This is a genomic window from Kitasatospora hibisci, assembly GCF_043950205.1.
Lineage (GTDB): Bacteria > Actinomycetota > Actinomycetes > Streptomycetales > Streptomycetaceae > Kitasatospora > Kitasatospora hibisci.
On sequence record NZ_CP171642.1, the window covers coordinates 845,060 to 902,730 of the forward strand.

General features: G+C 73.2%; 48 protein-coding genes and 3 pseudogenes (1 of these 51 cut by a window edge). 22 read left to right on the plus strand and 29 right to left on the minus strand.

Features of this window, described 5'->3' with window-relative positions:
• The 5 genes and pseudogenes from ACF9IK_RS03900 to ACF9IK_RS03920 form a co-directional block, all read right to left on the minus strand.
• Positions 1-675, minus strand: partial view of a DUF3103 family protein gene (locus ACF9IK_RS03900; protein ID WP_395292833.1) — the 5' portion only. The gene continues 444 nt to the left of window position 1, outside the view; the window shows 675 of its 1,119 coding nt (coding positions 1-675); its start codon is at positions 673-675; its stop codon lies beyond the left edge, outside the window.
• Positions 676-1,085: 410 nt separating this feature from the next.
• Positions 1,086-1,229 (minus strand): annotated as a pseudogene (locus tag ACF9IK_RS03905) (hypothetical protein); the annotation flags it as partial.
• Between the two features lie 34 nt (positions 1,230-1,263).
• Complete coding sequence (locus ACF9IK_RS03910; protein WP_395292834.1) at positions 1,264-3,186, minus strand: ABC1 kinase family protein; 1,923 nt, start codon at positions 3,184-3,186, stop codon at positions 1,264-1,266.
• Between the two features lie 307 nt (positions 3,187-3,493).
• On the minus strand, positions 3,494-3,940 hold the full coding sequence (locus ACF9IK_RS03915) for a hypothetical protein (RefSeq protein ID WP_395292835.1): 447 nt from the start codon (positions 3,938-3,940) through the stop codon (positions 3,494-3,496).
• Between the two features lie 86 nt (positions 3,941-4,026).
• Entirely contained in the window at positions 4,027-5,985 is a 1,959-nt protein-coding gene (locus ACF9IK_RS03920) for a hypothetical protein (protein ID WP_395292836.1), read from the minus strand.
• Between the two features lie 230 nt (positions 5,986-6,215).
• Between ACF9IK_RS03920 and ACF9IK_RS03925 the strand changes: the two genes are divergently transcribed.
• The 5 genes from ACF9IK_RS03925 to ACF9IK_RS03945 all read left to right on the plus strand — a co-directional run bounded on the left by ACF9IK_RS03925 (position 6,216) and on the right by ACF9IK_RS03945 (position 11,208).
• Entirely contained in the window at positions 6,216-6,659 is a 444-nt protein-coding gene (locus ACF9IK_RS03925; protein ID WP_395292837.1) for an RrF2 family transcriptional regulator, read from the plus strand.
• 147 nt (positions 6,660-6,806) lie between these two features.
• A complete protein-coding gene (locus ACF9IK_RS03930) occupies positions 6,807-8,021 on the plus strand; it encodes a globin domain-containing protein (protein ID WP_395292838.1) in 1,215 nt (404 codons plus the stop codon).
• A 188-nt stretch (positions 8,022-8,209) separates the two neighbouring features.
• Entirely contained in the window at positions 8,210-8,971 is a 762-nt protein-coding gene (locus tag ACF9IK_RS03935; protein WP_395292839.1) for a (Fe-S)-binding protein, read from the plus strand.
• Positions 8,972-8,991: 20 nt separating this feature from the next.
• Complete coding sequence (locus ACF9IK_RS03940) at positions 8,992-10,386, plus strand: lactate utilization protein B (RefSeq protein ID WP_395298464.1); 1,395 nt, start codon at positions 8,992-8,994, stop codon at positions 10,384-10,386.
• A gap of 84 nt (positions 10,387-10,470) precedes the next feature.
• Positions 10,471-11,208 (plus strand): LutC/YkgG family protein, encoded by a 738-nt coding sequence (locus ACF9IK_RS03945; RefSeq protein WP_395292840.1) that lies wholly within the window; start codon positions 10,471-10,473, stop codon positions 11,206-11,208.
• A 51-nt stretch (positions 11,209-11,259) separates the two neighbouring features.
• Here the strand turns inward: ACF9IK_RS03945 and ddaH are convergent, their stop codons facing one another.
• Positions 11,260-12,087: a dimethylargininase gene (gene ddaH, locus ACF9IK_RS03950; RefSeq protein WP_395292841.1), complete on the minus strand. Its 828-nt coding sequence runs from the start codon at positions 12,085-12,087 to the stop codon at positions 11,260-11,262.
• Between the two features lie 356 nt (positions 12,088-12,443).
• Between ddaH and ACF9IK_RS03955 the strand changes: the two genes are divergently transcribed.
• Positions 12,444-13,226 (plus strand): SGNH/GDSL hydrolase family protein, encoded by a 783-nt coding sequence (locus ACF9IK_RS03955; RefSeq protein ID WP_395292842.1) that lies wholly within the window; start codon positions 12,444-12,446, stop codon positions 13,224-13,226.
• A gap of 36 nt (positions 13,227-13,262) precedes the next feature.
• On the opposite strand, the gene ACF9IK_RS03960 is transcribed toward ACF9IK_RS03955, so the two are convergent.
• Together ACF9IK_RS03960 and ACF9IK_RS03965 are read right to left on the minus strand one after the other, a co-directional pair.
• Positions 13,263-13,640, minus strand: a complete 378-nt coding sequence (locus ACF9IK_RS03960) for a DUF2809 domain-containing protein (RefSeq protein WP_395292843.1) — start codon at positions 13,638-13,640, stop codon at positions 13,263-13,265.
• Between the two features lie 168 nt (positions 13,641-13,808).
• Positions 13,809-15,023 carry an RNA-guided endonuclease InsQ/TnpB family protein gene (locus ACF9IK_RS03965; protein WP_395298428.1) on the minus strand — a complete coding sequence of 405 codons (1,215 nt, stop codon included), beginning with the start codon at positions 15,021-15,023 and terminating at the stop codon, positions 13,809-13,811.
• A gap of 25 nt (positions 15,024-15,048) precedes the next feature.
• On the opposite strand from ACF9IK_RS03965, the gene tnpA reads away from it, so the two are divergent.
• Both tnpA and ACF9IK_RS03975 read left to right on the plus strand, forming a co-directional pair.
• Positions 15,049-15,465, plus strand: a complete 417-nt coding sequence (tnpA, locus tag ACF9IK_RS03970; protein ID WP_395292292.1) for an IS200/IS605 family transposase — start codon at positions 15,049-15,051, stop codon at positions 15,463-15,465.
• Between the two features lie 758 nt (positions 15,466-16,223).
• The gene (locus ACF9IK_RS03975) at positions 16,224-17,684 is read left to right on the plus strand and encodes a DUF2252 domain-containing protein (protein WP_395292844.1); all 1,461 of its coding nucleotides are present in this window, start codon (positions 16,224-16,226) and stop codon (positions 17,682-17,684) included.
• A gap of 16 nt (positions 17,685-17,700) precedes the next feature.
• On the opposite strand, the gene ACF9IK_RS03980 is transcribed toward ACF9IK_RS03975, so the two are convergent.
• The 3 genes from ACF9IK_RS03980 to ACF9IK_RS03990 form a co-directional block, all read right to left on the minus strand.
• Positions 17,701-18,504 carry an alpha/beta fold hydrolase gene (locus ACF9IK_RS03980; RefSeq protein ID WP_395292845.1) on the minus strand — a complete coding sequence of 268 codons (804 nt, stop codon included), beginning with the start codon at positions 18,502-18,504 and terminating at the stop codon, positions 17,701-17,703.
• A 142-nt stretch (positions 18,505-18,646) separates the two neighbouring features.
• The gene (locus ACF9IK_RS03985; RefSeq protein ID WP_395292846.1) at positions 18,647-20,167 is read right to left on the minus strand and encodes an MFS transporter; all 1,521 of its coding nucleotides are present in this window, start codon (positions 20,165-20,167) and stop codon (positions 18,647-18,649) included.
• Complete coding sequence (locus ACF9IK_RS03990) at positions 20,164-20,727, minus strand: helix-turn-helix domain-containing protein (RefSeq protein ID WP_395292847.1); 564 nt, start codon at positions 20,725-20,727, stop codon at positions 20,164-20,166. The genes ACF9IK_RS03985 and ACF9IK_RS03990 overlap by 4 nt, the downstream gene beginning before the upstream one ends.
• A gap of 195 nt (positions 20,728-20,922) precedes the next feature.
• Between ACF9IK_RS03990 and ACF9IK_RS03995 the strand changes: the two genes are divergently transcribed.
• Complete coding sequence (locus tag ACF9IK_RS03995; protein ID WP_395292848.1) at positions 20,923-22,251, plus strand: DUF5685 family protein; 1,329 nt, start codon at positions 20,923-20,925, stop codon at positions 22,249-22,251.
• 824 nt (positions 22,252-23,075) lie between these two features.
• Here the strand turns inward: ACF9IK_RS03995 and ACF9IK_RS04000 are convergent.
• Positions 23,076-23,786, minus strand: a complete 711-nt coding sequence (locus ACF9IK_RS04000; RefSeq protein ID WP_395292849.1) for a hypothetical protein — start codon at positions 23,784-23,786, stop codon at positions 23,076-23,078.
• Positions 23,787-24,313: 527 nt separating this feature from the next.
• Between ACF9IK_RS04000 and ACF9IK_RS04005 the strand changes: the two genes are divergently transcribed.
• Positions 24,314-25,957, plus strand: a complete 1,644-nt coding sequence (locus ACF9IK_RS04005) for a M4 family metallopeptidase (protein ID WP_395292850.1) — start codon at positions 24,314-24,316, stop codon at positions 25,955-25,957.
• Positions 25,958-26,125: 168 nt separating this feature from the next.
• Here ACF9IK_RS04005 and ACF9IK_RS04010 read toward each other — a convergent pair whose 3' ends face one another.
• The 4 genes from ACF9IK_RS04010 to ACF9IK_RS04025 form a co-directional block, all read right to left on the minus strand.
• The gene (locus ACF9IK_RS04010; RefSeq protein ID WP_395292851.1) at positions 26,126-26,350 is read right to left on the minus strand and encodes a hypothetical protein; all 225 of its coding nucleotides are present in this window, start codon (positions 26,348-26,350) and stop codon (positions 26,126-26,128) included.
• 119 nt (positions 26,351-26,469) lie between these two features.
• Complete coding sequence (locus ACF9IK_RS04015; protein WP_395292852.1) at positions 26,470-26,871, minus strand: pyridoxamine 5'-phosphate oxidase family protein; 402 nt, start codon at positions 26,869-26,871, stop codon at positions 26,470-26,472.
• 97 nt (positions 26,872-26,968) lie between these two features.
• Positions 26,969-27,631: an MBL fold metallo-hydrolase gene (locus ACF9IK_RS04020; RefSeq protein WP_395292853.1), complete on the minus strand. Its 663-nt coding sequence runs from the start codon at positions 27,629-27,631 to the stop codon at positions 26,969-26,971.
• On the minus strand, positions 27,628-28,713 hold the full coding sequence (locus ACF9IK_RS04025) for an S-(hydroxymethyl)mycothiol dehydrogenase (RefSeq protein WP_395292854.1): 1,086 nt from the start codon (positions 28,711-28,713) through the stop codon (positions 27,628-27,630). The genes ACF9IK_RS04020 and ACF9IK_RS04025 overlap by 4 nt, the downstream gene beginning before the upstream one ends.
• Before the next feature lie 562 nt (positions 28,714-29,275).
• Between ACF9IK_RS04025 and ACF9IK_RS04030 the strand changes: the two genes are divergently transcribed.
• Positions 29,276-30,499, plus strand: a complete 1,224-nt coding sequence (locus tag ACF9IK_RS04030; protein WP_395292855.1) for a cytochrome P450 — start codon at positions 29,276-29,278, stop codon at positions 30,497-30,499.
• A gap of 95 nt (positions 30,500-30,594) precedes the next feature.
• A complete protein-coding gene (locus tag ACF9IK_RS04035; RefSeq protein ID WP_395292856.1) occupies positions 30,595-30,861 on the plus strand; it encodes a ferredoxin in 267 nt (88 codons plus the stop codon).
• A 97-nt stretch (positions 30,862-30,958) separates the two neighbouring features.
• On the opposite strand, the gene ACF9IK_RS04040 is transcribed toward ACF9IK_RS04035, so the two are convergent.
• Positions 30,959-32,221 carry a phosphotransferase gene (locus tag ACF9IK_RS04040; RefSeq protein ID WP_395292857.1) on the minus strand — a complete coding sequence of 421 codons (1,263 nt, stop codon included), beginning with the start codon at positions 32,219-32,221 and terminating at the stop codon, positions 30,959-30,961.
• A 418-nt stretch (positions 32,222-32,639) separates the two neighbouring features.
• On the opposite strand from ACF9IK_RS04040, the gene ACF9IK_RS04045 reads away from it, so the two are divergent.
• Positions 32,640-33,554: a ribosome-inactivating family protein gene (locus tag ACF9IK_RS04045; protein ID WP_395292858.1), complete on the plus strand. Its 915-nt coding sequence runs from the start codon at positions 32,640-32,642 to the stop codon at positions 33,552-33,554.
• 70 nt (positions 33,555-33,624) lie between these two features.
• On the opposite strand, the gene ACF9IK_RS04050 is transcribed toward ACF9IK_RS04045, so the two are convergent.
• Positions 33,625-34,509: a PhzF family phenazine biosynthesis protein gene (locus ACF9IK_RS04050; protein WP_395292859.1), complete on the minus strand. Its 885-nt coding sequence runs from the start codon at positions 34,507-34,509 to the stop codon at positions 33,625-33,627.
• Positions 34,510-34,577: 68 nt separating this feature from the next.
• Complete coding sequence (locus ACF9IK_RS04055) at positions 34,578-35,675, minus strand: DUF5937 family protein (protein WP_395292860.1); 1,098 nt, start codon at positions 35,673-35,675, stop codon at positions 34,578-34,580.
• Positions 35,676-35,776: 101 nt separating this feature from the next.
• On the opposite strand from ACF9IK_RS04055, the gene ACF9IK_RS04060 reads away from it, so the two are divergent.
• The 3 genes from ACF9IK_RS04060 (at position 35,777) to ACF9IK_RS04070 (ending at position 39,543) form a co-directional block, all read left to right on the plus strand.
• Positions 35,777-37,141: an MFS transporter gene (locus tag ACF9IK_RS04060; RefSeq protein WP_395292861.1), complete on the plus strand. Its 1,365-nt coding sequence runs from the start codon at positions 35,777-35,779 to the stop codon at positions 37,139-37,141.
• Positions 37,142-37,319: 178 nt separating this feature from the next.
• Positions 37,320-38,123, plus strand: coding sequence for an MBL fold metallo-hydrolase (locus tag ACF9IK_RS04065; protein ID WP_395292862.1), 804 nt, complete (start codon positions 37,320-37,322; stop codon positions 38,121-38,123).
• Between the two features lie 163 nt (positions 38,124-38,286).
• Positions 38,287-39,543: an NAD(P)/FAD-dependent oxidoreductase gene (locus tag ACF9IK_RS04070; RefSeq protein ID WP_395292863.1), complete on the plus strand. Its 1,257-nt coding sequence runs from the start codon at positions 38,287-38,289 to the stop codon at positions 39,541-39,543.
• 163 nt (positions 39,544-39,706) lie between these two features.
• On the opposite strand, the gene ACF9IK_RS04075 is transcribed toward ACF9IK_RS04070, so the two are convergent.
• Positions 39,707-41,155, minus strand: a complete 1,449-nt coding sequence (locus ACF9IK_RS04075) for an IS1380 family transposase (protein ID WP_395292307.1) — start codon at positions 41,153-41,155, stop codon at positions 39,707-39,709.
• 504 nt (positions 41,156-41,659) lie between these two features.
• On the opposite strand from ACF9IK_RS04075, the gene ACF9IK_RS04080 reads away from it, so the two are divergent.
• Positions 41,660-42,793 carry an IS630 family transposase gene (locus ACF9IK_RS04080; RefSeq protein WP_395292864.1) on the plus strand — a complete coding sequence of 378 codons (1,134 nt, stop codon included), beginning with the start codon at positions 41,660-41,662 and terminating at the stop codon, positions 42,791-42,793.
• Here ACF9IK_RS04080 and ACF9IK_RS04085 read toward each other — a convergent pair.
• From ACF9IK_RS04085 to ACF9IK_RS04095, 3 genes are all read right to left on the minus strand, one after another.
• A complete protein-coding gene (locus ACF9IK_RS04085) occupies positions 42,718-42,969 on the minus strand; it encodes a DUF6932 family protein (protein WP_395292865.1) in 252 nt (83 codons plus the stop codon). The two genes, ACF9IK_RS04080 and ACF9IK_RS04085, sit on opposite strands and share 76 nt — an antisense overlap.
• Before the next feature lie 278 nt (positions 42,970-43,247).
• Positions 43,248-43,616 carry a restriction endonuclease gene (locus tag ACF9IK_RS04090; RefSeq protein ID WP_395292866.1) on the minus strand — a complete coding sequence of 123 codons (369 nt, stop codon included), beginning with the start codon at positions 43,614-43,616 and terminating at the stop codon, positions 43,248-43,250.
• A 3-nt stretch (positions 43,617-43,619) separates the two neighbouring features.
• Positions 43,620-43,970, minus strand: coding sequence for a hypothetical protein (locus ACF9IK_RS04095; RefSeq protein WP_395292867.1), 351 nt, complete (start codon positions 43,968-43,970; stop codon positions 43,620-43,622).
• 546 nt (positions 43,971-44,516) lie between these two features.
• On the opposite strand from ACF9IK_RS04095, the gene ACF9IK_RS04100 reads away from it, so the two are divergent.
• The 5 genes and pseudogenes from ACF9IK_RS04100 to ACF9IK_RS04120 form a co-directional block, all read left to right on the plus strand.
• Positions 44,517-44,972 carry a hypothetical protein gene (locus ACF9IK_RS04100; protein ID WP_395292868.1) on the plus strand — a complete coding sequence of 152 codons (456 nt, stop codon included), beginning with the start codon at positions 44,517-44,519 and terminating at the stop codon, positions 44,970-44,972.
• 64 nt (positions 44,973-45,036) lie between these two features.
• On the plus strand, positions 45,037-45,876 hold the full coding sequence (locus tag ACF9IK_RS04105; RefSeq protein WP_395292869.1) for a transposase family protein: 840 nt from the start codon (positions 45,037-45,039) through the stop codon (positions 45,874-45,876).
• Positions 45,877-45,994: 118 nt separating this feature from the next.
• Positions 45,995-46,762: pseudogene (locus tag ACF9IK_RS04110) on the plus strand (IS256 family transposase); the annotation flags it as partial.
• Between the two features lie 55 nt (positions 46,763-46,817).
• The gene (locus tag ACF9IK_RS04115; protein ID WP_395292870.1) at positions 46,818-48,917 is read left to right on the plus strand and encodes an ISAzo13 family transposase; all 2,100 of its coding nucleotides are present in this window, start codon (positions 46,818-46,820) and stop codon (positions 48,915-48,917) included.
• A gap of 7 nt (positions 48,918-48,924) precedes the next feature.
• A pseudogene (locus ACF9IK_RS04120) lies at positions 48,925-49,386 on the plus strand (transposase); the annotation flags it as partial.
• Positions 49,387-49,488: 102 nt separating this feature from the next.
• Here ACF9IK_RS04120 and ACF9IK_RS04125 read toward each other — a convergent pair.
• From ACF9IK_RS04125 to ACF9IK_RS04150, 6 genes are all read right to left on the minus strand, one after another.
• Complete coding sequence (locus ACF9IK_RS04125) at positions 49,489-49,938, minus strand: hypothetical protein (RefSeq protein WP_395292871.1); 450 nt, start codon at positions 49,936-49,938, stop codon at positions 49,489-49,491.
• 687 nt (positions 49,939-50,625) lie between these two features.
• Positions 50,626-51,117 carry a hypothetical protein gene (locus ACF9IK_RS04130; protein ID WP_395292872.1) on the minus strand — a complete coding sequence of 164 codons (492 nt, stop codon included), beginning with the start codon at positions 51,115-51,117 and terminating at the stop codon, positions 50,626-50,628.
• Positions 51,118-51,601: 484 nt separating this feature from the next.
• The gene (locus ACF9IK_RS04135) at positions 51,602-52,294 is read right to left on the minus strand and encodes an O-methyltransferase (protein WP_395292873.1); all 693 of its coding nucleotides are present in this window, start codon (positions 52,292-52,294) and stop codon (positions 51,602-51,604) included.
• A gap of 163 nt (positions 52,295-52,457) precedes the next feature.
• Positions 52,458-54,083, minus strand: a complete 1,626-nt coding sequence (locus ACF9IK_RS04140) for an alpha/beta hydrolase (RefSeq protein ID WP_395292874.1) — start codon at positions 54,081-54,083, stop codon at positions 52,458-52,460.
• Positions 54,084-54,320: 237 nt separating this feature from the next.
• Positions 54,321-55,637, minus strand: a complete 1,317-nt coding sequence (locus tag ACF9IK_RS04145; protein ID WP_395292875.1) for an MFS transporter — start codon at positions 55,635-55,637, stop codon at positions 54,321-54,323.
• Between the two features lie 329 nt (positions 55,638-55,966).
• Positions 55,967-57,415 (minus strand): IS1380 family transposase, encoded by a 1,449-nt coding sequence (locus tag ACF9IK_RS04150; protein ID WP_395292754.1) that lies wholly within the window; start codon positions 57,413-57,415, stop codon positions 55,967-55,969.
• Positions 57,416-57,671: the final 256 nt, after the last annotated feature.

Genomic DNA, 57,671 nt, shown 5'->3' on the forward strand with positions numbered 1-57,671 from the left:
GTCGTCGTAGACCTCGATGCTGTCGATCTTGGTGGCCCACCAGCCGCCCGCGGCCTGCGCACCGGCGAGGCCGTGCGCGGCGAACTCCTTGCGCAGGACGTCGACCCCGGCCGCCAGCGCCTTCGAGGCGTCGATGTCGACGAGGTAGACCGGCCGGTCCGGGACCGTGGTGGCGTCGAGGGTGTGGACGCGGCCGTCGGTGTCGTAGGCGCGGACGGTGCGCGCGTGATCGTCGGCGACCGCGGTGGCCACCAGCGGCGTGGCGCCCGCGTCGAGGGCCGCCCGCATCGACGCGTCGGCCAACTGGACACGCAGCAGCGGGCCGAGGCCGGCGTCGAGGCCCTTGGCCCCGGCGATCCGGCGATCGGCGTCGGCCGCGGTCCCGGCCAGGGAGTGGGCGGCGGGCGTGTCGGTGGCGGCGGCGAGCGGGGCGAGCTCTGTCCCGGCCACGTCGGCCGCGGCGCGCACCCGGGAGCTCCAGGTGGCGTCGGTGAGGGATCTGGCCAGGCTGCGGGCGACCTGGTCCTCGATCGCGGCGACCCGGCCCGCGGACTGCGCCGCCCGGGCGGGGGCGGGCGCCGGCACGGCCGCGGCCTGGCTCGCCGTCAGCGCGGCCAGCGACAGGGCCGCGATCGCGACGGTGGTACGCCGTAACCGGGAGAGGGAGAGCGCCATGTGGTTGTCCTCCTGACTCGGAAGGTGAGGGAACCGGCCCCGCCTTGGGCGAAGCCATGTCAAGTAAAGTCAGGAGCCGACCGTCCATCAAGAGCGGTGCGGAAAACGCTTTCCGGCGGTGCGGGGTGGGCCTCGTGGGGCGCGCCGTCGGAGGGTTCACCGGAGCCGGCCGGCCCGCGGGGGGGCCTCGGTTCGTCGATCGCCCCGTCGCCCCCCGCCGGAACGGGCGGACCCTGCCCCAGCGACCCCGCTCTGCCCGAGAAGGCCAGGCTGAACAAGAGGGCCGTCACGGCGAAGCAGCTGACGGACTACCGTCTCGTCGATTCGGAGTACTTCGACGTCCGGCGGGACGCGAACGGCAGGGTGGCAGCGATGACGGAGATCCGCGGCCGTCCGAACCGGGCGGTCGGCTAGCCGGTGCGGCGGAAGTCGGCCGGGGTGCCGCCGCAGCGGGCGCGGAAGCGGCGGGTGAGGCGGCGCGGCTCGTCGGTGAAGCCGGTGGCCGCCGCGATCTCGGCGAGCGGCAGCGCCGTCCGGCGGACCAGACGGCCCGCGGCGTCGAGCCGACCCCTGACGGCCCCGCCGGCCTCAGCTCAGCGGGCGGCTCAGCACGTAGACGGTGCGCACCACCACCGCCGCCGAGAGCACCAGCAGGTGGTACCCGATCAGCGCGTACAGCCCGAGGTCGTCCGTCACCATCGGACCGCCCTTGAGGCCGAGCAGCTGCACCCCGGTGACGCCGAAGAAGATCCCGAGGAAGGTCAGCAGCACCCGGCTGAGCAGTTCGCCGGCCACCCGGCGGTCGCGCGGGTCGGCGAGCAGCCGGACGTTCACCCCGAGCCGGCCCTCCTCCAGGGCGCTGCCGATCCGGTCCAGCCGTCGCGGCAGGCGGCGCAGCACCGGCAGCAGGCCGAGGAGTTCGTCCTGCGCGAGTTGCCGGGCACTGCTCGGTCCGAGCTGGCCGGCGAGGCGGTCGGCGGCGAAGGAGCGGGAGGCCGCCAACATGTCGAACCCCGCGCTGAGGCGCAGCAGGGTGCCCTCCAGGGTGCCGAGGGCCCGGAAGACGGCGGCGATCTCCGGCGGCACTGCCAGCCGGAAGTCGGTGACCAGCCGGAACAGGTCGGTGAACATCTGGACGTCGGGGGTCGAGCCGTGGCCGAGGTGGCGGGCGCTGAACTGGCCGAGGGCGCGCTGCAGGCGCTGCTCGTCGACGTCCTCCGGACGGTCGGTGACGTCCAGCAGGGCGTCGCGCAGTGCGGCCGGGTCGGCGCGGTCCACGGCGAGGAAGAGGCCGCCCATGGCGTCCCGCAGGCCGGGGTCGATCCGGCCGACGGAGCCGAAGTCCAGCAGGGCGGGCCGGCCGTCCGGCTGGAGCAGGATGTTGCCGGGGTGCGGGTCGGCGTGGAAGACGCCGTCGCGCACGATCTGGTTGAGCAACGCGGTGAACAGGGTGTCCGCCAGCTCCCGGCCGTGCTTCTCGTCGCGGGGCTCCGCCTGGCCGAGCGGGGTGCCGTCGATCCTGGTCATCACCAGGACGCGTTCGGTGCTCAGCGCCTCGTGCACGACGGGTATGGCGACGCTGTCGTCGCGCCGGGCGGCGGCGGCCCGGCGGACGGCCGTCATGTTCCGCGCCTCGACGCGGAAGTCCAGCTCCTCGCGCAGCGCGACGGCGAAGCCCTTGGCGAGGTCCACCAGCCCGAGGCTGCGTCCCCAGTCGGTGCGGGTCTGCAGGGTCACGGCCAGCCGGCCGACGATGTCAAGGTCGCGCTCGACCAGCTCGCGCACACCTGGCCGCTGGACCTTGACGATCACGCGGGTGCCGTCCGGCAGGACGGCGGCGTGCGCCTGGGCGATGGACGCGGCGGCGAGCGGCCGGTGGTCGAACTCGGCGAACACCTCCTCCGGGGCGGCACCGAGCGCGGCGACCAGCTCCCGCTCTACCTCCGGCCAGGGCGCGGCGGGCACCCGGTCCTGGAGGCTGCTGAGCTCCTCGACGTAGGGGGCGGGCAGCAGGTCCCGGCGGGTGGACATCACCTGGCCGAGCTTCACGAAGGTCGTCCCGCCCGCCTGCAGTGCCTGGCGCAGTTCCTGGGCCAGGAGCTCGTGCCGCGTCCCGTCTCCCCGGCCGCGACCCCTCAGGTACGGGCCGAGGCCGTGGCGGCCGGCGATGCGGACGATCCGCGAGTAGCGACGCATCCGGGCGAGCCGGTCGCGCAGCGAGCGCGGCCAGGAGAACGGGCGGACGCTGCCCGCGGGCGCCGCGAGGTCGAGGACGACCAGGGTCACCATGGCGACCAGCAGCGCGATGCCGAGCAGCACGGGGCTCAGCACCAGCCGCTGGTCGTCCCGCTGCAGGTGGGCTCCGAGCAGGGCGCCGGCGGTGGAGATGCCGACCAGCCCGGCGAGGACGGCCCTGGGCAGGCTCGCCTCGATCCCGAGCAACCGCCGGCCGAGCAGCGCGGGCGGCACCACCAGCACGAATCCGCCGACCAGCATGCCGATGATCCACACGTGCGCGTTCCCCCGTCACCCGTCCACCCGCCGGTACGGCCGGTGTCCGCCGTACCGGCACTCCTGCGAGCGGGTCGGCGTACTCCCCTTACGATCCCCTTGCACCCCGGCCGCGTGGTCGGGAACAGCCCATCATGCCATTGTCCTCCGGTCCGTGATCGCTCCGGGGCGGATCACCGGGCGAGCGGTTGACGCTCCGTCACGAGGCCTACCGTGGGGCGGCAGAGCGCTGGACGACGGGTGCTGGACGACGGGGGTGGGCGACGGCCGGGCGCGCAGGCCGGCGGACGTCGCGCACCGGCCCCGATCAGCCGAGCAGGGCGGCGAAGGCGCTCTCCAGCCCGGCCACCGCGGCCGTCAGCAGGGTGACCGTCCGCAGCGCGTCGACGACGGTGCCGACCCGGCGGCGGAGGACGCCCTCGCGGGGCCGTTCCCGGGCCGTCTCCGCGAGGATCTCGGCCAGGGCCGCGTCGGCGTCCTCGGCGTCCTCCGGAGCCACGGTGTCCGGCCGCTCGGCGCGGACCAGGGCGAGTGCGGCCCGCAGCTGCTCGGCCGCCGCCCTCAGGCCGTCGGGGCCGGCGGGCCCGGCGGCGGGCCCGCCGCCGATGATGATCCGCACGGTGGCACCCTGGCCGCCGGCGACCGGCCCGTGCACGGTGCTGCCGCCGGTGACCTGGACACCGCCGCTGTTCCAGTTGCCGCCCGCCGTCGGGCCCACCGGGTTCCCGCTGTCGCCCGCGTGCTGCTGCTCCATGTGCTTCCCTCCTGTCGGCGGCCCGACGGTGCCCGTCCGGCCGTACCCCGCCCTGACGTTTCCTGCCCTGGGCCCCCGCCCTGGGGCTACTTCGCCTTGCCCATGTCCACCGACGAACCGCTGCCTCCGGCGACCGAGCCGTGCACCGAACTGTTGTTGACCTGGACGCCGCCGTTGTTGATGTTGGTGATGTTCTGTGACTGCTGCTCGAAGGCGCCGCTGTCGTAGCCACGTGCCCGCAGTTCCTCCCCCACCGCGCTGAACACCCGCTGGGTGACGGTGTTCAGGAACCGCTGCACGTCGTGCGCCTGGAAGATGTTCTGGTACTCCGTCCCCGCGCCCAGCTCGCGGACGCTCAACCGGGGCGCGAAGTCCACGGCGCGGCCCGCGCGGGTGAGCTCTTCGTAGCGGCGGTGGTACCGGGCGGCACGCGCACGCGAGGCCCGCGACCGGTCCGACTCCCCGACCGCGACGGCGATGTCACCGCCGAGCCGGCGGGCGGCCCAGCCGAGGGCGTTTCGGGCGTCCGCGAGCGCCGAGTCGTGGCCGAGGTGGTCGACGACGTGGTAGCCCCGGCCGACCGGCGGCAGCACGTACGGCAGCCACTCCAGGTAGAGCAGTCCGCCGCGGGTGGTGGTGCGCACCAGGACGGTGACCACCACCTCCTCCTGCCAGGAGCCGACCCGGATCGCCAGGTAGTGGCGCAGCCGCTCGTGGCCGGAGCGGCCCAGCAGGTCGGCCCAGGCGGGTTCGAGCAGCAGCCGGTCGCCCGACCGGGCCGTCATCGCGCCGCGCCAGTTCCGGGGCGCGTCGTTGCGCAGGCTGGGGCGGAAGACCCGGTCGGTGACGGAGAGTCCGCGCAGCGGGTCGTCCGGGTAGGCGGTGTCCTCGGCCAGCTGCCGCACCCGCGCGGCCATCGACCGGTAGAGGACGGATGCGTCGAGCGGTTCGGCGGCCCGTCCCTGGGCCGCCCGCTCGGCCGAGGGCCGCAGCTCGAAGGTCATCCGCCAGGCGCGGCCCGCGATCCCCAGCCCGACCAGCGGCGCCCGTCGGCCGTAGAGCAGCTCCGGGCCGCTCTGCTGCTCGTGGAGCCGCCGGTAGATCCAGGCCTCGCGCCGGCCGTGTGGCTGCGGCGGCGGACCGCCGGGCTTGCCGCCGGCCGGTTCGGGCCCGGCCAGCCGTCGGCGCACGGCGAAGCGCAGGCCGGCCGCGATCAGCCAGAGGGCGGCCAGTTCTGCGGCGGCCGGCAGCAGGACGGCGCCCGCCGTGCCGGATCCGCCCAGCAGGCCGGTGTACCAGCCGTCGCCGCGGTGCCCGTCGTCCAGGGTCAGGCCGCCCCAGCCGAGGTCGTACCAGTCGGCGCCGTTCCGGCTCAGGTAGGACAGGGAGACGAACACGACGACGACCACGACCAGAGCCTTGGTCCCGGTCATCAGGCTCCGGGCCGGACCGCCGGACCGCGGGGCCGTCACCATCAGCAGACGTTCGACCGTCAGGCCGATCCGGTGGTCCATCCGGTCCTCGCGGAACCCTGACACCAGGACGAGGGCGAGGACCACGAGCAGCACGATGCCCGCCGGTACCGCACCGAGGAGCACGAATCCGGCAGCCAGGACGGTGAGGAACGCCACGCCCGTCCAGGCCTCCCAGCGCCGGGCGGTCAGCGCCTCGTGCAGGACGCGGACCAGGTCGGTCCCCGGGGAGGGGGCCGGGATCCGGTAGCACTGCTCGACCAGTTCCTCGATCAGCGCGGCGCGGAAGCCCCGGTCCAGCCAGGCGGCCGCGCAGAGGTAGCGGGTCGCCTCGGCGGGGGCCGGACCGGCCTGGCCGCGCAGGTTCTCGGGTGTCGCGAGGAACGGTTGCGCGCCGGCGTCGGCCTGCAGGCCGCCGGGGGCCGGCGGCCGGGCGGCGCCCGGGGGCGGCGCGGGCGGCGCGGCGGGGTACGACGCGCCGATGGGCGGCGGGCCCGTCGGGAGGCCGGGCGGGAAGCCGGGCGAGGGCGGTACGGGAGGGACGGACGGTGGCTGTGGTGGCGTGTGATCCATGACATCCCCGAGACTGCAGCCATGAGCGGAACCTGCCAATGAGCGCGGCCAGTAAAGCAGTTGATCATCAGTCAGGTAAGGCGGTTTTCACATCCCGCCGATAACGGTTCGAGCACGCCCCGCCGAATGCCCGACCGGGCCCGCCGGTCGACCCGCCGCCCGGCCGGGCACCCGACCGGGCGCGTGCAGGAAATTGGATTCCAGGAGTCGCATTAGCTAGTCTTCGAGGCGTGAGGCTGACCAAGAGCACCGACATCGCCCTCCGCATCGCCATGCGGCTGGCGGTCCTCGACGAGGACGCGGCTCCGACCACCCGCCAGGTGGCCGAGTCGGTCGGCGTGCCCTACACCCACGCAGCCAAGGTGGTCAGCCGGCTGCAGCACCTCGGCGTGGTCGAGGCGCGGCGCGGCCGCGGCGGTGGGCTGTCACTCACCTTCGCCGGCCGGACCGGCTCGCTCGGACCGCTCCTCCGGGAACTGGAGGGCGTCGGCGACGTGGTCGGCTGCGAGGACGACCCACCGTGCCCGCTGCGGGCGGCCTGCCGCCTGCGCGGGGCACTGCGCACGGCCCAGGAGGCGTTCTTCGCGACGCTCGACCCGCTCTCGATCGGCGACCTCGTGTCCTCCCCCACGGGACCCGTACTGCTGAGCCTCACCAGCAGACCGACCGACTGACCCGGCCGCCCCACCGGCCACCCCGGCCCGAACCACCGGGACGCACCACCGCAGCACCGCATGACGGCACGCGCACACCCCACAGACGCGACCGTGCAACCGCACGGACGAAAATGCGAATCTCAGATACCAGTTTGGAGCTCGCCGATGCTGTCCGCCAAGTCCGCCGAGATCGTCGAAGCCACCCTGCCCGCCGTCGGCGGGGCGATCGGGGACATCACCCCGTTCTTCTACGGCAAGATGTTCGCGGCCCACCCGGAGCTGCTGCGCGACCTGTTCAACCGGGGCAACCAGGCCAACGGCACCCAGCGCCAGGCGCTCGCCGGCTCGATAGCCGCCTTCGCCTCCGCCCTCGTAGCCCACCCCGACCAGCGGCCCGACGCCATGCTCGCCCGGATCGCGCACAAGCACGTCTCCGTCGGCATCGGCAACGAGCAGTACAAGATCGTCCACGAGCACCTGTTCGCCGCCATCGTCGAGGTGCTCGGCGAGGCCGTGACGCCCGACGTCGCCGCCGCCTGGGACGAGGTGTACTGGCTGATGGCCAACGCGCTGATCGCCGTCGAGGACCGGCTGCGCACCGAGGCAGCCGCCGCCCAGGGCGGCGACCCGGACGACCTCTGGCGCCCGTACACCGTCATCGCCCGCATCCAGGAGACCGACGACGTGGTCAGCTTCCTGGTCCGCCCGGCCGACGGCGGCCCGGTGCCGCCCGCCCGCCCCGGCCAGTACGTCTCGGTGCGGGCCACGATGGCGGACGGCGCCCGGCAGATACGCCAGTACAGCCTCTCCGGGAACCCCGACGGCGCGCTCCGGTTCACCGTCAAGCGGGCGGGCGCCGGCGCTTCCGGAGAGCCGGCCGGCGAGGTCTCGAACCACCTGCACGCGCGCCTGAAGCACGGCGACGTGATCGAGGTCTCCCCGCCCCTCGGCGACGTCTCCCTCGCCGACGGCGACGGACCGGTGCTGCTGGCCTCGGCCGGCATCGGCAACACCCCGATGACCGCCATGCTGGCCCACCTGGCCGCCTCCGGCTCCACCCGGACCGTCGTCTCCGTCCACGGCGACCGCGACCAGCTCTCGCACGCCTTCCGCGCCGAGCTCGGCCGGCTCACCGCCGAGCTGGCGAACGCCTCCGCCCACGTCTTCTACGAGCAGCCGCTCGGCGCGTGGCCGCAGGAGCGCACCGGCCTGGTCGACCTCGCGACGGTACCGGTCCCGGCGGGCACCACCGCCTACCTCTGCGGCCCGGTGCCGTTCCTGCGCTCGGTCCGGGCGCAGCTGCTCGCCGCGGGCGTGCCGGCGGCGGACATCCACTACGAGGTGTTCGGCCCCGACCTCTGGCTCGGCCAGGACGCCTGACCGGTCCGTGGTCCGGCCGGGGCTCCCGGCCGGGGACCCCGGCCCGACCACGGCGTCCCCGGGTGCCGCGTCCCCGCGGCGCGGCACCCTCCCGCCGGAGCGGCCGGCTCGGTAGCATCACCGCCGGAACGATCACCCACGATCACCGCGGCCCGCCGAGCGGCCCGCCACGGACGCAGGGAGGACCGGTGCGCGTCGCGCTCTTCGCCACCTGTGTCAACGACGCGCTCCACCCGTCCACCGCGATCGCCACCGTCCGGCTGCTGGAACGGCTTGGCGTCGAGGTCGACTTCCCCACCGCCCAGAGCTGTTGCGGGCAGCCACAGTTCAACACCGGCTACCGGCGCGCCTGCGAGCCGCTGCTGCGCCGCACCGCCCGCGCCTTCGCCGGCTACGACCACGTGGTGACCCCCTCCGGCTCGTGCGCGGCCATGGTCCGCGACAGCTACCCCCGGATCGGCGCCCGGGCCGCCGCCGAGGGACGGGGCACCGCCCTCGCCGACCTCGCCCGCGAACTGGCTCCGCGGGTGTACGAGTTGACCGAGTTCCTGACCGACGTGCTGGACGTCGAGGACGTCGGCGCCTACTTCCCGCACCCCGTGACGTACCACCCGTCCTGCCACGGACTGCGTGTCCTCGGCCTCGGCGAACGGCCGCTGCGCCTGCTGCGGGCCGTCAAGGGGCTGGAGTTGGTGGAACTGCCCGGCGCCGAGGAGTGCTGCGGCTTCGGCGGCACCTTCGCCGTGAAGAACCCGGCCGTCTCGGCCGCGATGGCCGAGGACAAGATCCGCAACGCACTCGCCACCGGCGCCCGGGTGCTCTGCGGCGCCGACAACTCCTGCCTGCTGCACCTCGACGGGACGCTGCGCCGCCGCGGCGACGCACTCCGCCCGCTGCACCTCGCCGAGATCCTCGCCAGCACCGAGTCCGATCCCTGGAGGCCCAGTTGAGCGCCGGCACCTTCCTCGGAATGCCCGCGTTCCCCGAGGCCGCCGCCCGCGCCACCCGGGACGCGACGTTGCGCGCCAACCTGCGGCACGCCACCCACACCATCCGCGACAAGCGAGCCCGCACCGTCGCCGAACTGGCCGACTGGGAGCAGCTGCGCGCCGCCGGCAAGGCGATCAAGGACCACACGCTGCGCCGTCTCGACCACTACCTCCTCCAGGTGGAGCAGGCCGTCACGGCGGCGGGCGGCACCGTGCACTGGGCCGCGGACGCCGAGGAGGCCAACCGGATCGTCACCGGCCTGGTCCGTGCGACCGGCGAGCGCGAGGTGGTCAAGGTCAAGTCCATGGCCACCCAGGAGATCGGCCTCAACGAGGCGCTGGCCGCCGAGGGGATCACCGCGTACGAGACCGATCTCGCGGAACTGATCGTCCAGTTGGGCGACGACCGGCCCTCGCACATCCTGGTGCCGGCGATCCACCGCAACCGCGGGGAGATCCGGCGGATCTTCGCCGAACGGATGGCCGCCTGGGGCCGCCCGGCACCCGAGGGGCTGACCGATGCGCCAGCCGAACTCGCCGAGGCCGCCCGGCTGCACCTGCGCGAGAAGTTCCTCCGGGCCGAAGTCGCGGTCTCCGGGGCCAACTTCATCGTCGCCGAGACCGGCACCCTGGTGGTGGTCGAGTCGGAGGGCAACGGCCGGATGTGCCTGACGCTGCCACGCACGCTGATCTCGGTGGTCGGGATCGAGAAGGTGGTGCCGACCTGGCGGGACTTGGAGGTCTTCCTCCAACTGCTGCCCCGCTCCTCCACCGCCGAGCGGATGAACCCGTACACCTCGCTGTGGACCGGCACCACGGCCGGCGACGGCCCGTCCGCGTTCCACCTGGTGCTGCTCGACAACGGGCGCACCGCCGCCCTCGCCGACGAGGTCGGGCGCCAGGCGCTGCGCTGCATCCGCTGCTCGGCCTGCCTCAACGTCTGCCCGGTCTACGAGCGGGCCGGCGGCCACGCGTACGGCTCGGTCTACCCGGGGCCGATCGGCGCCATCCTGACCCCCCAACTGCGCGGCACCGCGGGCACGGTGGAGGCGTCGCTGCCGTTCGCCTCCTCGCTCTGCGGGGCCTGCTACGAGGTCTGCCCGGTGGCGATCGACATCCCCGAGGTCCTGGTCCACCTGCGCGAGCAGGTCGCCCGCCGGCCCGGGCACCGGCTGGAACGGGCGGCCGTCGCGGCCGCCGGGTACGTGCTTGACCGTCCCGCTCTGCTCGCCGCGGCCGAGCGCGCGCTCGCCCGGAGCAGGCGGCTGCATCCGCGCCGCCTGCCGGGGCCCGGCCGCGCCTGGACCGACACCCGTGACCTGCCGCAGGTGCCCGCGGAACCGTTCCGTGACTGGTGGCGGCGCAACCGGGCGTGAGGGCTCCGGGCACGCGGGAGTCGGGCATGGGGAGTCGGGCACGAGGGCACCGGACATGAGGGAATCGGGCATGGGGAGTCGGGCATGACGCAGTCGGGCATGACGCAGCCGGGCATGAGCGCCGCGCACGCCGGCGGTTCGCGGGAACTGGTCCTCGGACGGATCCGCGCCGCCCTCTACGGACCGGCCGCCCCGGCCGCCCCGGCCGCCCGGACCGGCGACGGCCGTGCCACCGCGCCGGCCGAGCCGCCGGTCCCCCGCGGCTACCTGCGCAGCCACGTCCCCGCCGACGATCCCGCCGCGCTGCTGGACCTGCTCCACCGCAATCTCGCCGACTACCGGGCCCTGGTCCACCGCTGCACCCCCGAGCGCCTGCCCGGGACGGTCGCCGGGCTGCTCGCCGCCCGCGGCGCCCGCACGGTGGCCGTCCCGGCCGACCTGCCGCCCGGCTGGCTCGCCGCCGCCCGGACCACCGAGCCGGTGCCGGACGACGGGACGCTGACCGCCGCCCGGCTGGACACCGTCGACAGCGTGCTGACCGGCTGCGCCCTGGCGGTGGCGGAGACCGGCACGCTCGTCCTGGACGCCGGCCCGGGCCAGGGGCGGCGCCTGCTCAGCCTCGTCCCGGACCACCACATCTGCGTCGTTCTCGCCCCCGAGCAGGTCGTCGCGTCCGTCCCGCTGGCGCTCCCCAGGCTCGACCCCCACCGGCCGCAGACGTGGATCTCCGGCCCGTCCGCCACCAGTGACATCGAGCTCGACCGGGTGGAGGGCGTACACGGCCCGCGCACCCTGGAGGTGGTGCTGGTCGCCGGGGGCTGAGGATCCCCGGCCGGCCGGCGCGCACGGGCGCGTCCACACGAAGCGGCGCGCTCAGGCCGGGCGCAGCTCCAGCGTGCAGCACTTCGGCCCGCCGCCGCCCTTGAGCAGCTCGGAGACGTCCACCGGCCACGGCTCGTAGCCGTGCTCGGCCAGCTGCGCGGCGAGCGCCCTGGCGGGTTCGGGCAGCAGGACGTTCCGGCCGTCCGAGACGGCGTTGAGCCCGAACACCTCGGCGTCCGCACGGCCGGCGAGGATCGCGTCCGGGTAGAGGCTGCGCAGCAGCGCCTGGCTGTCCGGCGAGAAGGCCGCCGGGTAGTACATGACGTGGTCGTCGTCGAGCACGGCGAGCGCGGTGTCCAGGTGGTAGAAGCGCGGGTCGACCAGGGTCAGACTGAGCACCTGCACGCCGAACAGCGCCCGGGCCTCGGCGTGCGCGGCCGGGTCGGTGCGGAAGCCCGTTCCGGCCAGGACGCGACGGCCGGCCACCAGGAGGTCGCCCTCGCCCTCGTTGACGTGGCCGGCGCGGCGCACCTCGCGGTAGCCGTGCGCCCGGAACCAGGCCTGGTGGGCGTCGGACTCGCCGGCCCGCTGCGGGTGCCGGAAGGTCGCGACCAGCGCCCGGCCGTTCAGCACGGTGGCCCCGTTCGCGGTGTAGACCATGTCGGGCAGGCCGGGCAACGGGGCGATCAGCTCGACGGTGTGGCCGAGCCGCCGGTAGAGCGCGTGGAGGTGCTCCCACTGGCGGACGGCAAGCGCGGTGTCCGTGGGGCGCTCCGGGTCCATCCAGGGGTTGATCGCGTAGTCGACGGTGAAGTGCGTCGGCCGGCACATCAGGAAGCGACGCGGCCTGGCGGTGCGCTCCGGGGTTCGGTTCGGCATGCGGCTACCTCCGCCGTCCGGGGGTGGGTTCCGGTCCGGTGTCCGGCGCGGCGCCGGTCGACGCCCGGAGCACGTCCCGGAATGGCGGCTGCCCGAAGACCCCCGGTCGCACACGTGCACGGGCCGCCGGAACGTCGCAGCCCCCGGCGCACCCGGCGCGACAACCCGGCGCACGGGGCGCGCGCCGTTGCCGTGTCGCGCCGCCGCCCGCGCCTGTCGTGGCGGCGACGGCGGGGCGCCCGAGGGACGGCGAGCCGACGTTCCGTCCGCCGGCTGCCCTACGTGGTCCATCTCACGTACCGCAACCGGCCACCTACGGTGGCGTAGGTCACTTGAGACAGTGAACTATCTACTTCATGCCGAACCTCCAGGAGACCCTTGACCTCAGTTCGTACGCTGCCCTCGGGGACAGCTTCACCGAGGGCCTGAACGACCCCGGCGCCGACGGCGCCTTCGCCGGCTGGGCGGACCGGCTGGCCGGGATGCTCGCCGGCGGACGGCCGCCGGGCGCCTTCCGCTACGCCAACCTCGCGGTGCGCGGGCGGCTGCTCGACCAGATCGCGGCCGAGCAGGTGCCGCAGGTCCACCGGATGCAGCCCGACCTGGTCACCTTCTGCGCCGGCGGCAACGACATCCTGCGCCCGGGCAGCGACCCGGACGAGGTGGCCGAGCGCTTCGAGTCCGCCGTCGGCGAACTGGTCAACTCCGCCGGCACGGTGCTGATCTGCACCGGCTTCGACACCCGCGGCGTGCCGCTGCTGAAGCACCTGCGAGGCAAGATCGCCACGTACAACGGCCACATGCGGGCGGTCGCGGACCGCAACGGATGCAAGGTCGCCGACCTCTGGTCGCTGCGCGCGGTGCAGGACCGCCGCGCCTGGAGCGAGGACCGGCTGCACCTCTCCCCCGAGGGCCACCAGCGGGTCGCCCTGCTGGCCGCCCGCTCGCTGGGTCTGCGCACCGAGCAGGACCCGGAGGCGCCCTGGCCGGCCCTGCCCGTGCAGTCCGCGGCCGAGCAGCGGCAGGAGAACCTGCAGTGGGCGCGCGAGTTCCTGATCCCGTGGGTCGGCCGCCGACTGCGCGGCGAGTCCTCCGGCGACCACGTCGAGGCGAAGCGCCCGGACCTGATGCCGCTCTGACGTACCGTCGGATCAGGACGGCCGGGGCCGCCGCCGTCAGCGGGGGCGGCTGCGCCACGGCCGGGCGGCTGCCGCGTGCAGCAGCGCGGCGGCCGCGGCACCGACCAGGTACCAGAACAGGTCCGGCGGGTTGAAGGTCGAGCCCAGGACCAGCCGGGCGAGCGTGCTGCGCCGGCCGAGCTCGTCCGGCACGCCGGTGAGCTGGAACAGCTCGACAGCCCAGCTCAGCCCGGCCGCCGCCACGGCGGCGGGCAGCGGGCGCAGCCGTGGCGCGGTCAGCAGCACCACGGCGTACACCAGGACGGTGTAGAGCGCGTCCCCTGCGGCCTTGCCGAAATCGCCGCCGGCCACCGCGCGCACACCGAGCCCTGCCGCCACCGTCACGAGCGCCGCCGCCAGGGCCGCCGCACGCACGGCCCGCCTCCCCCGAAGATCATCCACAGGGGCCAGCCTAGGGCTCCTCGCCTCGGCCGCGTGCCCCGCGTGCCGTGCGGGGCTTCTCGACGCGTCGTGCGATCAGGCTCCGAGGGCGTGTGCGCGGTGTTCCGTGGGGGGTGAGCCCCTTGACTTCCGCTCCCCGCCCTAAAGGGCGGGGATTCCTACCACGGTCGTCTGACCGTCTCGGTGGGTTCCTGCTTCTTCGCGCTGTGCGGGGACGGGTCCCCGGCTTACCCGCGCTCGACAGGCTGACACCGCCAGTCCGGCGGCCGTGGCTATGTTGACGGCGGCGTTGACGTCCCGGTCCAGCCAGACGCCGCACGCCTGGCACTGCCAGACGCGGATGTTCAGCGGCTTGGGGCCGTCCTTGACGCCGCAGTGGGAGCAAACCTGGGAGGTCGGCTCGAAGCGGCCGATCTTGATCAGGTTCCGGCCGTACTTCGCGGCCTTGTACTCCAGCATGGTGACGAACGCCGACCATCCGGCGTCGTGCACGGACTTGGCGAGCCGTGTGCGGGCGAGTCCCTTGACCGCCAGGTCTTCCACCGCGATTGCTTGGTTCTCGCGAATCAGTCCGGTGGAGACCTGGTGGTGGAACTCGCGCCGGGCGTCGGCCACCCGTGCGTGGTTGCGAGCGACCTTGTGACGGGCCTTCTCGCGGTTCTTGCTGCCCTTGGCCTTACGGGACAGGGCTTGCTGTGCGCGTTTGAGCTTCTTCTCTGCGCGCCGGAGGAACTTCGGGGCGTCGATCTTCCGCCCGTCCGAGAGGACGGCGAAGTGTCCGAGGCCGAGATCGAGACCGGTGACCGGTTCGGTCTCGGGAAGGATCTCGGGGTCCGTCTCGACAACGAAGCTGGCGAAGTACCGGCCTGCGCTGTCCTTGATCACCGTCACCGAGGATGGCACGGACGGCAAGGCGCGGGACCACTTCACCCGCACGTCGCCGATCTTCGGCAGCGATAGGTCGCCGCCCGGTGTGATCTTCCATCGGGCGTTCGCGGTGAAGCGGATCGCCTGCCGGGTGTCCTTGCGGGACTTGAACCGGGGCGGTCCCATCTTCGGGCGCATGCCCTTGAGGCCGTCGAAGAAGTTCCGGTAGGCGGTGTCCAGGTCCCGGAGGGACTGTTGCAGCACCACGGCGGACACCTCGCCGAGCCATGCCCGTTCGGGGGTGTTCTTCGCGGCCGTGAGCTGCTTGGACAGCTCGCCGGACGGGATGAACGGCAGCCCGGCGGCGCGGGCGGTCTCACGTGCCCGGAGGGCATCATTGAAGGCCACCCGTGCACACCCGAACGCCCTGGCCAGCGCGGAACGCTGAGGCCCGTTCGGGTACACGCGGAAGCTGTACCTGAGCTGCACGGTCAGCACCGTACCATTTTGGTTTATGGCCGAGTATCAGAACATCCGCACTGGTCGGCACTGCGCTTTCGCCCTGCATGCGCACTTGGTTTTCGTGACGAAGTACCGTCACAAGGTGTTCGCCGAGCGGCATCTGACCCGGCTCGAAGAGATCATGCGGGACGTGTGCGCCGACTTCGAGGTGGAGTTGGTCGAGTTCAACGGCGAGAACAACCACGTCCACCTGCTGGTGAACTTCCCGCCGAAGGTCGCCCTGTCCAAGCTGGTCAACTCGCTCAAAGGCGTCAGCTCGCGCCGGCTGCGGCAGGAGTACCCCGAGCTGGTCAAGCACTACTGGCGGGCACAGCGTCTGTGGTCCGGTTCGTACTTCGCCGGATCAGTCGGCGGCGCGCCGCTGTCGATAGTCCGGCAGTACATCGAGCAGCAGAACCGTCCGGCTTGACGGTCTGCGGTGGGCACCGTCCACAGTGCGGGAGGGTGCCCACCGCACAGGTCAGAGCAGGGTTCAGAATCGCTTCACCACCGGGCTGAAGCCCGGTGCACTGCGATTAGTCCAGGTAGCAGCGTTCGAGGCGCTGTTGCCGAATGGTCGTCGCCGCACCCGCGGGCTGGTCGCGGAAGAGGGGGTAGAGCCCGCGCAGCGAGATGTGGTGGTGGTCGGCGATCGCCCGGGGCGTCAGCGCCGGGTCGCCGAGGTGCGCTCGATGAAGCCGTGGATCCGTTGCGGCATCAACCGGGCACGGGCGTCGGCCGAAGTCTCCTCCGGGGTACCCAGCTGCCGGGCGAGGCGGGCCGCGGCCAGGTCGAGCGCGATGGCGCCGATGCGGGGCGGTTCCCCGGGGCCGCCTCGCGGAACCGCTCGAACCGGTCCTCCGGCGGCACGACGGTCGCCGCCATGCACACCTCTCCCACCAGAGCCTCGCCCTTCCCGCCCAGCCACGTCCGACCGGTCCGTCCGCCGGCGCGGCAGGATCGATCACGACCAACACCGTGATCGATTGCCGCCCGTTCGGCAACGCGAATCCGGGCGTCCGCCCGGAGTTCCGGGGCGCCCGCGCGACGCCCCGGAACCGTCGTGCCCCGTGCGGCGTCCCTCCCTCCCGACAGGCCGCCCGGGGGGTAGCCTGCTGCCCGGCCCGTAGAGGGGTCGGGTCCGCGCAGGTCGCGGGTGGGGACGACGGAAAGGCGAGGCGGGGCGCAGTGACGCAGCTGACCGATGGGGTAGAGGGATCCGGACCGGGAGCCGGCGTGCCGGCCGGCGCCCGGACGGCCGGGCGGCGGTTCACGGTGGACGGGTTCGCACCGCGCCACGACGGCCGCGCCCGGGAACACGGCAAGGCGCTGCGTACGCGCACCCCGCGCGAGCGGCACGCCGAGTTCGCGCCCGCCGGCGACCGCCCGACCGCCGTCGGGGCGATCGAGGCGTCCAACGCCGGCCGGCTCACCGACCTGGTGCCGATCCGGCTCGGCCGGATGGCCGCCACCCCGTTCGCCTTCCTGCGCGGCTCGGCCGGCCTGATGGCAGCCGACCTCGCCGGCACCCCGGCCACCGGTGTGTCCGCGCAGCTCTGCGGCGACGCGCACGCCGCCAACTTCGGCCTGTACGGCGACGCCCGCGGCCGGCTCGTGATGGACATCAACGACTTCGACGAGACCGTGCCCGGTCCGTGGGAGTGGGACCTCAAGCGGCTCGCCGCCAGCCTGGTGCTGGCCGGCCGCGAGATCGGCGCCGACGAGACCACCGCGCGCCGAGCCGCCTTCGACGCGGCCGGATCGTACCGCCGGACCATGCGCGCGCTGGCCAGGCTCTCCGCCCTGGACGCCTGGAACGCCGTCGCCGACGAGCAGTTGGTCTCCTTCGCCCAGGCGCACGACCTGGCCGAGGTGCTGGAGCGGGTCGGCACCAAGGCGCTCGGCAACACCGGCGCCAAGTTCGCCGCCAAGTCCACCGTCCGCACGGAGGAGGGCGGTCGGCAGTTCACCGCCGCGCCCCCGGTGCTCAGCGAGGTGACGGACAAGACCGCCGCCGCGGTGGCCGCCTCACTCGGCCCCTACGTGCAGACCGTGCCCGCCGAACTGCACCCGCTGCTCTCCCGCTACCACGTCCAGGACGTGGCGTTCCGCGTGGTCGGCACCGGCAGCGTCGGCACCCGCTCGTACGTCGTGCTGCTCACCGACCACCGTGACCAGGCGCTGGTGCTCCAGGTAAAGGAGGCCCGCCCGTCGGTGCTGCTGCCGTACCTGACCAAGGCGGGCCACCCGGTGCCGGCCGCCGCGACCGACGGCCACGAGGGCCGCCGGGTGGTGCTCGGCCAGAAGCGCATGCAGGTGGTCAGCGACACCCTGCTCGGATGGACCACCGTCGACGGACTGCCGTACCAGGTCCGGCAGTTCCGCAACCGCAAGGGCAGCGTGGACCCGGCGGCGCTGCTGCCCGGCCAGCTCGACGACTACGCCCGGATCACCGGCGCCCTGCTGGCCCGCGCCCACGCGCACACCGCCGACCCCGGCGTGATCAGCGGCTACTGCGGCAAGAACGAGGCCCTGGACGAGGCGATCGCGGCCTTCGCCGTCGCCTACGCCGACCGCACCGAGGCCGACCACGCCGACCTGCTCGCGGCGATAAGGGCGGGCCGGCTGCCGGCCGAGCACGGCGTCTGACCATCCGTCGGAGGAGTCAGAGCTCACCACTGCGGCCGGCCGGATCGAGGAACGGCGCGACCACCGCGACGTACTCGACCGGCCGGCTGTGGTGCACCAGGTGCCCGGCGTCGACGGTGACCACCCGGCAGTCCGGGATCCGGTCCGCCATCGCGGCGATCCGGTCCTGCGGGACGTGGCTGGTCGGCCCGCCCGCCACCACCAGGGTGGGCGCGGTCACGACCGCCATCCGCTCCAGCCAGACCGGGTCCGGGGTGTCCAGCTGCACCTTGACCGCCTGCACCACCGCCCAGTCGAAGTCCACCGGCTCGTCCGGCACCGCGGCGACCGGGCTCGCCGGCCGCGGGTACGGCGCGGGGACGTCCTCCAGCACCAGCCGGCCGACCCGCCCGGGGTGCTCCTGCGCCAGCAGGTACGCGACGACGCCGCCCATCGAGTGACCGACCACGTCCACCCGGTCGAGGCCGAGTGCGTCCAGGAAGGCGACGACGTCGTCCCGCATCAGGTCGACCCCGTACGCGCCGGGCCACCCGCTGTCGCCGTGGCCGCGTAGGTCGAGCGCGAAGACGTGGTGGTGCGGGGCGAGTTCCGGCAGCACGCCGTCCCAGTCGCGGGCCCGCTCGCCGAGTGCGTGCAACAGCACCAGCGCCGGTGCCCCGGGCGTTCCGTGCTCCCGGTAGGCGAGGGCGACCCCGGGCAGGTCGACGGTGCGGTGGGTCCGGTGGGGCTCCCGCCCCCCGCGGGCCCGGTGCCTCTGGTCGCCCTGGTCGCCCTGGTGATCCTCGTGGGCGGGCTGGGCCGGAGTCCGGTGATCGGTCATGACCGTCACCGTACGCCCGGACTCCGTTCCCGTGGCCGCCCGTTCGCTTACCGCTCAAATGCCTCCGGTCGACGCCCCGCAGCAGGGGATCCCCCGACGTCGAGCCCGCCGTGCGTGGGGGCCGAGGCTCAGCGCCCGCCCCTCACCGCCCGCCGCCGGGCGCCGCGTCCTCCCGCACGCCGGATGCCGGGGCCTCCGGAACCGCCTCCACCCCCGCCGCGGGCGCCTCACCCTCCCGCGCCGAGGCGCGGCCCGCGCACACCGAAGCCAGCACGGCCACCCCGGCCACCGCCGCGCAGACCGCGCTCGCGTACGCGTACGCCGAGCGGTGGCCGCCGCCGCCCGCGGTGGCGCGCAGGTAGACGCCGGAGAGCGCGGAGACGCTGACCGCGGCCGCGATCCGCTGCGCCATCTGCAGGATCGCCCCGCTCACTCCGGCCGCCTCGGCCGGGGCGTGCCGCAGGACGTACGCCTGGTTGGTGGCGCCCATGACACCGACCGCCGCGCCGCCGAGCAGCTGCAGCGCGGCGAGCAGCCAGGGCAGGGCACCGGTCGGCCCCCACTGCACCACCAGTCCGCCGACCAGCATCACCAGCGCCGAGACGGCCATGCCGACGGTGACGGTCAGGCGGCCGAAGCGCTGCACCACCCGCCAGGCCAGCGCGGATGCGACCCCCATCGACACCGCCGAGGGCAGCGCGACCAGCGCCGCGCCCATCGGGGAGAGGCCGAGACCGTCCTGGAGGAACATCGCCAGCACCAGCCCGGCCGCGATGGAGGAGCCGAACTGGGCCATCGCCACCGCCGTGCCCAGTGCGTACGGTGCGGAGCGGGTGAGCGCCGGGTGGATCAGCGGGTGCCCGCCGGCCCGCGCGTAGCGCCGCTGCCACCAGGCGAGCGCGCCGAGCAGCAGGCAGGCGCCGGCCGCGAAGGCGAGCCAGCCGGTCCAGGCGGGCGGCTGGACGAAGGGCAGCATCAGCATCAGCGTCAGCGCTCCGACCAGCAGCAGGCCGACCAGGTCGAGGTCGGCGTGCCGGGCACTCGGGCGCGGACGCGGCAGCCAGCGGGCCGCGAGGGCCACGGTGGCCAGCCCGAAAGGGACGTTGAGCAGGAAGGTCAGCCGCCAGCCGGCCTCGGGGCCGACGGCGGCCAGCACCGCGCCGCCGATCGGCGGTCCGAGGGCGAAGGCGAGGCCGCCGGTCACGGCGTACATGCCGAGCGCCCGGGCACGCAGCTGGCCGGTGAAGACGTCCTGGAGGGTGCCGATCATCTGGGAGTTGACCAGTCCGGCCCCCGCTCCCTGGAGCAGCCGGGCCGCCACCAGCAGCCAGGGCTCGGTCGCCGTCGCCGAGAGCACGCTGACCGAGGTGAACAGGGCCAGGCCCGCGACGAAGAACCACTTCCGCCCGCGCACGTCGCCGAGCCGCCCGCCCGGCACCAGGGCCAGGCCGAAGGCCAGCGAGTAGCCGGCCACGATCCACTGGAGGTGGGCGGGGTGGGCGTGCAGGCTCTCGCGGAGCGCAGGTATGGAGGTGTTGAGCACGGACTGGTCGAGCAGGGTGGTGAACCCGCCCGCGACACAGACCAGCAGGACACGGCGCCCGGCGGCGTCGAACCGCTCCCGGGTCGTCGCCGCAGCGGGGCCGGCGGTGGACCGCTTCACGGGACGACCACCACCAGCGCGTACCGGGCCTCCGCCGGGCCGGGACAGCGGAACCGAGTGGTCTCCGCGACGAACCGCAGGCAGTCCCCGGCCGCCAGCAGATGCGGCTCACCGTCGACGGTCAGTTCCAACTCCCCTTCCAGAAGCCAGAGATGGTGTTCGAGTCCGGGTACGGACGGCCGGTCGTACGCGAGGTCGGCGCCCGCCGGCAGCCGGCCCTCGATCACCTCCGCCCGCAGCGACCCGTGCGGCGGCGACACCGACCGACGCACGAACCCGGTCGCCGCGTCCCGCCACACCCGCTGCTCGTCCGCCCGCACCAGCCGGGCCGGCACCGACTCCACCTCGGCGAGCAGGCGCGACATCGTCCGGCCGTACACCGCGCACAGCCGCCCGAGCAACGCCGCCGTCGGGCTCACCTCCGCCCGCTCCACCCGCGACAGCGTCGACCGGCTGACGTCCGCGCGCTTCGCCAGCTCCTCCAGCGTCCACCCCCGTTCCACCCGCAACTCCGCCAACCGCGTCGCCAGCCGCTCATCAGCGGCGGTGTCGATTCCCATATTCGCGATGCTATCCCGGATACGGGAACGCCGATACGGCCCGGCGGGCATGCACCCCCCCACATCGCCCTGGCCCCCGGCCGGACGACTCGGCCTGCGAGCACGGAGAGTCGTAGGCCTTCGAGGCCCGCCCCACCTGGTCATATGATGTGCGCCACCGGGGCCGATCAAGCCCTGGTCGGGTGAGGGGGGATCATGTTCGGCATCATCAGGCCGTGTCGCCACCGGCTGTCGGAGCGGTTGCAGACCTCGTGGATGGCGCACCTGTGCGGGCTCTGCCTGGCACTGCGGGACGACCACGGGCAGCTGGCCCGGACCGCCACCAACTACGACGGCCTGATCATCTCGGTGCTGGTCGAGGCACAGAGCGCCGAGGACGACGCCTCCTGGCGCCGCACCGCCGGGCCCTGCCCGCTCCGGGGAATGCGCACCGCCTCGGTCGCCAGGGGCGAGGGCGCCCGGCTGGCCGCGGCGGTCTCGCTGGCGCTCGCCTCGGTGAAGATCCGCGACCACGTCGAGGACCGTGACGGCGTCTTCGCCCGCAGACCGGTGGCGGCCGGGGCACGGGCGGTGACCAGGCGCTGGGACCGCAAGAGCGCGGGCAGTGCGTCGGCCGTCGGCTTCGACACCGCCGTCCTGCTCGACGCCGCGGCCCGCCAGGGCAGGCTGGAACGCTCGTTGGCGCCGGGCGGCTCGGTGCTGCTGGTCACCGAGCCCACCGAGAGCGCCACCTCGGCGGCGTTCGCGCACACCGCGGCGCTGGCCGGCCGGCCCGGTAACGCCGCACCACTGGCCGAGGCGGGACGGCTGTTCGGACGGCTGGCGCACCTGCTGGACGCGGCCGAGGACCAGGCCGCGGACGCCGCGAGCGGCGCCTGGAACCCGCTCACCGCGACCGGAACCGACCGGGCGGAGGCCGAGCGGCTCTGCCGGGACGCCGTGCACGGCATCCGACTCGCGCTGCGCGACGTGGAACTCACCGACCGCGCGCTCGTCCACGTCCTGCTCGGTCACGAGACCGAGCGCGCCGTCGACCGGGTCTTCGGACCGGCCTCGCACGCGACCTCGTGCCGTACCAAGGCCGTACCGGGCGGCAGCGCGCCCCACGGCACCGCGCCCCACAGCACCGCGCCCCATGAGGGCGCGCCGCACGCCGCCAACCCGTACCAGTCGCCGCCCACGAAGGATCCGAACCAGGTACCCCCGGCCGGCCCCGGGGCGCCGGTCCCGCCGTGGGCGCCGCAGGGCCCGGGCTTCACCCCGCCCGGCGCACCGCGCCCGCCCCGCCGCAACCTGCTCTCCGGCTGCGCGATCTGGGCACTGATGGCCTGCTCGTGCCAGCTGATGTGCTGCGACCACAACGACCCGTTCTCGCGCGAGCCCCGGGAGGGCTGGTGCGCCCGGCAGGACTGCAGCTGCGGGCAGTGCGACTGCAGCGGCTGCGACAGCTGCTGCCAGTGCTGCGGCGACGACGGCTGCTGCGACGGCTGCTGCGACGGAGGCTGCGACTGCGGGTGCAGCTGAGCCCGTGTTCGTCAGCGGCTGCGGCTGCGGCTGGCAGGTAGACGCCAACGGCGCGCTGGTCCGCTTCCTCCACAACCCCAACTACCGCCCCTCACCACAGATCCGGGGCTGGGCCAGGCCGGAGACCGAGGCCGAGGAGGCGTTGCAGTGGGCTACGACGGGGTACGGCAGCGAGGAGCGGCTGAAGACCGCGCTGCTCGACGCGGAGCTGCTCGTGTTCGCAGAGCCCGGCCCGATGAACCTGCACGTGGTACCGGGAACCGGACGGACGGAGCGTTCTGGAGGCGTGTACGTCGGAGCGCCATCTGCCAGGCCGCTGGCCGGGGTTCATCAGGCTGACGGGGCGGCAGCTCACGCAGCTGACACGCGGCGTGGACCTGCGCGTCAACCCCAGATCCACCCCGTCGGTCACCCTTCTTCTCGACGACCTGGCAGGCTGAGCAGTGGCCGGGGTCAGCGGACCTCGGCAGCGGCCGCGACGGGAGCCCGGAGCGATTCCGGCAGCAAGGGGGCTCGCCCTCCAGAATCCGAACCTCTCCAGGAGGATTCCCCAGGCGCGGGCCGCGGCGCGGGCGGCCTGGGGGCCGGGCACCGTGACGTAACGGACGGCCATCCTGGTCCAGGCACTGTAGACGGCGTACGTCGCCGGTTCCATCCCCCCGTTGATCCGCTCCAGCTCCGCCTGCCGCTCGATGGTCGTCACGAAAGCCCGCAGGCCGCGGTACTGGGTGGCGGTGGGCAGGTCCGGTTCCGTGCTCAAAGGTGCTCCCCGCCGGTTCCTTCAATCGCCCCGTAGGATACCGACGCCGACAGGGTGATCCTGGTCAGGCCTTCGGGGAGGACGCAGACGACGTCGGCAGGCGCAGTGGCCAGAACGGTGCGGACGGACGTTCCGGGCCGTCCACCGGCACCACCGCCCCGGCCGGGACCCTGGCGGCGAGCAGGGCCAGACCCGGGCTCGGGTACACCTGCTCGGCACTGAACGGAGAGCCTGCGCGCCGCCGGTCGTACCAGGAGGCGAAGCTCCCGGAGTCCGTCCACCGCGGCTCGTCCCGCACCATCACCGCCGGCTGACCGGCCACCGGCAGGACTCCTGCCGACTCGACGACCATCCTGACACGTGGCACGTCCGACAGCGGGCCCAGCAGGAGGTCGGCCACCGCCTCCGGCTCGGCCGACCGGTTGAGGTCCCACAGGAACAGCAGGCGGGGGCGGTCCGCCGCACCCAGTCCGGCGACCAGCTCCTCGGGCGTGCGCGCCCGCACGCCCAGGCGGGCGGCGACGGTCCACGTGGCACTCCGGCGGGTCGTTCCGGCCAACGACAGCGCGGCGTCGGCCCGTTGCCGGGTGGGCGTGGCGGGGTCCGCGCAGGCGGTGGCCAACCAGGTCAGCAGTCGGGTCTTGCCGATGCCGGCCGGGCCGGTCACCTGACACACCCAGGGCGCCCGGGGGTCGTCCAACAGGGCCAGCAGGGCCCGGCCGGCGGGACGGCGGCCGGCGCCAACAGGCGGCATCCAGCGCGTGACCGTGTCCACCCGGTCTCCCCTGCCTGCCCGCTCACCCGTTCAGCGATCATGATCATACGGTCCCCAAAGGGGTGATTCGCGCATGGATCCGGCCCGGCGGGCCATACCGGGCCGCGGGTCGCGCCCGAACACGCCTCCACACTCCGGCCGTTCGCCCGGCGGCGGCTCAACCAGCCGTTGTTGCACGCCCTCTGGACGCGAGCTGTCCTGAGCATGTAAAACATCTCTCCCGGCGGCTTCTTCGCACAGCGCCACCCCCACACCGCTCGCGCACCCGGTCGGCGTCTGCGCCGACACACCTTCCGGCAGCGTGCCGGTTCCCCCTTCGCCGGCACCGCTGCGATCGCCGCGTTCCCCCACCCCGTTTCCCCCACCCCGTTTCCCCCAGCCCGCTTCCCCCAGCCCTCGTTCGCCCGCCCACGGCCGAGTCCGCCCCGGCCGCACCGCGCCCGAGCGCCGACTCCCCCTCGCCGCTGCCGCCGCATCCCCCGCCGGCGCGCCGCCGCCGCGGCCACCGCCGAGAACCGAGGAGCACCATGACGTTCCGTCTCCGCACCACTGCCGCAGCCGTCGCCGTCGTCGCCGCGGCCACCACCCTCGCCGCCGCCGTCCTTCCCGGCAGTGCGTTCGCCGCCCCCGCGGCCGCCGCCGCACCCGCCGGGTCGGCCGCGACCGCCGCCGCGGTGGGCCAGGCCGACGCCGCGCTCAGCGCCAACGCGGCCCGGCTCGGCGTGACCGCGCAGCAGAGCCACACCGTCCGCGACGTGGTCACCGATGCCGACGGCACCCGGCACGTCCGCTACGACCGCACCTACGCGGGCCTGCCGGTGCTCGGCGGTGACCTGGTGGTCCACCTCTCCCCCGGCGGCGCCTTCCGCGGCGCCGACCGGGCCGCCACCGGCGACCTCGCCGTGCCCACCACCCGGCCCGCCGTCCCTGCCGCCAACGCCCAGGCGCAGGCCGTCCGGGTGCTCGGCGGATCCGCACGCCAGGTCGACGCGAAGGCCGAGCTGGTGGTCGACGCGCTGCACGGCGCGCCCCGGCTCGCCTGGCAGACCACCGCCGCCGGGCAGGACTACCTGGGCAACCCGGTGGCCCGCACGGTGCTCTCCGACGCCGCGACCGGCGCGGTGATCGACTCCTGGGACGCGATCGAGACCGCCACGGGTGACGGCGCCTCGCTCTACAGCGGCACGGTCCCGCTGGAGACCACCGCGGCGAGCGGCACCTTCCAGCTCAAGGACCCGACCCGCGGCAACACCTACACCGGCGACGCCCAGAACAAGACCGACCTCTGCTTCGGCACCATCTGCTTCAGCCGGGCGCCCGCCGTGGTGTTCACCGACGCGGACAACCACTGGGGCACCGGCACCACCGCCGACCGCTCCACCGCCGCCGTCGACGCCCAGTACGGCACGAACACCACCTGGGACTACTACAAGAACGTCCACGGCCGCAGCGGCATCGGCGGCGACGGCAAGGGCTCGTACAACCGCGTCCACTACGGCAGCAACTACAACAACGCCTTCTGGCAGGACAGTTGCTTCTGCATGACGTACGGCGACGGGGACGGCACCACCTTCGGCCCGCTGGTCTCCCTGGACGTCGCCGGGCACGAGATGTCGCACGGCGTCACCTCGCGCACCGCCAGGCTCGTCTACTCCGGGGAGTCCGGCGGGCTCAACGAGGCCACCTCCGACATCATGGGCACCCTGGTCGAGTTCTACGCCGCCAACCCCTCCGACCCGGGCGACTACCTGATCGGCGAGGAGATCGTGAAGTCCGGGTTCGGCAAGGCCGCCCTGCGCTTCATGGACCGGCCCTCCAGGGACGGCAAGTCGGCCGACTGCTGGAGCTCCGGCGTCGGCAACCTCGACGTGCACTACTCCTCGGGCGTGGCGAACCACTTCGCCTTCCTGCTCGCGCAGGGCAGCGGCGCCAGCACCGTCAACGGGGTCCAGTACAACAGCCCCACCTGCAACGGCTCGACCGTCACCGGCATCGGCCGGGACAAGCTCGGCGCCATCTGGTACCGGGCGCTCACCGTCTACATGACCTCCAGCACCAACTACGCCGGGGCCCGTACGGCTACCCTCAAGGCCGCCACCGACCTCTACGGCGCCGGCAGCGCGGAGTACGCCGCGGTCGCCGCCGCCTGGTCGGCCGTCGCGGTCAACTGACCCGCACTGCCGCCCTCTCCCACCGGCCCGGAGTGCGCGTGCACCCCGGGCCGGCCCGGGCCGCCGGCGCCGCCGGCCCGGCCCCCGTCGATCGTCCCCGCTGCGCCCGCGGGTACCGGCCCGCGCTGCCAGAGCGGCAGCACGGGCGCCGCCCGGCCGTGCGCCCCGTCACCCACCGGAGCCCGCCGCCTCCGCCAGCAGCTCGGCCCGCTCCGCCATCAGGGCCGCCCGCTCGGCGAGCAGCGTCTCCCGGTCCGCGGCCAGCGAACCCTCCAGCCGCGCCAGCAGCACCCGGAACCGCTCGACGTCCTGCTCCGTCATCCGTCCCTCGGCCCGCACCCGCTGCTCTCCCATGCCACGCCCGCCCCACGTCTCGCCCACTGCCTCAGCCATGACGCGACGCTACGCGCCGACGATCAACGGCCGATAAACGAGCCGCCGGACGGCCGGGTTCTGCGAGAACACCGGTGACGGCGGCCCCGTCGGGCGGCCGGGGATCCCCGGCGCCGTAGTCAGGCGCGGCCGAGCACCCGGTCGACCGTGATCTCGATGACCACCCGGTCCGGGTTCACCCGCGGCGTGCGGTAGCGCTCGGTGTACCGCCGCTCCGCGTCGGCCACCGCCTCCGGAGCGTCCCGGACCACGGCCACGCCCTCCAGCGTCGACCAGCGGGCCCGGTCCACCTGACAGACCGCCACCCTCATCCCGGTCTCCCCCGCCGCCAGCACGTTGCGCACCTTGCGGCTGGTCCGGCTGCTGATCACCCGCGCGACGCCGGTCTCCGGCTGGTACGTCACCCCCACCGGCACCACGTGCGGCGAGCCGTCCGGGCGGGCGGTGGTGAGAGTGGCGATGTGGCGCTCGCGCCAGAAGGCGAGGAAGGCGTCGTCGAGGTCGCGCGGATCATGGGCCATGGCCGCGATCGTACGACGCCCGCCCCGGTGCGCGGGCACCGGGGCGGACGCGCGGTCCGTCCGCGCGGCGCGGCGGGCCGCGGACGGTCGGCGCGGCTCAGTGGCCGCGGGCGATCCAGTCCGGCAGGGCCGGGGCCTCGTCCCCGATCGTGGTCGGGTCCCCGTGCCCGGTGCGGACCACCGTCGCGGCCGGGAGCGTGAGCAGCCGGTCGCGGATCGAGTCGATGATGGTCGGGAAGTGCGAGAACGACCGGCCGGTGGCACCCGGACCGCCCTGGAAGAGCGTGTCGCCGGTGAAGACCGTGCCGAGGTCCGGCGCGTACAGGCAGACCGCGCCCGGCGCGTGGCCGGGGGTGTGGAGCACGGTCAGCGCGGTACCCGCGACCTCGATCCGCTGTCCGTCTGCGAGCTCGCCGTCCGGCAGCCGGTCGGGGTGGGTGAGCTTCCACAGCGGGAGGTCGTCGGGGTGCAGCAGGATCGGCGCGCCGGTGCGCTCGGCCAGCGCCGGCGCGGCGTCGATGTGGTCGTTGTGCGCGTGGGTGGAGACGATCGCCTGCAGCCGGCGACCGCCGAGCGCCGCCTCGATGGCGTCGGCGTCGTGGGCGGCGTCGATCACCACGGCCTCCGCGTCGTCGCCGACGATCCAGACGTTGTTCTCCACCTCCCAGCTGCCGCCGTCGAGTTCGAAGGTGCCGGCGGTGACCAGCCGGTCGATCCGGGCCGCGCCGGCGGCCGGTGCGTCGTGGGCCGCGCCGCTCACAGGACCACCACCGAGCGGAGCACGTCGCCCTCGTGCATGCGCGCGAACGCCTGCTCCACGCCGTCGAGCGCGATGGTCTCGGTGACGAACGCCCCGAGGTCCAGGCGGCCCTGGAGGTAGAGGTCGATCAGCATCGGGAAGTCCCGCGAGGGCAGGCAGTCGCCGTACCAGGAGGACTTCAGCGCCCCGCCGCGGCCGAACACGTCGAGGAGCGGCAGCTCCAGCTTCATCTCCGGGGTCGGCACGCCGACCAGGACGACGGTGCCGGCGAGGTCGCGGGCGTAGAACGCCTGGGTGTAGGTCTCCGGGCGGCCGACCGCCTCGACCACGACGTCCGCGCCGTTGCCGTCGGTCAGCGCACGGATCGCCTCGACCGGGTCGGTGGTACGGGAGTTGACGATGTGGGTGGCGCCGAGCTTCTGCGCGCCGGCGAGCTTGCGGTCGTCGATGTCCACCGCGATGATCTTCGCCGCGCCGGCCAGCCGGGAGCCGAGCACGGCCGCCCCGCCGACCCCGCCGCAGCCGATCACGGCGACCGAGTCGCCCCGGCCGACGCCACCGGTGTTGATCGCGGCACCGAGGCCCGCCATGACACCGCAGCCCAGCAGGCCCGCGACGGCCGGCTCGGCCGCCGGGTCGACCTTGGTGCACTGGCCAGCCGCGACCAGGGTCTTCTCGGCGAAGGCGCCGATGCCCAGGGCCGGGGAGAGCTCGGTGCCGTCCAGCAGGGTCATCTTCTGCTCGGCGTTGTGGGTGGCGAAGCAGTACTGCGGGCGCCCGCGCTTGCAGGCGCGGCACTGGCCGCAGACCGCACGCCAGTTGAGGATGACGAAGTCGCCGGGCCCGACCTCGGTCACTCCCTCGCCGACCGACTCCACGATGCCCGCGGCCTCGTGGCCGAGCAGGAACGGGAACTCGTCGTTGATGCCGCCCTCGCGGTAGTGGAGGTCGGTGTGGCAGACGCCGCAGGCCTGGATCCGGACCACCGCCTCGCCCGGCCCGGGGTCGGGCACGACGATCGTCGCCACCTCCACGGGCGCGCCCTTGGCACGCGCGATGACTGCCTTGACCTGCTGGGCCATCAGATTCCACCTCCGTCGGCCGGGGCGGCTCCGCACCCGGCGTGACCTGCTTCGACCTGTACCGACGTGTGTCGGCCGGCGTCGAACGACCTGCCCGCGAAGCGTATCGTCCGGGCCCGGCCGGGACCGGCGAACGACGGCGGTGATCCGGCTCGCCGCCGCTCGGCCCTCGGTCCCGTCCGGGTGCGGTCGACGTTCCGCCTCCGGCCCACCGCCGCTTCACCTCCGGTGCTGCCGACGTTCCGCCACCCGGCCGGGCAGGGGCGCGAAGGCCGGACCGAGCGCCCGTCATCCTCCCCCGGTCCCCCCGGCGTTGGCTGGAATCGTTGCTGACTGTGGCGCGGCGCCCACGTACGGTCGTACCGAACCCGACCCGTCCGACCCACGCGCCCCGCCCGCTCGCCCCGCCCGTCACCGGGCTCGCCCCCGGGCCGACCCCGTCCGACGCGTGCAAGCGCGTCTCCCCGGACCCACCCCGTCCGAGCCGTCCCCGCGCACCTCCCCGGATCCACCCCCGCCGGGCCGCCCCGCGCGGCCCACCGCCCTGGAGTCTGGAGTACGGATGTCCGCCGAGAACAGTGCCACCGCCCCGACCGCCGCGGACGCCGCGGCTTCGCTGCCTCCGCTGCACTGCCTGCGCCTCCTCGAACCCGGCCCGCCGCGGCTCGGCAAGCTGCCCACCGGCACCCCGGTCTGGCTGGTCAGCCGGCACGCCGACGTCCGCCAGGTGCTCACCGACCCGCGGATGGGCCGCGCCCCGCTGTACGCACCGGACGCGCCCGCGGTCTCGCTCGTCCCCAACATCCTGGACAACCCGGAGGCGATGCTGAACCTCGACGGCACCGACCACCAGCGGCTGCGCCGGACCGTGCAGCGGGCGTTCACCCCGCGCGCGATCGAGCGCTGGCGGCCCTGGGTGGCCTCGGTGGTCGAGCACCTGCTGGACGAGCTGATCGACCGGGGCTCGCCCGTCGACCTCGTCGCCGCCTACACCCGCCCGCTGCCGGTGGCCGTGATCAGCAAGCTGATGGGCCTGGACGGCCTCGACGGCAAGCGCCTCGCGCACTGGAGCGATCACTCGCTCTCCACCACCGCCTACACCGCCGAGGCGGTTGCGGCGGCGCTCGCCGACTTCGCCGCGTTCGGCGCCGAGCTGATCACGCAGCGCCGCGCATCCCCCGGCGACGACCTGGTGAGCGGGCTGCTCGCGGCCGCCGGGGAGAGCGGCGACATCAGCGAGGAGCAACTGGTCTCGCTGGTGATCGGCCTGGTGGTGGCCGGACACGAGACCACCATGACCACCCTCGGCAACGCCCTGGTCTACCTCCTCGGCGACGGCCGGGAGGCCTGGCAGCGGCTCGCCTCGGACGAGCAGAGCGCGACCGCGGCCACCGAGCAGCTGCTGCGCGCCGTCCCGCTCGGGGACGGCCGGCACCTGCCGGGGCTGCTCCGGCGGGCCGTCACGGACGTCGAGATCGGCGGCGTGGCGATACCGGCCGGGAGCGTGGTCGCCGCCGACACCGCCGCGGCCAACCACGACCCCGGGATCTACACCGGCGACCTGCTGACCGAGCTCTTCGCCCCGCTCTCAGCCCCGCTGCTCACCTTCGGCGCCGGACCGCACCACTGCCTCGGGGCCTGGTTGGCCCGGATGGAGCTGGAGCTCGCCCTGCACCGGCTGGCCCGCCGGCTGCCCGCGCTGCGGCTGACCGAGCCGGTGGAGTCCCTCGACTGGCGGCGCGGTCTGCTGACCCGCAGCCCGCAGAGCCTGCCGGCCGCCTGGTGACGGCGGACCCGACCGGGCCGGCCGGCGGGCCCGGGGCAGCGATCGGGCCAGGGGCGGGCGGGCCTGCGGCGGGGCGGCGGACGGCGGCCGACCGGGTGGTGGTCCGGGTCGACCGCGACCGCTGCATCGGCTCGGGCATGTGCGCGCTCACCGCGCCCGGCTCCCTGGAGCTCGGCGCCGACGGCCTGGCCCGCCCGCTCCACTCGGCCGTCCCGGCCGGTGGCGGGGGCACCGGCGGTGCCGGGCCCGGCACCGGCGAGCCGCTGACGGAGCGTCTGGCCGAGGCCGTCGACCTCTGCCCGGTCGAGGCGCTGGCCCTGTACTCGGCCGGTGACGGCCGCCGGATCGCCCCGTCCTCGTAGCGACCGCCCCGGCACGCCGGCGCCCCTCGCCCCCGTACGGCGCCGTCGGCCGCCCCCTACCGGGGCGGCCGACACTGCCGAGGCAGCGCCCGGCCGGTCAGACGGCGCCGCTGCCGTGGGCGGCGGCCCAGGCCAGCGCCGCACGGATCTCGCTCTCCGGATCGCCCTCGTGGTACGGCCGCTCGCTGTCCTCGATGTGGTCCAGGAACTCCTGGTACCGCACCGCGTACGCGAAGTGGAACAGCGGCTCGATCAGGTCCAGCGCGCGCTCCGGGTCCGAGCCCGGAGCGCGCGTGCGCCACGCCCCGGCCCACACCGCGGCCACCTGCGCCCACCGTTCCTCGTCGACGTACTGGCGCGGGCGCAGCCCGTCCATGGCCGGGTGGCCGAGGCAGGAGTCGGCGTAGTCGACGACCACGGCGCCGGTGCCGTCGGAGCGCCAGTTGCCGGGGTGGAAGTCGCCGTGCACCAGCGTCTCCGGCAGCCCGCAGGCGGCCAGCTCCTCGACCAGCCCCGGCAGCCGCGCGGCGAGCGCCCGGGCGGCTGCGAGCTCGCCGGCCGTCAGGTCGCAGCCGCGGTCGGTGCCGAGGCGGTCGAGCAGCGCGTCCACCCCGGCGAGCAGGGTGCGCGGGGTGCGGTCGCGCAACCCGGCCGCGGCGACCCGGCCGCCGGCGGCGAGGGCCGCCTGGGCGGCCACCAGCCGGGGCACGACGGCGGCGACCTCCTCGGCGGACGGGCCCCACAGGTCCTCCCCGGGAACGTGCTCCAGCAGCAGCCGGCCGTGCTCCGGGTCGGCGCCGAGGACCGGCGGGACCAGTGTCGGGTCAACGCTGCCGAACAGTGCGATCACCTCGCCCTCGCGGGCGTTGAAAGCGGGGTTGATCACCTTCAGCCAGGCGTCGGGGCCGGTGGCGGTGCGGTAGCGGAAGAGGCCGGAGAGGTTCCACGTCCGGATCTGCTCCGCGGGGCCTGCCGCCGGACGGCCCGCCCGGTCGAGCGACCGCTCGGCCCAGTCGAGCGCCGCGCGCAGGCCGGGCAGCATGGCCCAGCCGGCCCGCCGCTCGGCGGGTCCGAGCAACGCGGCCACCTCCGGCAGAGCCTGACGTGGCACCAGTCCGGTCGGCCGCTCCAGGGCCTCGACGTGGTAGACCACGTGCCCGCCGTGGCCTGCGCCGTCGACCGGCGCGTCCGCGAGCCGGAGCACCACCGCGGGCACCCCCAGCTCCGCGGCCACCCGCTCGACCACCGGCGCAGCGGAGGACCAGAACCCCCCGTCCAGCTCGAACGGCCCGACGGGCCCGAAGTACTCGCCCCCGTGGGTGAGGTGGATGGTGACCGTGCGGTTCCTCGCTCGCTGCATCCGCACAGGTTCCCTCACCACCTGACGGAACGCGACCGATTTACGCGCGCTGCGCCGCCGCCCGGTGTCGAGCCGGAACGGTCGGGCCCGCTTCCGGCTCGTCCACAGCTTCGACAACGCCGGCCCGTACGGCTGCGAGGGCGCGCGGGTCACCCCTCACCGCGGTCGGCGAGAGCGCGGACCGGGCCGGGCGATCCGTACGGAGGGACGTGCACGCACGGGGCACACGGTGTGCGCCACAGGGCAACGGTGGAAGCCGGCGTCCGTGCAGGCTGGGCCGAAACGCCGGGACCGGTCACGGTGCCGTTTCGCCGACCGCCACGACACCGGTCGGGCGTCGCCACGTCGACAGACGCCGGGCGTCCGAGCGCAGTGGTCGACCGAGTCCCGCCCGGACCTCGTCATCGAAGAAGGAACCGTGTTCAAGAGGAACTCCGCCGCGCTGTTGTCGCTCTCGGCAGCCACCGCTCTTCTCATCGCCCTCGCGGGCACCGCGTCCGCGGCACCCGCCCTCGCCGGCGAGTCGACGGGCGGGGGCCAGATCCACCTCGCATCCGCCGACCGCGCAGCGGCGCTGCAGAGCTGGCCCATCATCGACTGGGACATCACCAACATCACGTCCGGCCGGGGCGAGCACGCGAACCGCTACTGGAACCTGATCGACGCGATCCACCGCAACACCTACGGCGATGCGACCGGTGCCGACAGCGGGCTCGTCCAGCAGACCACCCGGAACGAGAACCGGCTGATCCAGATCCGCGTGATGAACAACGGCACCCACCTCGTCTCCGTCTACATGTGGGCCGACAACCTCTACATCGCGGGCTTCTACTCCCCCGCCGCCAACCGCCACTGGGCCTTCCAGGACGGCCGCCAGGGGCAGTTCCAGACCGACCTCGGCATCACCGCACGGCTCATGCCGCGCACCGGCAACTACAACGGCATCAACGGCGGCAGCACCCGCGAGAACCTCTACCTGGGCGCGACGAACATCTTCGACGCGCTCTACGGCCTCCACAACGTCGGGCAGTGGAACGAGTCGACCATCGACCGGGGCATGCTGATGGCCATCACCATCTTCTCGGAAGCCGCCCGGTTCGGGCCGATCTTCAACCGGGTCTACGGGAACATCAACGGCTTCACCAACTACCAGCTGAGCGTGGACTACCGGGACATGGAGAACCAGTGGGGCAGGCTCTCCCAGGCCGCCCACGCCTGGCGCCAGGGCCGGACCGCCTCCGTGCGGCTGATCGGCAACAACGTCACGAGCTTCAACCAGCTGCGGCGCGTGGTCGGCTTCGTGGAGCTCCACGGCTCGGAAGCCCTGCTCTAGCTCCTCCACGAGTGTGATCGCGGGGTCGGGGCCCGGACCCGGACATGGGCCCCGCCTCCGCCTCCGCCGATCAGCCGGCGATCCCCACCGCCGCCCCGGAGACCCGCACGCGGCTGTCCCCCTCGCGGAGCTCCACCCGGAGCACGCCCGGCCGGCCGAGGTCCTCCCCCTGGTGCAGGGTCAGGGTGGCCGGCGCCGTGACGGCGGCGCGCTCGCGCAGGTACGCGCCGAAGGCGGCGGCCGCGGCGCCGGTGGCCGGGTCCTCGACGACGCCGCCGACCGGGAACGGGTCACGGACGTGGAAGACGTGCCGGCTCTCGCGCCAGACCAGCTGGAGCGTCACGAGGTCCCGGGCCGTCATGAAGGCGGCGAGGCCGTCGAAGTCGTAGTCCAGGCGGGCCAACCGGTCCCGGGTCGCGGCCGCCAGAACGAGGTGGCGCGCACCGGCGAACGCGACCCGGGGCGGCAGCGCGGCGTCCAGCTCGTCGGCCGACCAGCCGAGCAGGGCGAGCGCCTCCGCGACGTCCGCCTCGCCGATCCCCTCCACGTGGGGCTCGACGCTCGTGAGGGTGGCGCGCAGCACGCCGTCCGCGTCCTTCTCCACCTCGATCGGCACCTCACCGGCCCGGGTGGCGAAGACGTACGCGCCCGGCCCGTGCCGCTCGGCGAGCGCGACGGCCGAGGCGACGGTGGCGTGGCCGCAGAACGGCACCTCCGCCAACGGGCTGAAGTACCGCACGGTGTAGGCGCCTTCGGCGGAGCCGGGGATCAGGAACGCCGACTCGGAGTAGCCGACCTCGGCGGCGACGGCGAGCATCCGCTCGTCGGAGAGGCCGGAGGCGTCGAGCACCACGCCGGCCGGGTTGCCCCCGGCCGGATCCGTGGCGAAGGCGGTGTAGCGCAGGACCTCGGGATCGGCGGCGGAGGCGGGCACGGAGACGGCATCACTGGTCATGCCCGACGAACGTTCCCCGCTCCCCCTCTGTTCCCGACCGCCCCGCTCGCACCGGCGGACGGCGCCGGTCACCGCAGCACGGCCTCCAGGAGGTCGGTGCCGAGCCGGCCGCTGCTGGCCAGGTCCAGCTGGTACAGCATGTAGCGCCCGCGGCGGTGGGTGGTGAGCAGCCCGGCCTTGCGCAGCACGGCCAGGTGCCGCGACACCTCAGGCGCGCTGAGGTGCCAGGCTGCCGCCAGTTCGGTCGTGGTGTGCGGCCCGCGTGCCATGGTGCGGGCCAGCCGCAGCCGGACGGGGTGGGCCAGCGCCTCCAGCCGCTGCTGCATCACGGCCAGCGAGATCGGTTCCGGCACCCCGGGCTGCGCGAGCGGGTACTGCACCACCGGGCGCCATCCGGGCGCGGACACCACCAGCAGGTGCGGGCGGCCGAACGCGGTCGGGATGAACGTCACTCCCCCGGCGGCAGCGGCGCTGGTGGTGTTGTCCTGCAGCTTGTCGACGACGATCCGGCGCCGGCCGCCCGGGTCCACCTCCAGCGCGACCGAGGGCGACACCGCCGCCAGTGCCTCCCCGGCGCCGTGCCGGACCATCAGGTCGGTCTTGTGCCGGGCGTCGGCCGCGAGGTCCGGCAGGACGCGCTGCCAGGCGTCCGCGAAGAACGCCTGCTGGCAATCCTCCAGCATCTGCCGGACCATCGACCGGACGGCCGGCGGGTCGGCGAACAGCCGGTCGGCGAACGCGGCCTGCCGGGGACCGCGGGCGAGCGCCAGCTCCCGGGCCCGCTCCTGCGCCACCGGGTCGGTGAGCGGCGAGTCGAACCGGTGCGTGAGCCGCGACGCGCCGCAGCTCATGATGACCGCGGCCCGCACGTACAGCTCGTCGTCGACCCGGTCGACCGCGTCCAGCTCCTCGGCCAGGGTGGCGCCCGGCACTCCGGGGACGAGGAAGTCGGCGCGCGACGAGCGCCAGAGGAAGTCGGCCTCGGCGAGGCGCTCGGAGAGTTCGGGCGCGATCGCCGCAGCGGTGCTCACGGCCCAGCCGTGCAGCGCGGGATGGTGCGCGGGCTCGCCGAGGACGTGCAGCATCGCGCTCAGCTCGGCCAGTGGCGAGGGGGTGAAGAGGACGCGTTCGTCCGGCAGGGCGGCGAGGTCGATGGTCAGGCTCACGCGACCGATCCTGCCAGCCCGTGCGAACGGCGTCCGCGTCGATTGACGGGACTCGTCAATCGACGTGCCCGGAGCCGGTGGGCGGGCGGACGGTACGGGGTATGAGCCCGATCACCGAAGCACCCACCTCCTCCCCGGCCCTCGCCGAGACCTCGACCGCCCCGGGGTCCGCCCGGCACCTCGCCGAGGCCGAACCGACCGAACCTGCCGGGCCTCCCGGGCCTGCCCGGCGCGGTGCCGCCGACCGCCGGAGCCCCGCCGCCCTGCTCGGGATGCTCACCGCTGCGGGCGGGCGCCGTTACGCCGCCGCGCTGCTGGTCGACGCGCTCGGGGCCGGCCTGCTCCGCCCGTTCCTGCTGCTCTACGGCATCGGCGTGCTGCACCTCGGCGCGGGCGCGGCCGGGCTGGCGCTGTCCGCCGGGATGCTGGCAGGCCTGCTGGTGCTGCCGCTGACCGGGCGTTGGATCGACCACGGCGCGCGCAGCCTGCCGGCGGCGGCCACCCTGCTGGTCCGGGCGGCCGGGTCGGCCGCGCTCCTCGGTGCCGACGGGCCGGTCGGCTTCACGGCCGCCGCCGTGTTGCTCGGCATCGGCAGCCAGTCCTGGCCGGCCACCCACGCGGCGGTGGTCAGCACCCTCACCACCGGCCGCACCCGGGATGCCGCAATGGCTGCCGGGCGGACGCTGCGCAACGCCGGACTGGGCGCGGGCGCGCTGCTCGCCACGCTCGCGGTGGCCGGCGGGACGGGCACGGTCCGTGCCCTCGCCGCGGTGACGGCCGCCGCCTGCCTGGTGGCGGCGGCACTGGTCCACTCCCTCCGCGTCACCGGCCCCACCGCCCCGACCGCCACGGCACCGACCGAGCCCGAGACGGCCGCCGGCCGGGCGGCCCCGACCGACCCGGCGCTGCGCCGGATCACGCTGCTGAGCGTGGCCAACCTCCCCTACGCCTTCAGCTTCGACGTGCTGGAGGTGGCCCTGCCCGCCCTGCTCGTGCTCCACCTGCACGCCTCCGCGGCCTGGTCCTCGGGCGTGTTCGTGGGCAACACCGTGCTGGTGATCACACTTCAGCTCGCCGTGGTGCTCCGCCTCGCCGAGCGATCGCGCCGTATCGTCCTGGCCGCGTCCGGCGTCGTCCTCGCCCTCTCCTACCTGGGCTTCTGGGCGGCCGGAGCCGTCGGCGGCACCGGCGGTGCGGTCGCCGTGGCGGCCGTCTCGGTGATCTTCACGCTCGGCGAGATCCTCTACAGTGGCGCCGGAACGGCCCTGGTCGCGGCCGCCGCCCCGCCCGGACTGCTCGGCCGGGCGCTCGCCCGCTGGGAGCTGGCGACGGGCCTCGGCAAGACGCTCGCCCCGGCGGTGCTGACCGCGCTGCTGGCCGCCGGACCGGGTGTGCTGTGGCTCGCCCTCGCCGGGGCCACGCTGCTCGCGGCGGCCGCGGTGGCCCGGCTGGCCCCGGCGGCCTGAGGGCCGCCGCCGGCTGTGCCCGCCCCCTCCGGCCGTGCCCGCCCACGTCCCCGACACGCCGCCGCCCGCCGCCCTCCTCCGGCTCCGTCCGAGGTGCGGGCGGTCCGGCGGTCACCGATGCTGGCCGCGACGCGTGCCCGGTGTTCGGCGGCCGGGCCGGCCCGAGGAAGGACCGCGCATGAGCTCCCTCGACTTCGAGGTCATCGACACGCCCGACAGCTCGCTCAACAAGACGTCCGTGCTGGTGACCGGCCCCAACGACGCGCTGCTGGTGGACGCCGGGTTCACCCGCTCGGACGGACGCCGGCTGGTCGAGCGGGTACGGGCCAGCGGCAAGCGGCTGACCACCGTCTTCGTCAGCCACGGCGACCCCGACTTCTACTTCGGCGCGCAAGAGGTGCAGGACGCCTTCCCGCAGGCCCGGTTCCTGGCCACGACGGCCACCGTGGAGCACATCCAGGAGACCTTCGACGCCAAGCTGAGGGCCTGGTCGCACCTCGGACCCGAGCTGCCGACCCGGCTGGTGCGCCCGGAGCCGATGCACACCGACGAGATCGTCTTCGAGGGCCACCGGTTCGAGCTGCGCGGCGCCGACTTCCACCTCCCGGAGCGGCACTACCTCTGGCAACACCACCACCACACGATCCTGGGCGGCGTTCTGCTCTTCGAGGGCCTGCACGTCTGGACCGCCGACACGCCGACTCCCGCCCAACGGGCCGCCTGGATCGACCTGCTGGACGGCATGGAGGCGCTGGAGCCCCAGTTCGTGGTCGCCGGGCACCGGACCGCCGGCGCGCCCACCGACGCCACCGCGATCAACCACACCCGCGACTACCTGCGGGCCTTCGAGACCGAGGTCGGCCGGTCCCCGGACGCCGCGGCGGCCAGGGACGCGCTGGAACGGCGCTTCCCCGGGCTGGGCATGAAGCTGGCGGTCGACCTCGGGACGAAGGTCGCCAAGGGCGAGCTGGTCTGGGGCTGATCCACCCCGGCCCCCGAGCCCACCCGCGCCGAGCCGAACCCCCACCACCTCGCGCTTCACCCGTTCGGGGGAGCCTGGCGCGGCGCGCCCCGCCTGCCCTCGACACTCCCCCCACCCGGCGGCAGGCTGTCGGTGATTCCGGCCGCAGAACGAGGGGTTCAGCATGAGCACGGGCACAGCAGGAACGGCCGGCGGCGGGGACGGGCGGCCGATCGTCATCGTCGGTGCCTCGCTCGGCGGCGCCAAGGCCGCCGAGGCGCTGCGCGCGGCCGGGTACCGGGGCGGCGTCGTCCTGATCGGCGACGAGCACGAGCGGCCGTACGAGCGGCCGCCGCTCTCCAAGGGCTACCTGCTCGGCAAGACCCCGCGCGAGAAGATCTACGTCCACCCGCCGCAGTGGTACGCCGAGCACGACGTGACGCTGCGCCTCGGCACCGCCGTCGTCGCCGTCGACCCGGCCGCGCACACGGTACGGCTCGCCGACGACGGCCGGATCGAGTACGCCAAGCTGTTGCTCACCACGGGCTCGGTTCCGCGCCGGCTGCCGGTGCCCGGCGCCGAACAGGAGGGCGTGCTCTACCTGCGCCGGGTGGATGACTGCGACCGGATCAAGGCGGCGCTGCGGCCCGGTGCGCGGGTCGTGGTGATCGGGGCCGGCTGGATCGGGTTGGAGACCGCCGCGGCCGCCCGGACGGCCGGCGCCGAGGTCACCGTGCTGGAGGCGGCCGAGCTGCCGCTGCTGCGGGTGCTCGGCCGGGAGGTCGCCCAGGTCTTCGCCGACCTGCACCGCGACCACGGCGTGGAGCTGCGTTTCGACGTCCGGGTCGAGGAGCTGACCGGCGAGGGCGGCCGGGTGACCGGAGTACGGCTGGCGGACGGCGCCACGGTGCCGGCGGACGTGGTGATCGTCGGCATCGGGATCGCACCGGACACCGCGCTCGCCGAGGCGGCCGGCCTGACGGTCGACAACGGGATCAAGACCGACGAGCACCTGCGGACCTCGGACCCGGACGTCTACGCGGCGGGCGACGCGGCCAACGCCTACCACCCGCTGTTCGGCCGCCACCTGCGGGTGGAGCACTGGGCGAACGCGCTCAACCAGCCGCAGACCGCCGCCCGCGCGATGCTCGGCGAGGACGCGGTCCACGACCGGGTGCCGTACTTCTTCACCGACCAGTACGACCTCGGAATGGAGTACACCGGCTACGTCGAGCCCGGGGGCTACGACGGGGTCGTGTTCCGCGGAGACGTGAGGGCCAACGAGTTCATCGCGTTCTGGCTCAAGGACGGCCGGGTCCTCGCCGGTATGAACATGAACATCTGGGATGTCACCGACCCGATCCGCGAACTGATCGTCTCCAAGCGTGTGGTGGACCCCGACCGCCTGACGGACCCGAACGTCGCCCTCGGCGAGGTCTGACCCGAATCCGCAGGTAGTGGCCGACGGCCTGTCAGTTGATCTCTTTGGCTGGTCGTCGGCTGGAGTGTGGGGTGTGTGGGTAGGCCAATGGCCCGGCTGGCGCGTCGGGTGGGCGGCTTTCCAAGGCGGTGGCGGGTGGTTCTGGACCGGTCGGGGCGGTCGGTCAGGCGGACTGGAGGCGGCGGTGGGCTCGGATGCGGGCCAGTGTCTGGCCGATCAGGCTGGCCGCTGCGGCGGTGAACCGGAGCCGACGGCGGCGACCGGTGCTGGTCAACCGGGCGGCGCGGGCGATGAGCAGGCGACGGACGGTGGCGATGCGACGGCGTGCGGTGCCGATGGGTGCGAGCATCTGCAGCCAGGCGGAGAGGTTGTAGGCCAGCAGCGCGCCCCACATCCACATGGCGTTGACGGCGTGGGACGCGGAGGGCAGGTGGTTCAGGCCGGCGCCGTGGGCGGTGTCGCGGAACAGTTCCTCGACCTCGGTGCGGCGACGGAACTCCCACTCCGCGAGCGCGATCTCCTCGTCCAGGTCCAGCACCTCGTTGGTCGTGAAGAACGAGTAGGCGAACGCCTGATCGGCGATGCCGTCCAGCACCAGGGCGAGCTGGTCCCTGCCGACGGTCCGCGAGCGACGCGAGCGCGCGTCGGCCGAGAGGTCGGCCGCGTCGTAGCGGACTCGTCGGGCGATCACCCGGGTGCCTTCCGGCCAGCCGGCCGGTGCGTGGTCCAGCAGGGCGGCCTGCGCGTCGGGATAGTCGAGGGCGTCGATCCAGTCGTCCTCGTGCACGCGGGCGACCGCTCGCCACAGCGCCGTGCTGCGTGGGACGCCGAGCCGGAACAACGCGCCACGGGCCACGATCTTCTCGGCGACCCTGCCCGCGAAGTAGCCGGTGTCCCCCTGGAACAGGACCTGTCCTGTGGCGTTGGCCGCGCGGACGGCGTCCACGGCCCGGTCGATCTGGCCGAGGGCGTGGGTGCGGCCGTCGGAGCGGCCGTCCAGCAGGTCCGCGACCAGTACCACGCCGGCCTGGGCCCAGTGCGCGGCGTGCACCCGTGCGGAGATCTCGCCCTTGTAGGAGCGGACCACCTGTTCCTTGCGGGTGGAGAACACCTCGACGTCCTTCGCGTCCAGGTCGACGGTCACCCGCCCGGACAGGATCCGGGCCCGCTCGGTGACCGGCAGCGCTGCCAGCGCCCGCCCGGTCAGCTTCGCGCACGCGGTCTCCACGCCCTCCCGCTGCGGCTGCCCGAACCGGGCCGCGAGCGTGGCGGCTGTGGTAGCAGCCGGGACCGGTGCGGGCAGCAGCCCTTCGCCGACCGCATCCGCGCGCAGACGGTCGAAGCCGACCAGGTGGTCCTCTCCGGTCAGCTGCACCACCGCGCAGGCCAGCGCGAACTCGCCCCCGGACAGGCCCCGGTCGCGCTCCTTGACCGGGCCGATCCCCGCGTCCAGCGCGGCGGTGACCCCCAGCACCCGGTCCAGCTCGGCAACCAGCAGCAGGCCGCCGTTCTCGGTCAGCGACCCGTCCACCCCGCCCACCTGGGCGTTCAGACGGGTCCAGCGACCACCGGGAGTACGGGAGGCGGTACGGCGACGCGATATCGTCTTCACCAGACAGGTGCACTTTCACGTTCGAGTCGATTAGGCGTAGGAACCTCAATCTTCTCAAACCGAAAGCGCACCTGTCGTCGTATCAGCTACCAGCCTCCGCCACTACCTGCGGATTCGGGTCTGAGACACGACAGGAGCCCTGGTCGGCGAGAAGCCAACCGATCATCGCTGCGAGCCGCACGAACGGGACCGGTTCGGTGGCCAGGGCTTCATTCCGTGGGCGTACAACCCTCGCCGACGAAGGCGGTCGTCAGCCATTTCGAGCCGGGATTGCCTCGAATGGCCCGCTCGGCGTAGGGGTTCATGAGTAGCGTGGCGTCCACGTTGTGAGGGTCCAGCTTGGCGCTGACGAAGCTGCCTCCCAGCCACACGCTGTGGATGAGTTCGCGGCCCTGGAGCAGCGGCTCGAACTGCTCCTCTAGTGCCGCTTCAGGGAACGTTCGCCTCGTTGTGACGCGACGTCCGGTTGCTGCGCCGGCGACACCGAACCATCAGAATGATCACGTGGCTGAACGCGTGCAGGTCCGGGAGATCGATGACGACGAGGGCAGACGGTTGCTGCGGATCGTCCGCCGGGGAACCGGGTCGGTGGTGACCTGGCGGCGGGCCCAGATGGTGCTGCTGTCCGCGCAGGGCATGCCCGTGGCGAAGATCGCCGAGGTCACGTTCACCAGCGCGGACCGGGTGCGCGACGTGATCCACAACTTCAACGCCGACGGCTTCGAGGCGCTCTACCCGAAGTACCGGGGCGGGCGGCCAAAGACGTTCACTCTGCCAGAGCGCCGCGAGATCAAGAAGATCGCCAAGTCCAAGCCGGCCGAGCACGGCCTGCCGTTCTCGACCTGGAGCCTGGTCAAGCTGGCCGACTTCCTGGTCGCCGAGGGGGTGGTCGACGACATCAGCCACGAGGGCCTTCGAGTCCTGCTCCGCGAGGAGGGCGTCTCGTTTCAACGTGTGAAGACCTGGAAGGCCTCCCGCGATCCGGACTACGCGATCAAGAAGGCCCGCGTCGAGCACCTGTACGCGATCGCCGACGGCGAGGTGATACCCGAGGAGGGCGAACCCGAAGTCGTCTTCTGCCTGGACGAGTTCGGTCCGCTCAACCTTCAGCCCCACCCTGGTCGGCAGTGGGCCGAGCGCGGTGGCAAGGGCAAGGATCCCGACAGGGAGCCCCGGCCCAGGCGGCGGGCGACCTACACCCGCCCGTACGGGGTCAGGCACCTGTTCGCCGCCTACGACCTGGCCAAGGACAAGCTCTACGGACACGTCAAGAAGACCAAGAACCGGTCGAAGTTCCTGGAGTTCTGCCGCTATCTGCGAAGCCTGTACCCGGCCGACATTCGGATCGCGATCGTCTGTGACAACTACTCGCCGCATCTGACGACCAAGCGGTGCCAGCGGGTCGGGACGTGGGCGGCGGCGAACAACGTCGAGATCGCCTACACCCCGACCAACTCCTCCTGGCTGAACCGCATCGAGGCCCAGTTCACCGCCCTGCGGTACTTCACCCTGGACGGCACCGACCACGCCAGCCACAAGGAACAGGGCAGCATGATCCGCCGCTACATCATCTGGCGGAACAAGCACGCCGCCGACGAACGGCTACGCGAGATCGTAGACAGGGCGAACGTTGCCTGATGCGGCACTAGGTGGATGAACTGGTAGAGGTACTCCTGGAGGCCCTGCCAGACGTGGGACCGGGTGGTGGAGGCTTGGAAGAGCTCCGCATGGACGAAGGCTTCCGCGGACTGCGTGATGGTCAGCCGGTAGCGGCCGGGCGGTAGATACCCGCGGTCGTTGAAGTCTGGCAGCACGGGCCCCCTTACCGGTCGTGGAGTGACCTTGGCCGCAGATCGGCGGGTGGTGGCCGCCCTGTCGGAAGATCGTGCAGAGATGTGATCTCACGGACCTGCGACCGTTCGCCAGGGTCCTGGCGCCCGGGTGCTGCGGATGCCGGGGAGGGAGTCTTCCCGTTGTCGGGGCTCGGCTGTCAGGTGTGCCGCCCCGGCCCGGGATCGATGTCGAGGACCTGGTAGAGGTGCTGGCCGGCGCCCCAGCGGGCGAGGCGTTCGCGGTCGACGAGGTGGAGGTGCTACCGGGTGGCGAAGGCGGCAGCGGGTTCGGTGAAGCCGTTGAGCGCCACGACGACCGGGACCGCGGCGCCGTGGATGGGCCGGGCGGTCCCGTTGAACCTCTGGACGGCCTCCGACCCCAGCGGGGTCGCGTGCCGCTTGCACTGCAGCACCACCCGCCGTCCCAGCCCGTCCACTGCGACGACGTCGGCCCCGAGGTCCCCGGCGCCACCGACCCGTGCGGCGTCGATGAATCCGTCGCGTTCCAGCAGTTCGCGGCACATCTCCTCGAAGCGGGTCGGTGTGGCGGCCTCGAACGTCTCCAGGGTGTAGTCGAGGGAGCGCCGTGTGTAGGACGCGGCGGGTTCCGCGGGCGTCGCCTGACGCACTGGTCAGTGGGCCCACTGGTCGATATGGCCGGTGACGGACGCCGCGGCCCTGGTGCGGGCGAGCGTGAACCGCATGGCGATGCCGGCGCGGACCATGGCCCACAGCGGCCTCAGGAATCGGCGCAGCGGTGGGCCGAGGGCGGTGCGCCGAAGTGCCAGACGCAAGGCGATGAATACCGCGGTGGCACCGCCGAGTGCTGCGGCGGCGGCCAGCGGATGGCCCCACAGCCAGGCCCCGGTCTGCACGACGATGCCGAGCGCGAAGAAGCCCATCAGGAACGCAAGACCGCTGTCGCTGTCGTCGTCGGTACCCGTGCCGTCCTGCCGCCGCGATCGTCCTTCGCCGGAAGTCATACCTGTCACCCACCGTTTCCTTCCCGTCCGACGAGAGGGTAGAGCCCGACCGCAGTCCCGGTTCACGCTTCTGATGAATCGCCGTGATGCGAGGCTTGTTGCGGCTTGGACGGGCTGGCGGAGGACGGGCGGCCGCTGACCGGCCCGCGGCGCGAACGCCCCTCTTCTGCGCCCCCGGCGTACACCGCCGGTTTCCGCCAGATCCATCGACGATGCCACCGCACCGCCGAAACCGGGCATTCGTCCAGCTGGCAGACGGTCCGCACGGTGACTGCCTCAGCTGCGGATGGCGTCCCGTGGAGTGGTGTAGCAGAGATCTTGGAGTAACCCCTGGTCATGGGGCAGCCATCGCGCAACTCTCTGAGTAGAACGGCGAGTTCACTGAGTGGTGTGCATCGTGAAGGTGCAGGTCACGGGCCTGGTGTGATTCCGTGGCGGGATGCTCGTGCTGGTCGCGGGCGGCAGTCTGTCGGGTAGATCGTCTGGCAGGGAGGTCTTCGCGGGTTCTGGTCTGTTCCCGTCCGCGATGCTCGTACGCTCCCGGGCATGGTGGACCCCGAGGTGCTGGAACGGATCGCCGCGCGCCGCGCGGAACTGGACGGACTGGAAGAAGGGCTGGTCAAGCAGCTGGACCGGGTGCGGGCCGAGCGGGACGAACTCGCGGTCACCGAGCGGGTCCTGGCACGGATGGGCGAGCGGATCGCCGAGGAGCGGGCTGCCGCCGCGCCGACGTCGGCGCAGGTCGGCGGGCGTGCGGTGCTGCTTGTCCCGCACCGGAGCGACGGCGTGAACGAGGCCGCGCTTCCCGGTGACTACCGCCGGATTCTGTCGATCGTGCGGGCTGCCGGCGGTCCGGTGCAGGTGCGGGCGGTGGGCGAGGAGCTGGGCCTTCAGGTGGAGGTGCGCGGGAAGCTGGAGCCGCTGCGGGCGAAGCTGGTCAAACTCGCTGACCGCGGCTGGCTGCACAAACGCGGCGACGGGAAGTTCACCGCACGCCTGTAGCCGCGCCGGATGCAGGCACCCGTGAGGCGTAACCAGCGGGCCCTCGACGGCGGTTGAGTTTGGTGTGAAGAAAGACAACGGTCTCGCCGAGGGCCCTGACGGTCTTGTCTACACCGCCCGCCTGCCGCTGTCGAGCGCCACCTTGAACTGGCTCGCCGACCTGATACGCGGCCACTGCAAGAAGATCGGCTCCAGGTGGCGGGCCCTGCCCGCGGGAAGGATCGCCGGGATCGTGCTGGCGGTGCTGCGCTGTGACCAGCGGCCCGGCGACCTGGCCGGCGGGAACGGGGTGCATCGCACCACCGTCACCCGGTGGGTGCGGGAGGTCGTCGGACTGTTGGCCGCCCGTGCCCCGCGCCTGGACCGGGCGTTGAAGAAGATCGCCCGATCGGGTGGCGGGGTGGTGCTGCTGGACGGCTCCCTGATACGCACCCGCCGCCGCACCGGGACCGCGAACCGGAAGAACTACTCCGGCAAGCACAAGTGCCACGGCCTGCTCGTGATCGCACTCACCGACGACCGGGGTCGACTCGTGTGGATCTCCGCGGTCCGGCCCGGACGCACCTCGGAGATCACCGCCTGCCGCCACGACAAACTCACCGCTCATCTGCGCGCGGCCGGCCTCGGCGCGATCGCCGACCTGGGTTTCGTCGGCCTCGACGACAGCGCCCCGGACACCGACCCGGCGGTGATCACCGGCTACAAGGCCGCCCGCAACCGACCCCTGACCAGGGGGCAGAAGCTGTCCAACAAGGCGTTGGCCGCGGTCCGGGCCCCGGTCGAGCACGGCTTCGCGCACCTGAAGAACTGGCGCGTGCTCGGCAAGGTCCGCACCGACCCGAAGTGGGCGACCGCGCTGGTGCGGGCCCTGCTGGTCCTGACGAACCGGGAAGTCGCCCGCTGACCGACGATCTTCGCCGAAGTCATCCGCCCATGACCAGCGCGAGCACGCCGACATCGACGCACACCAGGCCTGTGACCTGCACCTTCACGATGCACACCACTCACTCGGGAGGTACGCGATGGCCTTGTCCCAGTCTGACCTACTCCGCCTCATGGAGTCACTGCGTACGGCGGACGGAATCGAGTTGATCAGGGTCCTCGCCCAGCGGATGCTGCAGGAGCTGATCGAGGCCGAGGCCACCGCCCGGATCGGCGCGGAGCCGGGCGAGCGCACCGAGGCCCGCACGACCTGGCGCAACGGCCACCGCGACAAGACGCTCACCACGCAGGCCGGCGATCTGGACCTGGCCATCCCCAAGGTCCGCACCGGCAGCTTCTTCCCCAGCCTGCTCGAACGACGTCGCCGGATCGACCAGGCCCTCTACGCGGTCATCATGGAGGCCTACGTCCTGGGCGTGTCCACCCGCTCGGTCGACGACCTGGTCAAAGCCCTCGGCGCGGACACCGGCGTCTCCAAGAGCGAGGTCTCCCGCATCTGCGCGGACCTGGACGAACAGCTCACCGCCTTCCGGATCCGGCCCCTGGGCCACACCCGCTTCCCCTACATCTACCTCGATGCCACCTACTGCAAGGCCCGGGTGAACCACCAGATCGTCTCGCGGGCCGTGGTGGTCGCCACCGGGATCACCGAGGACGGCGGCCGCGAGGTGCTCGGGGTGATGGTGGGCGACAGCGAGACCGAGGTGTTCTGGGCCGAGTTCCTGCGCTCCCTGCGCGAGCGCGGCCTGTCCGGGGTCCGGCTGGTCATCGGCGATCACCACAGCGGTCTGGTCAAGGCGATCCGCAAGGTCATGCTCGGTGCCGCCTATCAGCGCTGTCGCGTTCACTGAACCTGTAGAGAAACAAAGCGTCGCTTCCGTCTGCCGGCGTCGTTGACCTGGTATGGCGCTTCCGGAGGGGGTGCACGGCCAACTCGCCGTGCGATTCATGGTGTTGCTGCCGCATCTGAACGAGCGGCAGCGACGGTTGTTGTGTGCGACGGAGGCCAGGCTGCTCGGGCATGGCGGCATCCGGGCCGTCGCCCGAGCCGCCAAGGTGAGCGAGACGACGGTCCGCCGAGGCGTCTTCGAGTTGGAGTCCGGCGAGGTGGCGCTTTCCGAAGGGCGGGTACGCAGGCCGGGCGGGGGACGCAAACGCGCCGAGGAGGTCGACTCCGGGGTACTGTCCGCCCTGATGGCGCTGGTCGAGCCGGACGAGCGAGGCGATCCGATGTCGCCACTTCGCTGGACGACGAAATCGCTGCGGAGCCTGGCCCAGGAACTGACCCGCCAGGGTCACCCCGTCTCGGCGATGACGGTGGGCCGGCTGCTGAAGGAGAACGGATTCAGCCTGCAGGCCCAGGCCAAGACGCTGGAGGGCAAGCAACATCCGGACCGGGACGCCCAGTTCCGCTATATCAACGAGCAGGTCAAGCAGCGGCAGGCTGACGGCGAGCCGGTGATCAGCGTGGACACGAAGAAGAAGGAGATGCTCGGCCAGCTGCCGAACGTGGGCCGGCAGTGGCGGCCGAAGGGGGACCCGGTCCAGGTGGAGGACCACAGCTTCTTCACCGGGCCGAAGGGCGGTGCGGCCATCCCGTACGGCATCTACGACCTGACCGCCGATACCGGCTGGGTCAACGTCGGCGTCGACCACGACACATCCACCTTCGCGGTAGCCTCCATCCGCCGCTGGTGGCAGGCCCGCGGCCACCGCGACTACCCGCAGGCCACCCGCCTGCTGATCACCGCGGACGCGGGCGGTTCGAACAGCTACCGCTACCGTGTCTGGAAGTCCGAACTGGCCGCCTTGGCGGCCGAGACGGGCCTGGCCATCACGGTGTGTCACTTTCCGCCCGGCACGTCAAAATGGAACAAGGTCGAGCACCGCTTGTTCTCCCATATCGCGATGAACTGGCGCGGACGCCCACTGACCAGCCACGAAGTGGTCGTCAAGACCATCGCCGCGACGCGGACCCGCACCGGGCTGCAGGTCGAGGCCGAACTCGACCCGGGCTCGTATCCCACGGGCATCACGGTCAGCAAGACGTACCTGGACTCGCTCCCGATCGAACAGCACCCCGAGCGCGGAACCTGGAACTACACAATCCACCCCGTCGGCCCTGGCCCCAGCGAGCACGAAGCGGTCCACCGGCCCGGGGAAGCGGCCCGCACCGAGTTCCTGGAGATGCTGGCCGACCCGCTGCTGACCGGGATGACGCGGGAAGAGCTGGCCGCACTGAGCGACCGGCTGGCTCCCGTGCAGGCAGCACAGCGGGAAGAACGCTGCTACCAGCAGCGTGGCGGGCGACGGCGCCAGGCACCCGGCGACCACGGCCGGCCCCTGCTGACCGGCCCCGACAAGGTGCTGATCACCGTGCTCTACCTGCGGCAGGTCTGTTCCCAGAAGGTCTTGTACGACATGCTCGCGCTCAGCGACCGCACGATCAGCAAGGCCATCGGCGACACGCGCCGACTGCTGGACGACACCGGCATCGGTGTCGGGCTGTCCACAGTCCGGTTTACCAAGCCGGACCACCTGGTGGCGTTCCTGCACACCGGAATGTCATCCAGCGAAGTCCGGCCCCTGCTGCCGGAACAGCTCTCCGACCCGGCACTGACCGGCATGAGCCGCACCGCCCTCCACGCTCTGATCGACCGGCTCTCGAAGCGGCAGGCCGCACTGGTCGAACGACGGCGCTTCACACAGCGCGGTGGGCACCGTCAGCCTGGGACCCGCGCCGGGGTGTTCCGACAGAAGATCACCGACGCCGAGCGAGTCCTGGCCACCGTGCTTATGGATCGCAAGGTCTGCACCGGAGAAGTCCTTACCGAGCTCTTCCGAATCAGCAGGGGAACCCTCACGAACGCCTTCCGCGACGTCCGCCCACTGCTGGAAGAGGACGGAATCACTTTCCCGCCGGCACCGGTGACCCACCGCACTGCCGAAGCCCTCCTCGCCAGCACCGCCACGTCCAACACGCCAACACGACCAGCAACTTGATTACGTACAGGTTCACTTCCTGCGGAACGCCTTTGCGATCATCCCGAAGGAGGCCGGTGAGATGGTCGCCGCGACGATCCGCACGATCTTCGCCCAGCCGGCCGAGGCCGCGGTCCGGGCCCAGCTGGACACCGTCGCCGAGATGCTCGGCAAGCAGTTCCCCAAGGTCAAAGCGATGCTGCTGGAGGCCAAGGACGACCTGACCGCCTTCGCGGCCTTCCCCGAGCGACATTGGAAGAAGATCCAGTCCACCAACCCACTGGAGCGGATCAACCGCGAGATCAAACGCCGCACCGACGTCGTCCAGGTCTTCCCCAACGACGATGCGCTCCTGCGGCTGGTCACTGCCGTGCTGTTCGAGATGCACGACGAATGGATCGCCTTCCCCCGCCGCTACCTGCCCGAGGGAAGCATGGACCAGATCTACCCCGGCGAGCGCACCCGCGACGAACTCCCGCCCGTTTCATGACCGTTGGCGCACGACCACTACACCACGTCAAGGGACACGACCACGGCGGGCGGAGGCACTTTGTGTGCCCCAGCCCGCCGCCCCTCCGCGGGCGCGGCTGTTTCAGCGGCGGAAGCCGCGGTGGGGGTCGCGGGCCGTGATGTTCCCGAATGGTTCGAACCAGGACTGCGCGCGCAGGTCGCCCACGCCGAGCTGACGGTTGGCGTCCCCGTCGGGGTCCTCGATGCCGTCGAAGCGGGGGCTATAGAGCATGAGGACGTCGGTGTCCTGGAAGAACATGTCCGTGCAGGCGCCGAAGTCGTAGTCGTCGCGGTGGGTCGGCAGCGTGTTGTGGGTGTCGACCCCGGTCTCGTCGGGGTCGTCCTCGAGCTCGTCGACCCGGTCGCGGGCGTCGTCGATGGCAAGGTACAGGGCGAGTTCCTCGGCGGTGCAGGTCGGCTGCGGCCAGTGGCCGTGTTCGAGGTCGTCGGCGAGGTCGTCGGCGGCGCGGGCGAAGCGGCGCCGCCACTGGAGGTCGGTGGCGAAGGTCAGTTTCGGCAGTCGCGGGAACACGCCCCAATTACCTTCGTGCTCGTCCGGTACGAGGCGTCCGTCGCCGAGTTCCTCGGCGTCGTCGTACGCCTCGTCGGCCAGGCGCGACAGCGCGGTGTGGAGGAGGTCTGCCGTGCGGGGGGGTCAGCTGCCACCGGCAGCGTTCGTCCTCGCAGTGCGGGGGCTCCATGGGGAAGAGCGTACTGAAGTCGGGGAGTTCCTCCTCGCGTCCACGGTCGGGGGCCTGCCCGGCCTGGGAGGCCCGCCGGCCCGAGCCGAAGTCCACCACGACCGGCTCAGCACTCCACGGGGCGACCTCATCCCCCTTGTTCCGCCGCAGCAGGGAGGCCTGGCTGCGGCGGCGGTCTTGTGTGCCTGGGTGGCGGAGCTCGCGGCCGAGTCGGAAGCGGCGGCCTGGGCGGTGCTCGCGGCGGTGGCGGCGTCCCCGGCGTGTGCGGCGGCGGCTTCGGCAGCTGCGGCCGCCGAATCGGCGTGGGCAGCGCCGGTGAGGTTCGCGAGTTCGGCCATCTCCTGACAGGCCGTGGTGAGTTCCCGTAGCAGTTCGGTGTCCTTCTCGCGCAACAGCGCTCGCCTGTGGAGTGGAGGGCCGATCCCGATAGTCGTGCGCCGTGCGGTGTGCACAGGGCGGCGGTTTGACCGATGATCACAGAATTCGGCAACAGTCCCAGATAACGCGATCGCAACGGCTCAGCCGTGCAGGCCCCACTCGTCGAGGCCGGAGTAGATGACGGCGGTCCGGTATGCAGGTTTGGCGAAGCACTCGGCCTCGCCCTTGTAAACCGCGATCAGTGAGTCCGTTCCTCGCCACCACCCATCGGCCAGTGCTGCCACCTCCGAAACCGGTTCGTAGAGCCCGAGCTGAAGGGCGTCGACGTCCGCTCCGGCGACCTTGGTGATCCGCTTCGCCCACATGGCCGCGTGATGAGCGAGTGCGACCGACTCGACCCATCCTTCGACGCTCGCATGCAGCGCCACCCACCGCTCGGCGTGGATTCCGAACTCGCCTCGGGGACCGATCATGAAGGAGAAGGGCACCGCGGTCCGCTGGTCTCCGGCCTCGAACCACCACCCACCCGTCGGCGCCACCTCCGGCGTGTCCGGGCGGAAGATCCTCGGCCCGCCGTCATACATCGGCGCCGGGGGAAGTACCAAGCCGCCCCAACGCTCGTCGAAGGCCACGACCCTGTCGACTTCCGCTGCCGGGATCCCGTGCTCCACCCAGCGGCCCCGATACTGCTCGGCCCCCAGGCCTTCGACTCGGAGGCCGTGTACAGCGACGAAGGATCGGGCCCGTCGGGAAAGCCCGTCAGGGGCATCAGCAAGGTGGCGATTCACCCGATGGACGGTACACAGCGCGGAGGACTGAACAGCCCGGGGCTCCGAACCGACGGCCTGGACGACCCTTTGGCCGCTTCTTCTACCCCACCTCCGCGGTTGTCGCGAAATGTGCCCGAAAGCCCCGAATCTTCCCTCACCCTGCTCGGTCAGAGGCCAGACCGGCTCGGTCGCCCTCGCCGTGTGCATCCACCGCCTCCGGCTGCGCCTGACGGGCACGACCCCGGCGGCCGAGGGGGCCGGACGGTGGACCCGAAGGCCCTCGCCGACCCGGGCCTCCCTCTCGGAGACCTCTGACGGGAGGGCGCTTGCCCGACCGCATGGCCGATCACCCCGTGACCAGGGCCAGCACGAAGCCGTCGTACCCCTTCTCCCCCACCGTCTGCACGGCGGTCGCGGTCAACCGCGGGTGGGCTCCGAGCCGTTCGGTGAAGCGACGGACACCCTGCACCCGCGGGTCGGTGCTGAGTTCGTCGGTGACCGCGCCGTCGCGCACCACGTTGTCGCCGATGATCAGACTGCCGGGCCGAGTGAGCCGGAGCGCCCACTCCAGGTACGCGGGGTTGCCGGGCTTGTCGGCGTCGATGAAGACGAGGTCGAACGGCTCGGCGCCCTCCGCCTCCAGCTGCGGCAGCGTCTCCAGGGCCGGGCCGGTGCGCACCTCCACTACGCCGGCCAGACCGGCGCGTTCGAGATTGCGGGTGGCGACGACGGCACAGCGCTCGTCGGCCTCCAGGGTGACCAGGTGTCCGCCCTCGGGCAGGGCCCGGGCCAGCCAGATGGTGCTGTAGCCGCCGAGGGTGCCGATCTCCAGGATCCGGCGGGCGCCGTGCACCCGGGCGAGCAGGGACAGCAGCTTGCCCTGGTTGGGTGCGACCTGGTGCGGCGGCAGGCCGGCCGCCTCGCTGGCGGCGACGGCGGCGAGCAGGGCGGCGTCCTCCTCGACCAGCAGACCGTTGAAGTAGCCGTCGACGGCGGTCCAGGTCTGCTGCGGGTCCGGGCGGCGGGGCTCCATGGACATGATCGGGTTCCTTTCCGATACTCACTGAGTTCCGATTAGGAACCTACCCGATGTCCCGCCGGCCCTGTACACCACCCCGGCCCCGAAGCCCGAACGGCGGGGGCCTGCCCCGGGACGGTTGCGCCCGGGGCAGGCCCTCGCGGTGAGCCGTGGTGAGTCGGCGTCAGGAGACGGGCGGGAAGGCCTCCGCGTCCGGCTTCAGCACCTGACCGGGCGCGGGCACGGTCTTGTCGACCAGGTAGGAGGTGACCAGCTTGCCCAGCTCCGCGCTGCGGCCGACGGCGCAGTGCTCGACCACGTCGACGGTGACCAGCACTGCGCTGCCGAGCTGGCGCTGCATGCGCTCGGCGAACTCGTACTGAGTGGCCGGGTCGTAGAGGTTGCCGATCACCATGACCGGGTTGGCGGTGCGGCGGTTCCACGGGCCGGAGTAGCGCTCGGCATCACGTGCGGGGGCAGGCCAGCTGGCACAGGCGGGCGCGTCGAAGGCCTGGTAGCGGCCGAAGGTCGGCGACTCCCTCTCCCAGGAGCGGGCCAGGTTGGCGAACACCCGCGGGTTGGACGGGTACGGCTTGTCCTGGCAGTTGACGCCGTAGTAGGAGTCGTCGGCGCTGTACGGGGTCTCCGGCAAGGCCTCGCGCAGGGCGGACGGCACGGTCACGGCCAGCGCCTTGGCGTCGTCTCCGGCGACCTTCGGGGCGACCAGCGACGGGGCGCCCTGCTGCGCGATCGCGTCGTCCAGAGCCTGGAGCGACCTGGCCAGCGGGGCCTGCCGGCTCTGCGCGTAGAGGGCGCTGGCGACCTGGCTGGTGAAGCTGGAGAGGGTCACCGTGGTGCCGTCCGACAGGCTGACCGGGGAGGTGCGCAGGCGGTCGCGGAGCGCGTCGAACCTGGCCCGGGTGTCGCCCTCGCCGAAGGCGCAGCGCGGGGCACCGGCCGCCTTGCAGCGCTTGAGGAACTCGTCCAGGGCGAGCTCGAAGCCTGCGGCACGCTGCCGGTCGTACTCCAGGCCGTTGTGCAGCCGCAGGTTGGGGTCGACGTTGCCGTCGATGATCACCGCGCGGACCTTGTCCGGGTACATGTTGGCGTAGGTGGCGCCGATCAGGGTGCCGTAGGAGAAGCCGGCGTAGCTGAGCTGCCTGTCGCCGACGGCCCGGCGCATCCGGTCGAGGTCGCGGGCGACGTTCTCGGTGGACATGTGCTCGATGAGCGGGCCGGCGTTGCGGGAGCAGGCGTCCGTGTAGTCCTCGGTGGCGTCGAGCGTGGCGTCGACCTCCGCCCTGGTGACGGGCACGCCGACCTGCCGGTCGAAGACGGCGGCGGCCTCCTCGTCGGTCGTGAAGCACTTGAGCGGGTTGCTGCGGGCGACACCGCGCGGGTCGAAGCCGACCAGGTCGAAGCGGTCCTGGACGTCCTTGCCGAAGCGGGTGGTGGTCGCCCAGAGGTAGCCGCTGCCGCCCGGACCGCCGGGGTTGAGGAAGAGCGAGCCGATCCTCTTGGCCGGGTCGGCGGCGCGGCGGCGCATCATCGCGATGCCGATCTTCTCGCCGGACGGGTCGTCGTAGTCCAGCGGCACCGGGTAGACGGCGCAGTCGTAGATCCCCGGGTCCGGCTTGGTCGGGTCGGGGTTGCACGGCGTCCAGGCGACCGGCTCGACGCGGGCCTCGGCGGCCGAGGCGACCGCGCCGGGGTCGGGCGCGGCGGACGCCGCGTCGGCGGTGCCGACGACGAGGGCGAACGCGCTGGCTATCGCCAACGCCGCAGTGGACATGCGTGACACGCGGGACACGAAACCTCCTCCGGTTCTGCAAACCCGGCCAGCCTGGCAGTGGTTGCTCCGGAGGGGAAGAGCATCGAGAACGGCGGATTCCGCCGTGCGGACGCCGGTATTCCGGCGTCTTCGCTGCTCAGGGAGCAAGTTGACGGTTCCTTTGCCTTGAGTGACGGTCCATCGCCAACTTGTCGAGGCCTCCGCGGTGGCGGACCCCCGCCACGGGTGGGGTCGCCCTCCGGGGGCTCGTCGACCTCAGGCCCGCGCCCCCACGGCAGCCACGTCCGAGGCCTCCGCCGCCTCCGCCGACGGGACCTCCGCTACCGGCACCACCGCCACCACGCCCGGCCGGTCACGCTCCGCCCAGCGCACCGCCGGCCCCATCGCACAGCCGGCCGCCAGGAAGATCCCGCCCAGCAGCAGCCACCCGGGCGCGCCCCACTCCAGCAGCAGGGTGGTGAGCAGCAGCGGTCCGACGGTGCGCGCCACCGCCACGCCCGAGCCGAAGAACCCCTGGTACTGACCGGTCTGGTGGACGGGGGCCAGGTCGAAGCTGATCTGCCAGGAGCCGGCGGACTGCTTCATCTCACCGACCAACTGCAGCGTCGCCGCCACCAGCAGCAGTACGGCCGTCGCCCAGAGCGGAACGTCCGCCGCGGTGAGGGCGAACACGGCGCACGAAGCGAGTAGGAAGGCGCCGGCGTCGCGGACGGTGCGGGAGGCGGAGCGCAGTCCGGTGACGCCGCGCGCCGTGCGGACCTGGAACGCCATCACGCCGGCGGTGTTGAGGACGAACAGGACCGGCCCCAGCCAGCCGAGGCTCTCCGCCCGGGCCGCGATCCAGAGCGGGATCACCAGGCTCAGCAGCGGCATCCGCAGCAGCAGCACGGTGTTGACCAGGGTGACGAGGGCGTAGCGCCGGTCCGAGAGCACGGCGAGCTTCCGCTCGGAGCGCGGTCCGGCCCCGGCGGGCAGCGGTTCGGTGGGCGCCGGAGCGGGGGCCGGAAGCCGGAGCAGCATCAGCCCGCTCACCACGAAGCCCACCGCCGTGACGGCGAACGCGACCAGGTACCCCGCGCGGCTCCCGCTGCTCAGGACGACGCCGCCGAGCGCCGCGCCGAGGGCGAGGCCCGCGTTGAGCGTCGACTGCAACCGGGCCAGCAGCGCCGTGCGCTCCGCCCGTGCGACCAGGCGGGCGACCAGCGCCTGCCGGGCGGCGGCCAGGCCGGACTGCGCGGTGGCGTACAGGCTGACCGCGAACAGGAACGGCCAGAAGGAGCGGATCGCCAGGAAGGAGGCCACCACCGTGCCGGAGGCCAGGGCGAGCAGGACGGCGGTGCCGCGCGGCCCACGCCGGTCGGCCAGGTGGCCCAGCGGGACGCCGGCCAGCGAGCCGATCGCCCAGGCGACGGCGAGGCCCGCCCCGAGCCGGGTCGGGGACATGCCGATGACGCGGGTGAAGTAGAGCGCGGAGCAGGTGTAGTAGGCGCCGTCGCCGATGGAGCCGACCAACTGGGCGACGGCCAGCGTGCGCTGCGGACCGGCGGGCGGGACGGGACGTACGGGCGACACAGGACTCCTCGATGCCGCGGCCCCCTGGGCCGACCGTTCCTCACGGGAACCCTCCGCAGGGGTTCCTGACTGGCAGGTTCGATCCTAGGAGAGCGGTGGACCACCGGGCAGGTCCAGCCGGAGCTCGGGATCATGGGCCACTTCAGCGAGTCCGACGGTCGGCTCAGACCCGAATCCGCAGGTAGTGGCCGACGGTCCGTCAGTTGATCTCTGTGCTGGCCGTTGGCCCGGGTTCAGGGTTTCCGGGTAGGCCGACGGTCCGGCTGTCGTGCCGGGTGGACGGCTTTCCAGGGCGGGGATGGGTGGTTCGGGCCGGTAGGGGCGGTAGGTCAGGTGGCCGTCAGGTGCCGGTGGGCTCGAATCCGGGCCAGCGTGTTGGCGATCAGCTCGCGGGCTTCGGCGGTGAAGTGGAGTTCGTGGCGGCGGGCGGTCGTGGTCCAGCGGGCGGCGCGGCGGATCAGCAGCCGTCGCACGGTGGCGATGCGGCGGCGGGCCCGGCCGATCGGGGCGAGCGTCTGCAGCCAGGCGGTGAGGTTGTAGGCCAGCAGCGCGCCCCACATCCACATGCTGTTGACGGCGTGGGAGCCGGACGGCAGGTGGTTGAGTCCGGCTCCGTGCGCGGTGTCGCGGAACAGTTCCTCGATCCTGGTGCGGCGGCGGAACTCCCACTCCGCCACCGCGACCTCCTCGTCCAGGTCCAACGGCTCGTTGGTGGCGATGAACGAGTAGGCGTATGCCTGTTCCTCCAGGCCTTCCAGGACCAGGGCGAGCTGGTCCTTGCCGACGGTGCGCGAGCGGCGCGAGCGCGGGTCGGCGGACAGTTCGGCGGCGTCGTAGCGCACCCGTCGCGCGATCACCCGGGTGCCTTCGGGCCAGCCGGGTGGCGCGTAGTCCAACAGTGCGACCTGCGCGGCCGGGTAGTCCAGGGCGTCGATCCAGTCGTCGACGTGCACGGCGGCCACCGCCCGCCACAGCGGTCGGCTTCGCGGTACGGCAAGCCTGAACAGCGCCCGGCGGGCGACGATCTTCTCGGCGACCCTCCCCGCGTAGTAGCCCGTATCGCCCTGGATCAGGATCTGCCCGGTGGCTCCGGCCGTGCGCACGGCGTCCACGGCCCGGTCGATCTGGGCAGGGGCGACGGTGCGGCCGTCCGAGCGGCCGTCGAGGAGATCGGCGGCCAGGACGGTGCCGGCCTGGGCCCAGTGCGCGGCGTGCACCCGCCCCGAGACCTCGCCCTTGTAGGAGCGGACGACCCGTTCCTTGCGGGTGGAGAACACCTCGACGTCCTTGGCGTCCAGGTCGATAGTGACCGACCCGGACAGGATCGGGGCCCGATCCCTGGCCGGCAGCGCGGCGAGCGCGCGGGCGGTGACCTTGGCGCACGCGGTCTCGATGCCCTCGCGCTGCACCTGGCCGAAGCGTGCCGCCAAGGTGGCGGCGGTGGTCGCGGCCGGGAGTGGCGCGGGCAGCAGCCCCTCGCCCACCACGTCCGCGCGCAGCCGGTCGAAGCCGACCAGGTGGTCCTCGCCGGTCAGCTGAACCACCGCCGTTGCCAGCGCAAACTCCCCACCCGACAGGCCCCGATCACGTACCTTGACCGGCCCGATCCCGGCGTCAAGAGCGGCCGTGACCCCCAGCACCCGGTCCAGCTCGGCCACCAGCACCAGGCCGCCGTTCTCGGTCAGCGACCCGTCCACCCCACCCACCCGAGCGTCCAACCTGGTCCAGCGCCCGCCGGAGGTGCGGGAGGCGGTACGACGACGCGATATCTTCTTCACCAGACAGGTGTCCTTGCAGGTTGAGTGGTTAGGCGTAGAGAACCTCGATCATCTCAAACCAGCACGGGCACCTGTCGCCGTATCAGCCCGACGTACGCCGCACTACCTGCGGATTCGGGTCAGACGGTGTCCGGCGGCCGGCGCCCGGCGGGTGCCCGAGGGCCCGCACACAGAAGTGCCCGCGCGCGTGCCCGACGGCGCCCGCCGCACGGTCGGGCGCGGCTCGAACTGTCGTCCGCACGCGGACGGGCCGCCA

Coding starts and splice junctions, on each gene's coding strand:
- ACF9IK_RS03915 (WP_395292835.1), bottom strand. CDS start 3,940: ATGGAGCAGCAGCACGCGGGCGACAGCGGGAACCCGGTGGGCCCGACG.
- ACF9IK_RS03920 (WP_395292836.1), bottom strand. CDS start 5,985: ATGGATCACACGCCACCACAGCCACCGTCCGTCCCTCCCGTACCGCCC.
- ACF9IK_RS03930 (WP_395292838.1), top strand. CDS start 6,807: ATGCTGTCCGCCAAGTCCGCCGAGATCGTCGAAGCCACCCTGCCCGCC.
- ACF9IK_RS03940 (WP_395298464.1), top strand. CDS start 8,992: ATGCCCGCGTTCCCCGAGGCCGCCGCCCGCGCCACCCGGGACGCGACG.
- ACF9IK_RS03945 (WP_395292840.1), top strand. CDS start 10,471: ATGACGCAGTCGGGCATGACGCAGCCGGGCATGAGCGCCGCGCACGCC.
- ddaH (WP_395292841.1), bottom strand. CDS start 12,087: ATGCCGAACCGAACCCCGGAGCGCACCGCCAGGCCGCGTCGCTTCCTG.
- ACF9IK_RS03955 (WP_395292842.1), top strand. CDS start 12,444: ATGCCGAACCTCCAGGAGACCCTTGACCTCAGTTCGTACGCTGCCCTC.
- tnpA (WP_395292292.1), top strand. CDS start 15,049: ATGGCCGAGTATCAGAACATCCGCACTGGTCGGCACTGCGCTTTCGCC.
- ACF9IK_RS03980 (WP_395292845.1), bottom strand. CDS start 18,504: ATGACCGATCACCGGACTCCGGCCCAGCCCGCCCACGAGGATCACCAG.
- ACF9IK_RS03990 (WP_395292847.1), bottom strand. CDS start 20,727: ATGGGAATCGACACCGCCGCTGATGAGCGGCTGGCGACGCGGTTGGCG.
- ACF9IK_RS03995 (WP_395292848.1), top strand. CDS start 20,923: ATGTTCGGCATCATCAGGCCGTGTCGCCACCGGCTGTCGGAGCGGTTG.
- ACF9IK_RS04005 (WP_395292850.1), top strand. CDS start 24,314: ATGACGTTCCGTCTCCGCACCACTGCCGCAGCCGTCGCCGTCGTCGCC.
- ACF9IK_RS04010 (WP_395292851.1), bottom strand. CDS start 26,350: ATGGCTGAGGCAGTGGGCGAGACGTGGGGCGGGCGTGGCATGGGAGAG.
- ACF9IK_RS04015 (WP_395292852.1), bottom strand. CDS start 26,871: ATGGCCCATGATCCGCGCGACCTCGACGACGCCTTCCTCGCCTTCTGG.
- ACF9IK_RS04025 (WP_395292854.1), bottom strand. CDS start 28,713: ATGGCCCAGCAGGTCAAGGCAGTCATCGCGCGTGCCAAGGGCGCGCCC.
- ACF9IK_RS04030 (WP_395292855.1), top strand. CDS start 29,276: ATGTCCGCCGAGAACAGTGCCACCGCCCCGACCGCCGCGGACGCCGCG.
- ACF9IK_RS04040 (WP_395292857.1), bottom strand. CDS start 32,221: ATGCAGCGAGCGAGGAACCGCACGGTCACCATCCACCTCACCCACGGG.
- ACF9IK_RS04050 (WP_395292859.1), bottom strand. CDS start 34,509: ATGACCAGTGATGCCGTCTCCGTGCCCGCCTCCGCCGCCGATCCCGAG.
- ACF9IK_RS04060 (WP_395292861.1), top strand. CDS start 35,777: ATGAGCCCGATCACCGAAGCACCCACCTCCTCCCCGGCCCTCGCCGAG.
- ACF9IK_RS04065 (WP_395292862.1), top strand. CDS start 37,320: ATGAGCTCCCTCGACTTCGAGGTCATCGACACGCCCGACAGCTCGCTC.
- ACF9IK_RS04070 (WP_395292863.1), top strand. CDS start 38,287: ATGAGCACGGGCACAGCAGGAACGGCCGGCGGCGGGGACGGGCGGCCG.
- ACF9IK_RS04095 (WP_395292867.1), bottom strand. CDS start 43,970: ATGACTTCCGGCGAAGGACGATCGCGGCGGCAGGACGGCACGGGTACC.
- ACF9IK_RS04100 (WP_395292868.1), top strand. CDS start 44,517: ATGGTGGACCCCGAGGTGCTGGAACGGATCGCCGCGCGCCGCGCGGAA.
- ACF9IK_RS04115 (WP_395292870.1), top strand. CDS start 46,818: ATGGCGCTTCCGGAGGGGGTGCACGGCCAACTCGCCGTGCGATTCATG.
- ACF9IK_RS04135 (WP_395292873.1), bottom strand. CDS start 52,294: ATGTCCATGGAGCCCCGCCGCCCGGACCCGCAGCAGACCTGGACCGCC.